70 protein-coding genes and 5 pseudogenes (1 of these 75 cut by a window edge) are annotated in these 55,174 nt (G+C 45.7%); 62 read left to right on the forward strand and 13 right to left on the reverse strand.

Annotated elements, in window-relative coordinates; all coding sequences use genetic code 11:
- The 9 genes and pseudogenes from AB5026_RS07915 to AB5026_RS07955 form a co-directional block, all read right to left on the reverse strand.
- Positions 1-433: pseudogene (locus AB5026_RS07915) on the reverse strand (site-specific DNA-methyltransferase); the annotation flags it as partial.
- Positions 423-971 (reverse strand): septation protein SpoVG family protein, encoded by a 549-nt coding sequence (locus AB5026_RS07920; protein WP_055246253.1) that lies wholly within the window; start codon positions 969-971, stop codon positions 423-425. The gene AB5026_RS07920 and the pseudogene AB5026_RS07915, both read right to left, overlap by 11 nt.
- 53 nt (positions 972-1,024) lie before the next feature.
- A complete protein-coding gene (locus tag AB5026_RS07925) occupies positions 1,025-1,891 on the reverse strand; it encodes a VirB6/TrbL-like conjugal transfer protein, CD1112 family (RefSeq protein ID WP_368213087.1) in 867 nt (288 codons plus the stop codon).
- A 9-nt stretch (positions 1,892-1,900) separates the two neighbouring features.
- Positions 1,901-2,113: a Maff2 family protein gene (locus AB5026_RS07930; protein WP_014080814.1), complete on the reverse strand. Its 213-nt coding sequence runs from the start codon at positions 2,111-2,113 to the stop codon at positions 1,901-1,903.
- Positions 2,114-2,211: 98 nt separating this feature from the next.
- Positions 2,212-4,065: a VirD4-like conjugal transfer protein, CD1115 family gene (locus AB5026_RS07935; protein WP_368213088.1), complete on the reverse strand. Its 1,854-nt coding sequence runs from the start codon at positions 4,063-4,065 to the stop codon at positions 2,212-2,214.
- The gene (locus tag AB5026_RS07940) at positions 4,052-4,447 is read right to left on the reverse strand and encodes a PcfB family protein (RefSeq protein ID WP_158365361.1); all 396 of its coding nucleotides are present in this window, start codon (positions 4,445-4,447) and stop codon (positions 4,052-4,054) included. The genes AB5026_RS07935 and AB5026_RS07940 overlap by 14 nt, the downstream gene beginning before the upstream one ends.
- A 127-nt stretch (positions 4,448-4,574) precedes the next feature.
- Entirely contained in the window at positions 4,575-5,288 is a 714-nt protein-coding gene (locus AB5026_RS07945) for an antirestriction protein ArdA (RefSeq protein WP_057572973.1), read from the reverse strand.
- On the reverse strand, positions 5,288-5,629 hold the full coding sequence (locus tag AB5026_RS07950; protein WP_014080816.1) for a hypothetical protein: 342 nt from the start codon (positions 5,627-5,629) through the stop codon (positions 5,288-5,290). The genes AB5026_RS07945 and AB5026_RS07950 overlap by 1 nt, the downstream gene beginning before the upstream one ends.
- Positions 5,630-5,914: 285 nt before the next feature.
- Positions 5,915-7,366, reverse strand: a complete 1,452-nt coding sequence (locus AB5026_RS07955) for a ParB/RepB/Spo0J family partition protein (RefSeq protein ID WP_368213089.1) — start codon at positions 7,364-7,366, stop codon at positions 5,915-5,917.
- A 228-nt stretch (positions 7,367-7,594) separates the two neighbouring features.
- Between AB5026_RS07955 and AB5026_RS07960 the strand changes: the two genes are divergently transcribed.
- The 8 genes and pseudogenes from AB5026_RS07960 to AB5026_RS07995 all read left to right on the forward strand — a co-directional run bounded on the left by AB5026_RS07960 (position 7,595) and on the right by AB5026_RS07995 (position 13,333).
- The gene (locus AB5026_RS07960; RefSeq protein ID WP_347046700.1) at positions 7,595-7,789 is read left to right on the forward strand and encodes a hypothetical protein; all 195 of its coding nucleotides are present in this window, start codon (positions 7,595-7,597) and stop codon (positions 7,787-7,789) included.
- Entirely contained in the window at positions 7,776-8,072 is a 297-nt protein-coding gene (locus AB5026_RS07965) for a helix-turn-helix transcriptional regulator (protein ID WP_347046699.1), read from the forward strand. Before AB5026_RS07960 ends, AB5026_RS07965 begins: the two co-directional genes overlap by 14 nt.
- Positions 8,069-8,875, forward strand: coding sequence for a hypothetical protein (locus AB5026_RS07970; RefSeq protein ID WP_368213090.1), 807 nt, complete (start codon positions 8,069-8,071; stop codon positions 8,873-8,875). Before AB5026_RS07965 ends, AB5026_RS07970 begins: the two co-directional genes overlap by 4 nt.
- Positions 8,876-8,999: 124 nt before the next feature.
- Complete coding sequence (locus tag AB5026_RS07975) at positions 9,000-9,482, forward strand: PcfB family protein (RefSeq protein ID WP_044925928.1); 483 nt, start codon at positions 9,000-9,002, stop codon at positions 9,480-9,482.
- Between the two features lie 119 nt (positions 9,483-9,601).
- Positions 9,602-10,666: pseudogene (locus AB5026_RS07980) on the forward strand (type IV secretory system conjugative DNA transfer family protein); the annotation flags it as partial.
- Positions 10,667-10,756: 90 nt separating this feature from the next.
- The gene (locus AB5026_RS07985; protein ID WP_148462893.1) at positions 10,757-12,637 is read left to right on the forward strand and encodes a recombinase family protein; all 1,881 of its coding nucleotides are present in this window, start codon (positions 10,757-10,759) and stop codon (positions 12,635-12,637) included.
- Positions 12,638-12,663: 26 nt separating this feature from the next.
- The gene (locus AB5026_RS07990) at positions 12,664-13,017 is read left to right on the forward strand and encodes a TnpV protein (protein ID WP_112091024.1); all 354 of its coding nucleotides are present in this window, start codon (positions 12,664-12,666) and stop codon (positions 13,015-13,017) included.
- A 16-nt stretch (positions 13,018-13,033) separates the two neighbouring features.
- Positions 13,034-13,333, forward strand: coding sequence for a hypothetical protein (locus AB5026_RS07995; RefSeq protein WP_021650276.1), 300 nt, complete (start codon positions 13,034-13,036; stop codon positions 13,331-13,333).
- Between the two features lie 27 nt (positions 13,334-13,360).
- On the opposite strand, the gene AB5026_RS08000 is transcribed toward AB5026_RS07995, so the two are convergent.
- Positions 13,361-13,729 (reverse strand): helix-turn-helix transcriptional regulator, encoded by a 369-nt coding sequence (locus AB5026_RS08000; protein ID WP_021650277.1) that lies wholly within the window; start codon positions 13,727-13,729, stop codon positions 13,361-13,363.
- A gap of 144 nt (positions 13,730-13,873) precedes the next feature.
- Between AB5026_RS08000 and AB5026_RS08005 the strand changes: the two genes are divergently transcribed.
- The 10 genes from AB5026_RS08005 to mobQ (AB5026_RS08050) all read left to right on the forward strand — a co-directional run bounded on the left by AB5026_RS08005 (position 13,874) and on the right by mobQ (AB5026_RS08050) (position 21,293).
- Complete coding sequence (locus AB5026_RS08005) at positions 13,874-14,053, forward strand: helix-turn-helix domain-containing protein (RefSeq protein ID WP_118575730.1); 180 nt, start codon at positions 13,874-13,876, stop codon at positions 14,051-14,053.
- Positions 14,046-14,711 carry a response regulator transcription factor gene (locus tag AB5026_RS08010; protein WP_014081151.1) on the forward strand — a complete coding sequence of 222 codons (666 nt, stop codon included), beginning with the start codon at positions 14,046-14,048 and terminating at the stop codon, positions 14,709-14,711. Before AB5026_RS08005 ends, AB5026_RS08010 begins: the two co-directional genes overlap by 8 nt.
- Before the next feature lie 84 nt (positions 14,712-14,795).
- Entirely contained in the window at positions 14,796-15,716 is a 921-nt protein-coding gene (locus AB5026_RS08015) for an ATP-binding cassette domain-containing protein (protein WP_015533989.1), read from the forward strand.
- Positions 15,709-16,515, forward strand: coding sequence for an ABC transporter permease (locus AB5026_RS08020; protein ID WP_055057437.1), 807 nt, complete (start codon positions 15,709-15,711; stop codon positions 16,513-16,515). The genes AB5026_RS08015 and AB5026_RS08020 overlap by 8 nt, the downstream gene beginning before the upstream one ends.
- A gap of 14 nt (positions 16,516-16,529) precedes the next feature.
- The gene (locus tag AB5026_RS08025; protein ID WP_014081148.1) at positions 16,530-17,444 is read left to right on the forward strand and encodes a sensor histidine kinase KdpD; all 915 of its coding nucleotides are present in this window, start codon (positions 16,530-16,532) and stop codon (positions 17,442-17,444) included.
- 456 nt (positions 17,445-17,900) lie between these two features.
- Positions 17,901-18,314: an RNA polymerase sigma factor gene (locus AB5026_RS08030; protein ID WP_148462894.1), complete on the forward strand. Its 414-nt coding sequence runs from the start codon at positions 17,901-17,903 to the stop codon at positions 18,312-18,314.
- 103 nt (positions 18,315-18,417) lie between these two features.
- A complete protein-coding gene (locus AB5026_RS08035; RefSeq protein WP_148462895.1) occupies positions 18,418-18,870 on the forward strand; it encodes an RNA polymerase subunit sigma-24 in 453 nt (150 codons plus the stop codon).
- Positions 18,871-18,880: 10 nt separating this feature from the next.
- A complete protein-coding gene (locus AB5026_RS08040) occupies positions 18,881-19,342 on the forward strand; it encodes an RNA polymerase sigma factor (RefSeq protein WP_097780859.1) in 462 nt (153 codons plus the stop codon).
- A 28-nt stretch (positions 19,343-19,370) separates the two neighbouring features.
- Positions 19,371-19,661 (forward strand): DUF3847 domain-containing protein, encoded by a 291-nt coding sequence (locus AB5026_RS08045; RefSeq protein WP_024739841.1) that lies wholly within the window; start codon positions 19,371-19,373, stop codon positions 19,659-19,661.
- A gap of 186 nt (positions 19,662-19,847) precedes the next feature.
- Complete coding sequence (gene mobQ, locus AB5026_RS08050; RefSeq protein WP_148462896.1) at positions 19,848-21,293, forward strand: MobQ family relaxase; 1,446 nt, start codon at positions 19,848-19,850, stop codon at positions 21,291-21,293.
- 106 nt (positions 21,294-21,399) lie between these two features.
- Here the strand turns inward: mobQ (AB5026_RS08050) and AB5026_RS08055 are convergent, their stop codons facing one another.
- Positions 21,400-21,690 (reverse strand): type II toxin-antitoxin system YafQ family toxin, encoded by a 291-nt coding sequence (locus AB5026_RS08055; RefSeq protein ID WP_003509355.1) that lies wholly within the window; start codon positions 21,688-21,690, stop codon positions 21,400-21,402.
- Positions 21,687-21,965, reverse strand: a complete 279-nt coding sequence (locus AB5026_RS08060; RefSeq protein WP_014081141.1) for a type II toxin-antitoxin system RelB/DinJ family antitoxin — start codon at positions 21,963-21,965, stop codon at positions 21,687-21,689. Before AB5026_RS08060 ends, AB5026_RS08055 begins: the two co-directional genes overlap by 4 nt.
- Positions 21,966-22,091: 126 nt before the next feature.
- Between AB5026_RS08060 and AB5026_RS08065 the strand changes: the two genes are divergently transcribed.
- From AB5026_RS08065 to AB5026_RS08155, 19 genes and pseudogenes are all read left to right on the forward strand, one after another.
- Positions 22,092-22,490: a cysteine-rich VLP domain-containing protein gene (locus AB5026_RS08065; RefSeq protein ID WP_148462897.1), complete on the forward strand. Its 399-nt coding sequence runs from the start codon at positions 22,092-22,094 to the stop codon at positions 22,488-22,490.
- Between the two features lie 113 nt (positions 22,491-22,603).
- Positions 22,604-23,338 carry a phage replisome organizer N-terminal domain-containing protein gene (locus tag AB5026_RS08070; protein WP_002596331.1) on the forward strand — a complete coding sequence of 245 codons (735 nt, stop codon included), beginning with the start codon at positions 22,604-22,606 and terminating at the stop codon, positions 23,336-23,338.
- Positions 23,335-24,198, forward strand: coding sequence for an ATP-binding protein (locus AB5026_RS08075; RefSeq protein WP_118575720.1), 864 nt, complete (start codon positions 23,335-23,337; stop codon positions 24,196-24,198). Before AB5026_RS08070 ends, AB5026_RS08075 begins: the two co-directional genes overlap by 4 nt.
- A 43-nt stretch (positions 24,199-24,241) precedes the next feature.
- Complete coding sequence (locus AB5026_RS08080; RefSeq protein WP_002596333.1) at positions 24,242-24,436, forward strand: transposon-encoded TnpW family protein; 195 nt, start codon at positions 24,242-24,244, stop codon at positions 24,434-24,436.
- A gap of 77 nt (positions 24,437-24,513) precedes the next feature.
- On the forward strand, positions 24,514-24,879 hold the full coding sequence (locus AB5026_RS08085; protein ID WP_002596334.1) for a hypothetical protein: 366 nt from the start codon (positions 24,514-24,516) through the stop codon (positions 24,877-24,879).
- 84 nt (positions 24,880-24,963) lie between these two features.
- Positions 24,964-25,764 (forward strand): annotated as a pseudogene (locus tag AB5026_RS08090) (VirD4-like conjugal transfer protein, CD1115 family); the annotation flags it as partial.
- A 241-nt stretch (positions 25,765-26,005) separates the two neighbouring features.
- Positions 26,006-26,134, forward strand: a pseudogene (locus AB5026_RS08095) (Maff2 family mobile element protein); the annotation flags it as partial.
- A gap of 159 nt (positions 26,135-26,293) precedes the next feature.
- The gene (locus AB5026_RS08100) at positions 26,294-26,665 is read left to right on the forward strand and encodes a GntR family transcriptional regulator (RefSeq protein WP_028087677.1); all 372 of its coding nucleotides are present in this window, start codon (positions 26,294-26,296) and stop codon (positions 26,663-26,665) included.
- 15 nt (positions 26,666-26,680) lie between these two features.
- Positions 26,681-27,544, forward strand: coding sequence for an ABC transporter ATP-binding protein (locus AB5026_RS08105; RefSeq protein WP_148462119.1), 864 nt, complete (start codon positions 26,681-26,683; stop codon positions 27,542-27,544).
- Positions 27,532-28,164, forward strand: a complete 633-nt coding sequence (locus AB5026_RS08110; protein ID WP_148462120.1) for an ABC-2 transporter permease — start codon at positions 27,532-27,534, stop codon at positions 28,162-28,164. Before AB5026_RS08105 ends, AB5026_RS08110 begins: the two co-directional genes overlap by 13 nt.
- Positions 28,165-28,334: 170 nt before the next feature.
- Positions 28,335-28,778: a sigma-70 family RNA polymerase sigma factor gene (locus AB5026_RS08115; protein ID WP_148462121.1), complete on the forward strand. Its 444-nt coding sequence runs from the start codon at positions 28,335-28,337 to the stop codon at positions 28,776-28,778.
- Positions 28,771-28,971, forward strand: a complete 201-nt coding sequence (locus AB5026_RS08120; RefSeq protein ID WP_148462122.1) for a helix-turn-helix domain-containing protein — start codon at positions 28,771-28,773, stop codon at positions 28,969-28,971. The genes AB5026_RS08115 and AB5026_RS08120 overlap by 8 nt, the downstream gene beginning before the upstream one ends.
- 71 nt (positions 28,972-29,042) lie before the next feature.
- The gene (locus AB5026_RS08125; protein ID WP_148462123.1) at positions 29,043-29,645 is read left to right on the forward strand and encodes an alpha/beta fold hydrolase; all 603 of its coding nucleotides are present in this window, start codon (positions 29,043-29,045) and stop codon (positions 29,643-29,645) included.
- Positions 29,646-30,252: 607 nt separating this feature from the next.
- Positions 30,253-30,651, forward strand: a complete 399-nt coding sequence (locus AB5026_RS08130; RefSeq protein ID WP_002569238.1) for a plasmid mobilization relaxosome protein MobC — start codon at positions 30,253-30,255, stop codon at positions 30,649-30,651.
- Positions 30,623-32,245 carry a relaxase/mobilization nuclease domain-containing protein gene (locus AB5026_RS08135; protein ID WP_148462124.1) on the forward strand — a complete coding sequence of 541 codons (1,623 nt, stop codon included), beginning with the start codon at positions 30,623-30,625 and terminating at the stop codon, positions 32,243-32,245. The genes AB5026_RS08130 and AB5026_RS08135 overlap by 29 nt, the downstream gene beginning before the upstream one ends.
- Positions 32,246-32,429: 184 nt before the next feature.
- Complete coding sequence (locus AB5026_RS08140; RefSeq protein WP_055151952.1) at positions 32,430-32,642, forward strand: hypothetical protein; 213 nt, start codon at positions 32,430-32,432, stop codon at positions 32,640-32,642.
- Positions 32,632-33,375, forward strand: coding sequence for a phage replisome organizer N-terminal domain-containing protein (locus AB5026_RS08145; RefSeq protein ID WP_148462125.1), 744 nt, complete (start codon positions 32,632-32,634; stop codon positions 33,373-33,375). Before AB5026_RS08140 ends, AB5026_RS08145 begins: the two co-directional genes overlap by 11 nt.
- Positions 33,372-34,229: an ATP-binding protein gene (locus tag AB5026_RS08150; RefSeq protein WP_256295357.1), complete on the forward strand. Its 858-nt coding sequence runs from the start codon at positions 33,372-33,374 to the stop codon at positions 34,227-34,229. Before AB5026_RS08145 ends, AB5026_RS08150 begins: the two co-directional genes overlap by 4 nt.
- Positions 34,226-34,423: a transposon-encoded TnpW family protein gene (locus tag AB5026_RS08155; protein ID WP_025486305.1), complete on the forward strand. Its 198-nt coding sequence runs from the start codon at positions 34,226-34,228 to the stop codon at positions 34,421-34,423. Before AB5026_RS08150 ends, AB5026_RS08155 begins: the two co-directional genes overlap by 4 nt.
- 61 nt (positions 34,424-34,484) lie before the next feature.
- Here the strand turns inward: AB5026_RS08155 and AB5026_RS08160 are convergent, their stop codons facing one another.
- Positions 34,485-35,024 carry a DUF3795 domain-containing protein gene (locus AB5026_RS08160; protein ID WP_186865418.1) on the reverse strand — a complete coding sequence of 180 codons (540 nt, stop codon included), beginning with the start codon at positions 35,022-35,024 and terminating at the stop codon, positions 34,485-34,487.
- A 213-nt stretch (positions 35,025-35,237) separates the two neighbouring features.
- Here AB5026_RS08160 and AB5026_RS08165 point away from each other — a divergent pair, with 213 nt between their 5' ends.
- From AB5026_RS08165 to AB5026_RS08285, 25 genes and pseudogenes are all read left to right on the forward strand, one after another.
- On the forward strand, positions 35,238-36,848 hold the full coding sequence (locus tag AB5026_RS08165) for a recombinase family protein (protein WP_368213094.1): 1,611 nt from the start codon (positions 35,238-35,240) through the stop codon (positions 36,846-36,848).
- 203 nt (positions 36,849-37,051) lie between these two features.
- Positions 37,052-37,399 carry a TnpV protein gene (locus AB5026_RS08170; RefSeq protein ID WP_055307239.1) on the forward strand — a complete coding sequence of 116 codons (348 nt, stop codon included), beginning with the start codon at positions 37,052-37,054 and terminating at the stop codon, positions 37,397-37,399.
- A 14-nt stretch (positions 37,400-37,413) separates the two neighbouring features.
- On the forward strand, positions 37,414-37,695 hold the full coding sequence (locus AB5026_RS08175; RefSeq protein ID WP_055307238.1) for a hypothetical protein: 282 nt from the start codon (positions 37,414-37,416) through the stop codon (positions 37,693-37,695).
- Between the two features lie 686 nt (positions 37,696-38,381).
- Entirely contained in the window at positions 38,382-38,681 is a 300-nt protein-coding gene (locus AB5026_RS08180; RefSeq protein ID WP_015543455.1) for a hypothetical protein, read from the forward strand.
- 23 nt (positions 38,682-38,704) lie between these two features.
- Positions 38,705-39,115, forward strand: a complete 411-nt coding sequence (locus AB5026_RS08185; RefSeq protein ID WP_003864594.1) for a single-stranded DNA-binding protein — start codon at positions 38,705-38,707, stop codon at positions 39,113-39,115.
- A 146-nt stretch (positions 39,116-39,261) separates the two neighbouring features.
- Positions 39,262-39,468 carry a helix-turn-helix transcriptional regulator gene (locus tag AB5026_RS08190; protein ID WP_003864593.1) on the forward strand — a complete coding sequence of 69 codons (207 nt, stop codon included), beginning with the start codon at positions 39,262-39,264 and terminating at the stop codon, positions 39,466-39,468.
- Between the two features lie 346 nt (positions 39,469-39,814).
- Entirely contained in the window at positions 39,815-40,336 is a 522-nt protein-coding gene (locus AB5026_RS08195; RefSeq protein ID WP_003864592.1) for a GNAT family N-acetyltransferase, read from the forward strand.
- A 497-nt stretch (positions 40,337-40,833) separates the two neighbouring features.
- A complete protein-coding gene (gene ltrA / locus AB5026_RS08200; RefSeq protein WP_368213096.1) occupies positions 40,834-42,129 on the forward strand; it encodes a group II intron reverse transcriptase/maturase in 1,296 nt (431 codons plus the stop codon).
- A gap of 131 nt (positions 42,130-42,260) precedes the next feature.
- Positions 42,261-42,686: an N-acetyltransferase gene (locus AB5026_RS08205; RefSeq protein WP_003864588.1), complete on the forward strand. Its 426-nt coding sequence runs from the start codon at positions 42,261-42,263 to the stop codon at positions 42,684-42,686.
- 94 nt (positions 42,687-42,780) lie between these two features.
- Entirely contained in the window at positions 42,781-43,095 is a 315-nt protein-coding gene (locus AB5026_RS08210) for an L-2-amino-thiazoline-4-carboxylic acid hydrolase (protein WP_040466130.1), read from the forward strand.
- A gap of 33 nt (positions 43,096-43,128) precedes the next feature.
- Positions 43,129-43,311 (forward strand): DUF6440 family protein, encoded by a 183-nt coding sequence (locus AB5026_RS08215; RefSeq protein ID WP_003864586.1) that lies wholly within the window; start codon positions 43,129-43,131, stop codon positions 43,309-43,311.
- A 112-nt stretch (positions 43,312-43,423) separates the two neighbouring features.
- The gene (locus tag AB5026_RS08220) at positions 43,424-44,935 is read left to right on the forward strand and encodes a hypothetical protein (RefSeq protein ID WP_003864585.1); all 1,512 of its coding nucleotides are present in this window, start codon (positions 43,424-43,426) and stop codon (positions 44,933-44,935) included.
- A 322-nt stretch (positions 44,936-45,257) separates the two neighbouring features.
- The gene (locus AB5026_RS08225) at positions 45,258-45,482 is read left to right on the forward strand and encodes a DUF3791 domain-containing protein (RefSeq protein WP_003864584.1); all 225 of its coding nucleotides are present in this window, start codon (positions 45,258-45,260) and stop codon (positions 45,480-45,482) included.
- Entirely contained in the window at positions 45,475-46,041 is a 567-nt protein-coding gene (locus AB5026_RS08230) for a DUF3990 domain-containing protein (RefSeq protein WP_003864583.1), read from the forward strand. Before AB5026_RS08225 ends, AB5026_RS08230 begins: the two co-directional genes overlap by 8 nt.
- Entirely contained in the window at positions 46,029-46,259 is a 231-nt protein-coding gene (locus AB5026_RS08235) for a hypothetical protein (protein ID WP_003864582.1), read from the forward strand. The genes AB5026_RS08230 and AB5026_RS08235 overlap by 13 nt, the downstream gene beginning before the upstream one ends.
- Before the next feature lie 200 nt (positions 46,260-46,459).
- Positions 46,460-46,825 (forward strand): DUF3847 domain-containing protein, encoded by a 366-nt coding sequence (locus tag AB5026_RS08240; protein WP_015543456.1) that lies wholly within the window; start codon positions 46,460-46,462, stop codon positions 46,823-46,825.
- Entirely contained in the window at positions 46,825-48,552 is a 1,728-nt protein-coding gene (gene mobQ / locus AB5026_RS08245; RefSeq protein WP_003864580.1) for a MobQ family relaxase, read from the forward strand. Before AB5026_RS08240 ends, mobQ (AB5026_RS08245) begins: the two co-directional genes overlap by 1 nt.
- A 38-nt stretch (positions 48,553-48,590) precedes the next feature.
- Positions 48,591-50,498, forward strand: coding sequence for an AAA family ATPase (locus AB5026_RS08250; RefSeq protein ID WP_023843669.1), 1,908 nt, complete (start codon positions 48,591-48,593; stop codon positions 50,496-50,498).
- Between the two features lie 264 nt (positions 50,499-50,762).
- On the forward strand, positions 50,763-50,879 hold the full coding sequence (locus AB5026_RS08255; protein WP_015543458.1) for a putative holin-like toxin: 117 nt from the start codon (positions 50,763-50,765) through the stop codon (positions 50,877-50,879).
- A 303-nt stretch (positions 50,880-51,182) separates the two neighbouring features.
- Positions 51,183-51,365, forward strand: coding sequence for a hypothetical protein (locus tag AB5026_RS08260; protein ID WP_015521925.1), 183 nt, complete (start codon positions 51,183-51,185; stop codon positions 51,363-51,365).
- Between the two features lie 26 nt (positions 51,366-51,391).
- The gene (locus AB5026_RS08265) at positions 51,392-53,089 is read left to right on the forward strand and encodes a recombinase family protein (protein WP_015521926.1); all 1,698 of its coding nucleotides are present in this window, start codon (positions 51,392-51,394) and stop codon (positions 53,087-53,089) included.
- A gap of 69 nt (positions 53,090-53,158) precedes the next feature.
- A pseudogene (locus AB5026_RS08270) lies at positions 53,159-53,245 on the forward strand (Maff2 family mobile element protein); the annotation flags it as partial.
- A gap of 4 nt (positions 53,246-53,249) precedes the next feature.
- Entirely contained in the window at positions 53,250-54,122 is an 873-nt protein-coding gene (locus tag AB5026_RS08275) for a VirB6/TrbL-like conjugal transfer protein, CD1112 family (protein ID WP_005426566.1), read from the forward strand.
- A 14-nt stretch (positions 54,123-54,136) separates the two neighbouring features.
- Entirely contained in the window at positions 54,137-54,565 is a 429-nt protein-coding gene (locus AB5026_RS08280; RefSeq protein ID WP_347039528.1) for a PrgI family protein, read from the forward strand.
- Positions 54,534-55,174, forward strand: partial view of a VirB4-like conjugal transfer ATPase, CD1110 family gene (locus AB5026_RS08285; protein WP_055066075.1) — the start only. It continues 1,828 nt past the right edge of the window; only the first 641 of its 2,469 coding nucleotides appear in the window; the start codon lies at positions 54,534-54,536; its stop codon lies off the right edge, out of view. Before AB5026_RS08280 ends, AB5026_RS08285 begins: the two co-directional genes overlap by 32 nt.

Genomic DNA, 55,174 nt, shown 5'->3' on the forward strand with positions numbered 1-55,174 from the left:
AGGGCTTGCCCTGTTCAAACTGCGGATCGTAATAGGGCAATTTTTGATAAAACACCAGAATGTTTTCCGTCCGCTTTAGGGGAGCCCGCCTTGCGTTGAGAAAGCCAGTACACCTGCTTTTGTACCACACCCATTCATAGCGGAGCATAGCGAGGTTGGATGCCCCCAGCACCTTATCATAGGGGCATTGTGCGAAAAACAGCACTGCGCCATCCGGCTTGACAGCCCACTTGACCGCCTCCCACAGCTCCGGGAGCGGGAGCGGCACATCCCAAAAGTTCCGGGTAGTGCCATAGGGCGGATCGGTAAGGAGCATATCAACCGAGTGCTTCGGCAAAGAGCGCAGCCCTTCAATCCCGTCCATCAAAAACAGCCCCTCCGGGCAGGCTGGAGACTTCGGGACAATTTGTCTCGAGGTCACATCACCTGTCATCCCGGACCTCCTTTTTCTTTGCCGGGGCGGTTCGGGCGGCATTTTCCTTCCCGGCCTCCCTTGCGGCCTGTGCCATCTGCTCCTTGATCGAGGTGGGGCGGACTGCCTCGGCCCGGGCGATGAGCTTTTCCACCGCTGAATGGTACGCCTGGGCTCCCGCCGCATTGAGCCGCTCCTGGGTGGCCCGGTCATTGATCCGCACTGTGGAGCGGTAGCCCGTCCTGCTGGTGGGATCGGGTTTGCTGGGAGCCCCGAGGAAAATCCCGTTCTTACCATCCACCACCTTGAAATCGTCAATCACTACACCGCCATAGTTGACGCTGGCAAAGCCGATGAGCTTGCCCTGGGGCTCAATCGGGCGAACCGTGACTTCGATGGGAACAGCGGCCTCCTGCAAAATTGCGTCCGTCCGCAGCTTAACAGCCTCGTCCACCGTCACGCCTTTTACCTCGGCCAGTTCCGCAATCGGCGCATCGAACAGCCAGCGCCGCTCCTCGGCGGCGATCTGTTCCGGGGTTAATATGACATCCTTATCCAAAATCATTTCCTCCTTTCCCGGCCTCGGGACAAATTGTCCCGAAGTCCGTCCGTTTAATGCGCCCCGAAGATGCGCTGGGCGATGCCGCCTGTCTTAAACAGCATGAAGCACAAAAGAACCGTATAGCCTACGGTTCCCCATATCGCTCCAATCGGATCGCCGCCTGTGGCGATGCCCTGGACGAGCACCGCATAGATCGCAACACAGACCAGTATGAGCATCCCTTGAAAGCCCACGGCGAACAGGGATTTTAGGTAGTTCTGCCCTGTGCCGCCCAGCTCCCGGTTGGAAAGCGTGGCAACGGGGAGAGGGGCCAGACTGGTCATTAAATATATTTCAATCATTCTTCCGTACACCAGAACGAAAATGATGATCCCCATGATCTGCATGGTCAGCCCGATCACAGAGGACTGGAGCCACAGGCCAAGGAGCGGCCCCAAGTCCATGCCCTCCAGCGTGGTTTCCAGCTCCGTCAGCATATCCGGCGTAATGTCGGTGGAGCCTTGGATGAGCCCCGCCGCATCCGCAATCACGCTCTGCGACACATCGAACACCGCCATGACAATATTAAAGGTGTTGGAAAGAATGAGGATGGCACAAGCGGTTTTGAATACCCATTTGTAGATATTCGCCACATCAAACTCGTGCATATTGTTCTTTTCCAAAAGCATCTGTATCAGCTCGTAGGTGGCAACAAAGGTCAGCACCAATCCGGCAATCGGCAGGATCACCGTTTCGGAAAGCTGGCGGATGAGGGAGAAAACCCCGGCGTTCCATGCCGCCGGGGTAGTCCCTACCTGTACCGCAATCTCTCCGACTTTGGCATTGACGGTATCAAAAAGCCCTTCGAGGTTCCCCATGATACCGCTGATCAACAGCTCTTTCAGCCAGTTCGTGAGCCAGTCGGTGAGAAAATCCATAAGCCCTCCTTAGAACAAGCCAGACAGCAGGGGGATCAGCGTGGTTCCCAAAAGGATGATGCCGCCGCCAGCCATGAGCTGCTTCATGCCCTGGCTCTTGGAACCTGGGTTGTCCGATCCATAGCCCTCCAGCAGATTGACAACGCCCCACACGCCAAGTCCAGCGCCGAGGGCTACAACAAGAGTCTGCAAAGTATCAATAGCGGAAGTGAAAAACTGCATAGAGCCTCCTTTTCTCCGGGGTATTCCCGGCCATGAAAAAAGCCGCCATTTCTGGCAGCAGGTTACATACTTCGGGACACTTTGTCCCAAAGCCCTATTTATGCAAAGGCGTCCGGATCGTCGATGTCATCATAATTGAGGATGTCCTCGTCCTCGCTTGTGAGCCCATCGTCCGGCACAGCCACGGCATACACCTCACACAGCTCGTCCGGCCCGGGCCGCCTTTTGCGGTTAATGAGCCTGTCGAGATCAAAGGCGTTTTTCTTTTTGTCGGCTTCAGCCGTATATCGGTAGTTCGGGTGCTTTTTCAAATCGTATTTCGGGGAATAGAACGGGGGCAGGCCCCGAAGCTGTAAAATGCACTTATCCCCGGGCATGGTCGCCAGTTCGCTGGGTGTCATCAGCTCCCGGCCCAGCCGCTGGTTATTTTGACTGTAGCTTTCCGACTGGCCACGGGAGCGGCTGTCCGTCTGCATGGAGATTGTAGCCTTACCCAGCCAGTTCTCGGATATTTCCTTGATGGTGCTGGCCTCCCGGCCTCCGAGAAATATCACGCTGTCCATATTTCCCAAAATGGTTTCGGCGTGTTTATCGTAAATCGCCTTACACTGAGCCAACTGCTGATAGAACAGCGTCAAGCTGATTTCACGGGAACGGATGACAGCCACGATCTTTTCAAGCTGGGGAACCTGCCCTGTGTTGGCGGCCTCGTCCCACAGCACCCGTACATGGCGGGGCAGGCGGCCTCCGTGAACATTGTCGGCCCTCTCGCACAGCAGATTGAACATCTGCGAAAAGGCCAGAGCCACAAGGAAATTATAGGTTTGCGTAGTGTCCGAGATGATAAAGAACACCGCCGTTTTCCGATCCCCGATGCGGTCAAGCTCCAGCTCGTCATAGGCCATGACCTCCCGAAGCTGGGGGATGTCAAAGGGAGCCAGCCTTGCGCCACAGGAAATAAGGATCGACTTCGCTGTTTTGCCGCTGGCTAATTTGTACTTTTTATACTGCTTGACCGCAAAGCAATCCGGCTTTCGTTTTTCCAGGCCCGCAAACATATAGTCCACGGCGTTCATAAAATCCTCGTCATCCTCCTTGACCTCCATCCCGGAAATCATGTCAACCAATGTGTTCATGTTCCGATCCTCGGCGGGGCCCTCAAAAATGATATAGGCGATGAGGGCGCAGTAAAGCAGGGTTTCCGATTTTGTCCAGAACGGATCGCCTTCCTTGCCCTCGCCTTTAGTGTTGGAAATGAGAGCGTCCACAAATTTAAGGATGTCGGCTTCGTTGCGGATGTACGCCAGCGGGTTATAGTGCATGGATTTTGTGAAATCAATGGAATTGAACACCTTGATCCGATACCCACGCTTTTGCAGGAAGTGGCCCACCTGCCCGAGAACGCCTCCTTTGGGATCGACACACACATAGCTGCATCCGCCGTTTTTGTCTGCGCTGGCCTGCAAAATCTGCGGGGTAAGCCAGAACCGGGTTTTGCCGGAGCCGGACGAACCGATCACACAGGCATTGAGGTTGCGGGCGTTGGCGGGATTTTTCGGACGGGTATTCATGGTAAGGAACTCCGTCCCGGTCAGAATGATGTTGTTTTCAAACTTTGGATCTACGAAAGGGGCTATATCTTTCGGACAACCCCAACGGGCTGATCCGTACTCCTCATCCCGCCGGAATTTCTTTGCGTTTTTGCTTTTCACATAGACCATCACCCGGAACGCCACAGCCCCTACAATGCCAACGAGCCAGTCAAAGGGAGCAAGCCCCGGGGCAAAGTCGGCAAAGGCCGGGCCAATGGTCTGGCCCAGCCCCATGAGTTTATGAGCAAAATCCGCACCCGCCGCCAGACGGTAGGCCGTCCCCAGCTTGAGAAAGGCCCACAGGACAAACAGATACGGGATGTTGGGAATAAGGTATTTTTTGATGCTATCGTTCTTCACGAACCACCTCCTTTGTCCGTTCCTGTGTTTTAGGCGGTTCCTTTACAAGCTGTTCCGCCGCTTTTTTGAGTTGTTCCCGGATGGGGATGCGGCTGGATTTTGACTGTTCCAGAAGCCTGCGGGAGTACCGCTCAAAACAGGCGGTAATTGCATCCGCCTGTCCCGCCTTGAAAAACAGCAGGTATTTGTCCGGCCCGGTTTTGTAAAAGGCATAGTCCACATGAAAACGGCGGGCCATACGGTCAAAGAGCTTCGGGGCCTCCACCTCGATGCTGTTCACATTTTCGCCGTGAGCCATGAGCTTTTTCACGCTCTGCCTGCCGTGGGGCCTTTGGGCTTTCTTATGCCGTTTGGCGATCTGGCGGCCCGCCGCCCGGAGCACATAGGCCAGCCCCCGGGCTGTCAGTTTGCTGGCCCGGACAGAAATCGCTATGGAGCTCCGGGAAATTTCTTCATCAATCAGTTACACCGCCTCCTTTCGCCTTGGGACAAATTGTCTCGAAGTCCCGTTACCGTTCCTCATGGTGTTTTTCAGCCAGCCGCCGGAACCCCTCCTTTGAGGAACCGTCAATAATTTCTTGATAAGCGGCCATCTGCTCCCGGATCGAAAGCTGGGGGTAAGCAAAAACCCTGTGTCCAGCGGGGATGTCCTGGGGGCCGTGGTAGACCTCCCGGAAATCGTCACTCACCTTCGTCACATAGCCGCCCGGTGCAAAGTGTCCGTTTTCGTTGATGGAAATGTCCCGCCCGTATGCTTCAAAGTCAAAGTAGGGTTTTATATTGTCCGGCACTTCGAGACTTTCCATATCCTCCACATAAAGGCGGCCCAGCATTTCCTCATTGTCCACGCCGGGATGAAAGTCGTAGCAGTCCAGGTTTTGCGTAAGGTTGATCAAGTCCTGCACAGAGCCACAATGCTGGCCGCTGTCCATAACCGCCTCCAGCGTTTCCCGTTCTGATGGGGAGAGCTCCTTCAGCAGATGGGCCAGATGGTTGAGCTCGTCAATGTTTTCATACTCGCCCAGATAGTCATAAAGGCCGAGAATGTCGCTGTCAAAGGAGATAATAAAGTATTCCTGGCAGCGCACCCCGTCCACGCCGATCCGCTTTAAGAGGGACTGCACCTCCTCCGTGTTGGTGGGGAAATGCAGCGTTTCCCCCACCAGATGCCCCGCACTGTAAAGGGCAGGATTTGAAATGAAAGCCTCAAAAACAGACTCCATCAGCGTTTTCCCTGTCCCTTGACGGTCAGGATGCCCTCAAGGGTGGTGGCGGTAATTCCCAGCCGCTGGGCCACGGCAATATCATTTTTCATGGCCTCGGTCATGGTGTGGCCGCAGACCACCAGCACATGGGAGCGGCGGAGCAGGTCACGGCCCATGTCGATGCCGCTTTTATGCTCCTCGGGTACTGCGTCATTGAGAAACAGGGGCAGATACAGGGGCGGGCAGATCGGGGAAAAGCCTGCCTCATAAACCGCCCGGCAGTAGCGGGCGGCCTGTTCTGCGTTTTCACTGTCGCCGCTCAACCATGCGGCGGTAATGTATGCAAGGGGACGCTTCATAGTCAATACCTCCGATATTTTAATAAGTAAGTTCAGCCCAATCCCCCCGCCCTTTCCCAATCATGGGAAAGGGGGCGGCTCTGGAGGATATACCCCCGCCGCTTGCCGGGAAAATAGCACAGCCGGGGCAGACCGTCAAGGGCAGGCCGCCGTAAAACGGCGGTGCGATGCACCCTTGACAGCCCGCTCCCGGCTGTACGAAAAAACAGGCGGCGACGGGGGATATATACCACCAGAGCCATGATACGGAGGGCAGGGCCCTCGGGACAAAATGTCTCGAAGTGGTTACTTGTCCTGCTCCATCTTTTTCGGAGCCTTCGCCAGTTCGGGCGGCTGTTTCTCTTTCCACTCGTCCAGCAAAGTCATGATCTGCTCCTTCATTTTGGCGGGAGTAGCCTCCTTGCCAAAATACTTTTCCAGTTCAGCGGTAGAAATAATCACGCCTCGATCCTCCTTTTTCTTTTCTGATAAGATGCCGTCAATGACATCACCATTGAGTTTCCCGTCCTTGTCCAGCTCCCGGAGCTTTTTCGCCTGGGCCAGAGAGGGGGATGCCTGTTCTCCGTCAATGGAAACAGCGATCAGCCGCTGGTTTTTGGGGCGGATATAGGAAATCTCCACAGCGGGCATAAAGCCCATTTTTTTATCGTCCACCTTGTCCAGCAGTTCCGGCACAAGAGAGTTCAGCCGCAGATAACGCATGACCTTTTTATAGTTCATGTCGTGCGCCTCGCCCACAATCTCAACGGAGCGTTTGCCAATATCGCCCTCGGCCACATTTTTCAGCCGCCCGCCCTGGTGCTTGATGTCCTCCACTTCCAGCTCCAACAGGGCGGCCAGTTCGCTGGGGAGCGTCTGATCCCTCTGCTTGTTGCTGTCCTTCATAGCCTGTACCGCCTCGTGGTCAGTCATTTCCCGGACGATAAAGGGCATTTCCTCCAGCCCAGCCAGCTCACAACCATGATGGCGGCGATGGCCAGCCACGATCTCATAACCGTTTCCGTCTTTTTCCGGGCGGGCAAGGCCGGGAACCATTACGCCGTTTGCCTTGATGGACGCTACCGTTTCCTGCATTTTGGCATCGTCCCGCACCTTAAACGGGTGGGGGCGGAATGTGTGGAACGGATGCATTTCGGAAAGCTTCAGATAGACCAGCTTTCCTTCCTCCACAGGACGGGGCGGAGCGGCTGGCTCAGGCGGAGCCTGTTCCGGGGCCGGAGCCGCATTTTCGGGTGGGGCCTTTTCGGGTTCCGGGGCAGCTTTAACCTCCGCAGCCTTTTTCCCACTTCGGGACAATTTGTCTCGCTTAGTCGGCGTGGCCTCGCCGGGGGCCGCCTTATCCGCCTTGGGTGGGCGGCCCTTGCGGGGCTTCGCCGCCTCCTTGCCAGCAGGCTCCGCTTTTTCCTCTTTTGGGGGACGGCCCCGACGGGCCTTTTTAGGTTCATCATCCCCAGCGGTGGGAGGTTCCTCCTGCGTTTTCTCCTTCGGCTCTTTTGCCGCCTCCTCTTTTTCTACCTCGGCCCGGGCTGTCTGCCGCTTTTCATTCATCAGCTCATTGATTTTGTCAAAGGACACCACCACATCACCGGGCTCGGGCTGGGCAGGCCCCTCCTGCTGGGGTGTGGGAGCGGCAGTTTGTTCGGGAGCCGGAGCCTGGGGCTCGTCAACCGTAACAGGAGCGGGAGCCTCCGGGAGCTTCTCCTCACCGGGGCCTGTGTTCAATTTTTCATCTGCCATTCACTATCCTCCTTTTCGTGAAAGTTGCACAATTTTGCGGGTTAAATTTCTGTAATTATTTTTCCGCCTCCTTCCGGTCTATCCACGCAAAAAAGCCGCCCGATTTGAACGCCGGACGGCTTTTTGTGTAATGTGATAGATCAAATATTATTTTTTGTGGTTCGTAGGCTCCGAAAAGCCTTGTATTTACAGCGTTCCTAATAGGAAACAATCATAGGAGAATGAGATGTGATTGATTTGATAATTATTATTCTGGCAGGAATAGTGCTTTTGTTTTTGCTGTCTTGTTGCTTTATGGTTGCAAGGCTATTGGATGAGGAAATATCTATGTATGGATATGAAGCAAAAGAAAACTGGGAAAGGGAACAGCTTCCCGACAAATTGTCGAGAAGTTCAACAGGCGAAAGATATGGAGATAAATGAAAAGATTCGTTATTTTCGGAAACAGAGAGGGCTATCGCAGGAACTGCTTGCAGAACGAACAGGAATTAATGTGAATACAATTCGGAAGTATGAAATAGGCATACGAAAGCCGAAAGTAGAACAATTAAAGAAAATTGCGGATGGACTTGAAATTAGTGTAATAGAATTTTTGGAGATTGAAATAGAAAATGAAGCGGACTTGATTGCTATGCTGAAAAAAATCAGTCCGTTTTTTAAGTGGGACGGATTGTTTCATGTATTGGAGGGGGAAAAGTTTTTATGATTGGTGTAGGAAGTGCATTGATATCACTGTTTCTGGTTTTGATTTGTTATTCATTAACACTGACAGCGAAAAGAGCAGATGAAAACTTATTGATGATCTGTGAACAGAATCAGAAAATTGAAGAAGAGAAAGGAAAGCAAGAAATGGAATCAAAGAGAGACATTTTGAGAGTGATTGAAAAAGAAATCAAAAAAGGAAGTGCGCCAGTTGCATTTGCGGGTTTGGGGTTTTCTGAGGAATGTTATCATTTGGTAGATAGTCAGGCTAAGATGAACCAACTTTTAGATTATTTTTTTCGCAATGAAGAATACGCAGCTTTGGCAGATCGGCAGGTGAAAAGTAATATCTATGCAGAAATGGGCAAAAGGCTGAATTTCCGTAGTGCCAGATCTGATCGAGACAGAAAGAATATGGAGGTAGCGGCGAAACGATGGATTAAGAAAAAGCATCCAACATTTGATGGTGATGTATATGTCGAAAATATCCGGTGTTTTCTGGACATTTCCCAAGAAGAGTTAGAAAAACGTAAATGTACAGTCAATGAACAGGATACGACAGCACTTATTTTCAGCCAGAAACATCTTGAAGCATTATACTTGCAATGTCTTATGCACAGACGAAATGCGATGCAAGAGATTCCGGAATTAAAAGGTTTGTCAGAAACGTGCAACAGGATTTATAAATTGCAGGATGTAGATGTATTATTTCAATGCCTGCTGATGGATCAGATGGATTGGGAAGAAGAAAAGTTATATGTGCAGTTCAGCACAATTTATTTATTGAAGCAGACAGTGAAAAATTAAAACCCATGACTTCTCGACAATTTGTCGGGAAGTGGAAAGGAGTCAAATTCCAATGAAAATATATCTCCCCCATCTGTTAGTGCCACCGTAATTTGCTGATCAGAATCGAAAGGAGGCGTGCAAATTGCAGGAAGAAGTTACTCAGAAAACAATCGCATTGTCGGTTAAAACTGCAAGAGTGACTGCCGACGTGTTAAAAAATATGCTGCGGAAGTATCTGTCAGGACAGAAGCAAAAGGGAAAGAATCCTTATAAGGTTGGAAAACAGTCATACAAAGAATTGAAAAGCCAGGGTTCTGGTTTATCCAATATTGAAATCACAGATGGAAATATCAAGTCCTTTGAGCGTGTGGCGAAAAAATACCGTTTAGATTTTGCCTTGAAAAAAGACAGTTCGACCAAGCCACCGACCTACTATGTGTTCTTTAAAGGGCAGGATACAGAAATGATGAATCTGGCATTTAAGAAATATTTGGGTGTCCAGATGAACAAAAAGGATAAGCCATCTATTATGGAAAAACTTATGCACTTTAAGGATGCTGTGTCTAAAGGAAAGAACAGAGAACGAGCAAGAGAACAGCAGAAAGACAGAGGGCAGAGTTTATGACGGAGAAAAAACAGCAGCATAAGAAGAAAAGAGGAAAAGTTCAGCATATCAGAGGCTCTCCGAAAAAGAGAAAAATATCTGGAAAAGCTGTTTTTTCCTCAGAGAGTATCCTAGGAAAAATGCTTGCGGATGTGAAAAATCTGATTACGGACAAGGCAAGTGAATTGAAGAGGGCAGATCAGAAAAAGCTGTTTTTAGCTAATTTCCCCTATCTGATGTTTGCCTATTTTTTCAATAAGATTGCCTGGTTGTATCGGGTAAACACCGGAGCAACTTCCTGGGATAAATTTATGAATACCATTACTTATTTTGAACTGGCGTTTCAGAATCTCTGGCCAAGTTTGAATCATATAGATTTGTTGTGTGGAATCGCAGGCGGCGTGGCTGTAAAGCTTATTATTATTTACCGCACGAAAAATGCCAGGAAATATCGACTGGGTGTGGAGTATGGTTCTGCCAGATGGGGAACAGAAAAAGATATACGACCATATGCGGATCCTGAATTTGAAAATAATATTATTCTCACAGAAACAGAGAGTCTTACTATGTCAAGCAGACCAAAGAATCCGAAATACGCCAGGAATAAAAACATTCTGGTAATTGGTGGTTCTGGTTCTGGAAAAACCAGATTTTTTGTAAAGCCTAACATTATGCAGATGCACAGCTCTTATGTGATTACTGATCCGAAGGGAACTGTGCTTCTGGAGGTTGGTAGTATGCTGGCAAAAGGCAGTCCGATGACGGATGAAAATGGAAAAATCGTGCGGGACAAAGAGGGAAAAGTTATATACGAACCGTATAAAATTAAAGTTTTGAATACAATTAACTTCAAAAAATCCATGCACTATAATCCATTTGTATATATACGCAGTGAAAAAGATATTCTAAAACTGGTAACAACTATTATTGCTAATACCAAAGGTGAAGGGCAGCAATCGGGTGAGGATTTTTGGGTAAAGGCGGAAAAACTCTATTATTGTGCCCTGATTGGTTATATCTGGTATGAAGGCAGAGAAGAAGAAAAGAATTTCAATACTCTGTTGGAAATGATCAATGTGTCAGAAGCCAGGGAAGATGATGAGAATTTCAAGAATCCAGTAGATCTGATGTTTGATGAACTGGAGCAGAAAGACCCGAACCATTTTGCAGTAAGGCAGTACAAAAAATACAAGCTGGCTGCAGGTGATATATGCTCTAAGTGACTTCTTAATCATGATTGTGTCATGGTTAGTGAAGCAATCACTTAGAGCATTTTTGTTTCAGGAGGTACAGCCATGAGAAATGAAAAAATTACCCCACTGTACGAGCGCCTGAGCCGGGACGATGAGTTACAGGGCGAGAGCAATTCCATATCCAACCAAAAACAGATGTTAGAGGATTTTGCCCGCCGGAATGGGCTGCCCAACCCTACGCACTTTACCGATGATGGTATCTCAGGCACCCGTTTTGACCGCCCCGGATTTTTGGCGATGATGGAGGAAGTGGAGGCAGGGCGTGTAGAGGCAATCGTCATCAAGGACATGAGCCGGTTAGGACGCGACTATCTGAAGGTCGGTCAAGTTATGGAGGTTTTGCGGCAGCGAGGCGTTCGTCTGATTGCCATCAACGACGGTGTGGACAGTCTGAAAGGCGATGACGATTTTACCCCGTTCCGCAACATCATGAATGAATTTTACGCCCGTGATACCAGCCGGAAAATCCGATCTGTGTTTAAGTCAAAAGGCATGAGTGGCAAGCACCTGACCGGCACTGTGATTTACGGCTACTTATGGGACGAAAAACGGGAGCATTGGCTGGTAGATGAGGAAGCTGCCGAAGTGGTACGCCGTATATTCTCCCTCACGCTGGAGGGATATGGGCCTTACCGGATCGCCTGCAAATTATCCGCAGACCGGATTGAAATTCCTGTCGTACACCTTGCCCGCTTCAACGAGGGTGTGAACCGCTCAAAGCCGGTCAAAGACCCCTATGGATGGGGATCATCTACCATCGTGAACATTTTGAAAAAACGAGAGTATTTAGGGCATACCATCAATTTCAAGACCCGCAAGCACTTTAAGGACAAGAAAAGCCACTATGTTTCTGAGGACGAATGGACGATCTTTGAGAATACCCATGAAGCCATTATCGACCAGCAGACCTTTGATTTGGCGCAGAAAATCCGCAGCAATGTACGGCGTTATCCAAACGGCTGGGGCGAAGCGGCTCCCCTCACAGGCTTACTCTATTGTGCCGATTGCGGCGGCAAGATGTATGTCCACCGCACCAACAATGGCAAGCGGATTTCTCAATATACCTGTTCCAATTATACCAAAGTTCCGTGTGGGACACTATGCCCTACACAACACCGTATCAATGAGAGTGCTGTCCTGACATTGGTTTCCGACACGCTCCGGGCTATCGCTGAATATTCGAGAAATGACCGGACGGAATTTATTCACACTGTTCAGGAGACGCAGGTTGCTCAACAGAGTGCCGATATATCGAAAAAGCGCAGGCGTCTGGCTGCTGCCCAAAAGAGAGCCGGAGAACTGGAAAAACTGATTTGCAAAATCTATGAGGACAATGCCCTCGGCAAGCTGCCGGATGCACGATATAGGGCGCTTGATGCACAGTATGCCAAAGAGCAGGACGCACTTGAGATTGAAATTGCGGAGCTGGAAAAGGCTGTTACCGGCTACGAGCAAAGCCAGAAATCAGCGGAGAAATTTATAGCCCTGATTGATAAGTACGAGAATTTTGACACGCTGACAAACACCATGCTCAATGAGTTTGTAGAGAAAATCCTTGTCCACGAACGCGCCAGAAAAGGTAGTCAGGACACCACGCAGGAAATTGAAATCTACTTCAATTTTTTAGGACGCTATATCCCACCATCCTTACAGCCGGTTCCTTTAACCCCGGAGGAACAGGAAGAACTGCGGAAAAAAGAAGAACGCAAGGACAGGCTTCATCAGAATTATTTGAAGCGGAAAGCCAGCGGCGCACAGAAACAGTATGAGGACAAAATCAAGGCGAAGAAAAAAGCGGAAATGGACGCTAAGAAAGCCCTGATCCGGGCTGAGGATATGAAAAAAGGTGTTTTTTCTACTATCGGTCAGCTACCAAAAGAAGAACCGCGCAAAGGCAGCATAGCAGCCAGCGCAGCAGTCTAATCATCACGAAGCAAAGGAGAATGAATATGAGTAAGTTGACTTACATTCGTTGTGGAGATTATGATATACCAAACCTAAAACTTTCTGAACAGCCGGAAACTTCTATCGGCAAGTACGGCAGAATGCGAAAATCCTACCTAAAGGAACATCGCCCCATTCTCTACAACCATCTGCTGATGAGCGAGAAGCTGTATCCACACCTGTTAGAGATTGAGCGGACAGCACAGGGGCGTGTGGAAACTATGTTGCCTCACATGATGGAGACTGCGGGTGTCACGGAAGAACTGAAAGCCTGTGACCCCATGCGTTGGGTGGGGCTGATGAACACATTAACGGCACAGATTGAGGAAATTTTAATCAGGGAACTGATTTGCAGCTGAATGGGAGGTGCGGGAAATGCTGACCTTTGAAAAGATTTTGAAAGTGTTTCAGGCATATCTGGATGATGATCCTCTGTATGAGGTGGTTCAGACCAGCCACGGTTATACATTGATGGCATGGGAACCCCACCGGAATGACTGGTACAGCGCTGAAATACAGAAAACCCCGGAGGATTTACGGAACGCTTTGTTGGGTACATACGCCAACTTTCTGGAAGATAAGATTACCGGAAATGACCGTGACCTGACTGTGACAGAAACCGGAGAAATCCAGCAGAGGTGCCGGGAACTTTTGGAAAAGTGCCGGGAAACATGATACAGAAACGCCAGAAGGAGGCCGCGATTATGCGTCCTCCTTCTGCTTCGCAGTCTGTTCCATTTTGAGCGCCCCGTCTATGGCACCTTCGATAATCGGCAGGTATTCTTCAGGGCAAAGCTTCAGCTTGTGGCTGACCCGTTGCCGCTGTTCGCTTTCTTCTCGTATAATCTCCGGGTTAAAATACCGTTCCACGGGAAGTCCGCAGACCTTAATCAACTGGATCATCACAGGCAGGCTCGGAATCGCACCTTGATTCTCAATGTTGGCAAGATACCGCCATTCAATCCCAACCATTTCTGCCAATGTTTTTCGTGCCAGACGCTTTGCCTCTCGTGCAGCTTTGACATCTGCACCGAAGGTTTCAAAACCGGGACAATCTTCAACTTTCGCCATATAACATCACCCAGTTACATTGTATAATTCATACTTCGCCCGTGGAATGTTGCTATATGCAGATTGGTTGAAGTTTATAATTCACATTTCGTTCCTTGCATTGTTCGAGAAAGAGAACTATAATGTACTCTGTGGAGGTGCGAAATGGACTATATGACATTGAAAGAGGCCGCCGAGAAGTGGGGCGTGACACCTCGTAGGGTAAATTATTATTGTGCTGGTGGGCGTATCCCCGGCGCTGTGAAGATGGCTGGTGTTTGGCTGATCCCAAAGAACGCAGAAAAGCCGACTGATAGACGCAGAAAGGAGTTTCAACATGAATAATGTTTTAATTATCGAAGATGATAAAGAAATTTGCGTTATGATAAAAGACCATCTGGAAAAGTACAATTATCAAGTCTTCTTCACACTTACTGGTGCAAATGCGATTGAACGTATAAAAGAATTATCCCCGGATTTAATTATTTTAGATTTAATGCTTCCTTTTATCAGTGGAGATGAGTTAATTAGAAATATCAGAAAATTTTCAGACGTACCTGTAATTGTTGTTTCTGCAAAAAGTTTAACATTCAACAAAGTCGAACTGCTACGCTTGGGTGCTGATGACTATTTAACAAAGCCGTTTGATTTGGACGAATTACTAGCGCGAATTGAACGCAATTTGCTAAGAAGTCAAAAAGATACTCCCAATCTTTGTTTGACCTTTGGAGAACTTTCCATTAATACATCTTCAAAAATAGTTACTGTTGCAGACGAAATTATTGTGCTTACAGCAAAAGAGTATCAACTCGTAGAACTACTGGCGAAATATCCTGATAAAGTCTTTTCTAAGCAAAATCTTTATGAAAGTATTTGGCAAGAACCATTTGCAAGGGATAATGATGTCATTAACACACATATAAGTAACTTACGAAAAAAATTAAAGGGCGAAGGCTGCCGAATTAAGACCATATGGGGCTTGGGTTACCGATTTGCAAAGTGAGCTTTAGATAATCTTTAGCTTTACCTTTAGATTATTCAAGGAATTGTCTGCGATACTAAATAACAAGAAAGGAGCTGTGAAAATATGAACGTAACAGTTTTTGAAGCTATCAACATCACAAAAAAGTATCGCAATACACTAGCCCTAAATCAAGTATCTATGTCTGTAATGCAAGGAGATATTTATGGGTTTATCGGAGAAAACGGTGCCGGTAAAACAACAATGATTCGTTTACTAACCGGACTGGCGGAACCTACTACTGGCAAAATTGCTTTATTCGGTGAAAGCAATAAGAAACTTGCAAAGCAGCGTGAGCGCATTGGCTGTATTATTGAGAGCCCTTCTCTTTATCTTGATATGACAGCCTATGAAAATTTGGAGGTACAACGTTTGCAACGCGGTATTCCAGGAAAAGGTTGCATTGATAATGCTTTAGCATTAGTTGGTTTGAAAGATACCGGAAAGAAAAAAGCAAAAGATTTCTCTTTGGGTATGCGGCAGAGACTAGCTCTCGCAATCGCTTTGCTTGGGAATCCTGAATTTCTCGTACTAGATGAACCAATTAACGGACTAGACCCTACTGGAATTATCGAATTAAGAAACTTACTCAAAAGACTAAATAAAGAACGTGGAATCACTATTTTGATTTCAAGTCACATTCTCACGGAACTTCATCAATTAGCAAATAGATATGGTATCTTACATGAGGGGAAACTTTTACAGGAAATTACCGCTACAGAGTTAGACAAACGCTGCAAAAAGCATTTGTTGTTGCAAGTGAATGATGTAGCTGCTGCTAGTGTTTTATTGGAAAGCAAACTGAATACTTCAAATTTTTCTGTTATGCCAGACAAAAGTATTCATCTATATGATTATGTTGAAAATGCCGGAAAAGTATCAGCGTTGCTAAGTGCAAATAATATTACGATTTATCAGTTAGCACAATCTGGAGATAGTCTTGAAACTTATTACACTAATTTGATAGGAGGGTGCCAAAATGATTAACCATTTTAAAGCTGAATTTTATAAATTGCGTCACTCAAAGATATTGATAACTATATTAGGCGTATGTGCGGCGGTTATAATGGTCTCTTTTGCACTTGGTGACATGACTTTTTTTGGAGCCGGAGATGGAACAGAAAGTGTAATCGGATTTCAAGCTAAGTGTTATCTATCTAGTGAAATACCAACGTTTCAAACTGTTGCCCGCTCATCTCTTGCATATACAGCCTTTTTCTGGATTATTGGCATTTTATTTGCAACCATATTTTTTACAAAAGAATATAATACGGGTACAATCAAATTATCTGTTGCATACGGCACTAAACGAACTATTCTCTACTACACCAAAGCGATTACAATATTGGTGGTGTCTCTGATAACGTATCTGATTTTTGTAGCTACATTTTTCGTTATTGAAATCATACAATCCGGTTACATTCCAACTGCGAGTGAAGTAATAAACCTTTTGGGATGGGCTCTTGCTTGCGGAACGGTTTTATTAGCATTAGAAAGCATTTCTATTTTTTTATGTGTCGTTATTCAAAATACAGGGATTGTAACAGGGATTTGCTGCTTATATGTATTCAGTGGAGCGTCTGTTTACTTAATGCTATGGAGTGATATGGAGACGGTTTCAATACCCTTAAAATTTTTTGTATATGGAAATCCTATGTACTATTGGATGAATTTCAGCTCTTGTCGCACAATGGGTATTATTGAGCATTTACCATTCTATTTCATAGGGTGCATTTCTCTTTTGATTGTTGGCGGTCTTATTATGATTAGAAAAGAAATCAAGTAAAAGGGAGGTAGAATATGGGTTGGGCGATTATGTTTCTTGTTCTGATAGCATTGGTCATTATCCTTTCAATTTCTTTAATTAACTGGAAAATACAGATATATAAAGTAATCGTCCAACTAAATGCTATTCTGAATAGAAAAACGAAAAAGTTAGTTACAGTGTCTTTATCTGATAGGCGGTTAGAGCATTTGGTTGAAATCATAAATCAGATTGTATCAAAAGATAATATTTATCTGGGCGAAATTCAAAAAAAGGAGAATGAATTAAAAGAGAATATTTCTTGCCTTTCTCATGATTTACGGACACCACTAACTTCCATTCGCGGATATTTGCAACTTCTATCAAGTGCGCCTGATGAAAAAAGAGCGGAATATATTTCAGCATTATCCGGAAAAGCATTGAGATTAGAACGTCTCATAGATGACTTTTATCAAATCTCTCTTTTAGAAGCAGGACAATATCCATTTTACTATGAAAAGGTTGAGCTATGCTCATTGCTTACTGAAATCCTGCTAGACAATTATTCGATTTTCAGCGTTAATGGAATTGAACCCCAAATAGAAATACCTAATATGGACATCTATCTTAATGCTGACAGAAAGGCGTGTATTCGCATTATACAAAATCTTATATTCAATGCGGTAACATCCACTACAAATAATGTTGTAATTCAACTAATTAATATTGCAGATTCTGTACAACTCTGTATTAAAAATCCTGTTGCATCTATTCCTACAGAAGAATATTCAAAACTGTTGGAACGCTTTTATGTAGCAGATGTTTCAAGAAGTAATGGTACGTCTGGACAAGGACTTTACATTGTGAAAAAGCTATTACTTATGATGAATTGTACAAATCCAATAATTGAAATACATGACCATAATTTTATGATTACGATTGATTTTTCGCCCTTACTCATAAAAAAATAATCTGCCGGACGACGGCAAAAGAAAAAAAGCCGTCGTAAAGCAGATCTATTAACGCGCCTATGCTATCTTCCGGCGGCTTTGAAAAAACAGAGCCGCCGTTTCTTTTTGCGAAAAGCAGAAACCCGACGACCTAACACCGTGTAAATCCACGGCGGCACATAGGAGGATTGCCGCCGTGTCTATTTTTGCCTTTTTTCACAGTCCCCATGACCTGCACCAGCTAAAAAAAGCCTGTTCCCAGCAGCGGAGCAATGCGGTCAGAAGTATGCACTATACCATGTAACTAAACAGCAAAATATACTCTATTACGCTCGTATGGCTTTATGCCGTCCGGGCGCTTTTTTGTCTCTATGGAGCCGGAACATCGGGTCAGCATGGCCCGAACTTTATCCCCGGTGCCGTTCTCCGCCGCCCCATTCAGATTTTCCCGAAAAAATCTGAATGGAGGAAAGGCAGATGGAAGTTACCATCAATTATAACGGACAAGCTGTGGCCGTGGAGGTCACGCTGGAAGTCTATGAATTTCTTGACCGGGCCGATCACAAAACGGAGAACCTGTTCCATGAACAGCGGCGGCATTGGGATGGCCGGGAGTTTGACGAGTACATCATTACCACCGAGGGTGTAGGAGCCTACGGCGAAACGCCGGAAGAATACCTTTGCCGCAAGGAAACACTGCATGAGCTGATGGCTGTTCTGGACACCTGTACCGAGGCCCAGCGCCGCCGGTTCCTGCTCTATGCGCTTGACGGGCTGAGCCTTGCAGAGATCGGTGTGCTGTGCGGCTGCTCCAAAGTGGCTGTGTATCAAAGTGTGGAGGCGGTCAGAAAAAAATTTATAAATTTCTTTGGGAACAGGCTTAACAAATGACCTGTTTTCTGGCTACCAAGTGAAAGGGATCATTTCCCTTATCTCAGCGAGGGGCGGACAGCGGACGAGCTGCCCGCCTCTCCAATTTTCAGGAGGTAAGCCTATGAAAACAATCAATCTGCGGTGGATGTATCCCCACTACCGGCATGACGAGTTTGTGGATGTTACGGACGAGGTATGGGCAGCGATGTATCAGGCCCAGCGGGAGATGGAGAACTATGAGCGTCGGAAAGTCTACCACCGCGCCTACTACTCTCTGGACGCATACAGCTGGCTGGAAAATTACGCACTGGAACACAGCAGATCGTCGGAAGATATTTTGCTGGAACGAGAAGAAATGACCACCCGCCTGCACCTGATTGCAGCTCTGCCTGCGGCTCTGGCTCATGCCACTCCGACACAGGTCCGCCGTGTTCACGCCTACTACATTGCCGGTATCAAGCAGCCGGAAATCGCCCGGAGAGAGGGTATCCATAGCAGTAAGGTCAGCGTTGCCATCCACCGGGGGCTGCGGAATATGCGCCGCTGCTATGATGACCTTTTTCAAACAGAGTGAGGGCGTGCCTATGCAGACCATAAATCTCAAACAATATTATCCATTTTGCAAAGAGGACATTTTTGTGGAGGTGTCCGATGAGATCGTCGAAGCGTTTCTTCTGGACAAGAGAGCCGAGGGCGCCAGAGATCGCAAGATGTTCCGGTATAAGGCGTTTTATTCCCTCGATTGTAACGATGGAATCGAAAATGCCGCCATCGGCTGGGCGCAGCCATCGCCGGAGGACTACCTGATAGAAAAAGAAGAATTAGCCGAATACGAAGAACTGATACGGCGATTGTACGAAGCCATTTCTTCCCTGCCGCCTATGCAGGCTCGCCGTGTCCATGCCCGCTATATGCTGGGTATGAAAGTGAAAGATATTGCCGCAATGGAGGGTATCACGCCATCACAGGCGGGAAAATCCATCCATGCCGCACTGCGGAGGCTGCGCCGGTACTTTGCTCGACAGAAATGGACGGTCAATCTATGAGTATTTCCAAAGAAAAGAGGTGCCTGACATGAACGAAAAAATTACAGCCCACCCCCAAAAAGAAGAACGGGAGAAAGTCCTGAAGGAGATTCGGCAGCTTGAAAACCGAAAGAAGATTTTGGAGAACAAGCAGCGGAACGAAGAACGCAGGGTTCGCACCCGCCGCCTGATTGAGCGTGGAGCCGTTTTGGAGGGGATTTTCCCGTTGGCTCCCGACCTTTCCGGCGCGGAGGTCAAAGCATTTCTGATTGCCCTGTCCCATCTTCCGGGGGCTGCGGAATTGACTGCAAACCTGCCAAAATCCGGGGACACGCCATAAGTCCCTTGTTTACAAGGGCGCACTTATACACCGTTGCCGGTGCTGTGCGCCCTGCCGGGGGCGTTGCGTACTTCGTCCGCGATGGGAAGCTACGCTCCCCAAACCCCTTGTGCGCTCTGCGCAGCCAAACACCCGCTTTGCGTTTGTCCGGCTCCACAGAGCCTGTTATCCCCTCACTGAAAGGAGGTGTTCCCCATAGATTTCTGTCATATCCCCGTCAGTATCATCAAGCGCAGCGCAGGCCGTTCTGCCGTTGCCGCAGCTGCTTACCGCAGCGGAACCAAGCTGACAAATGAATGGGACGGAATGACCCACGACTACACCCGGAAAGGCGGCATTGTCCATGCGGAGATCATGCTGCCTGCCCACGCGCCGCCGGAATTTGCAGACCGATCTATCCTCTGGAACAGCGTGGAGCAGATCGAGAAAGCCAGGGACAGCCAGCTTGCCCGCGAGATTGAAGCAGCCCTGCCCCGTGAACTGTCCGGCGAACAGCAGCTTGCCCTTGTGCGCGCCTATGTGAAGGACAACTTTGTAGACAAAGGAATGTGTGCCGACTTTGCTATCCATGACAAGGGAACTGGCAATCCTCATGTCCATATCATGCTGACGCTCCGGCCTTTGAAAGAAAATGGACAGTGGGGCGCAAAGTGCCGCAAGGCATACGATCTGGACGAGAATGGACAGCGTATCCCGGATGGGAAAGGCGGTTGGAAAAATCACAGAGAGGATACGACCGACTGGAACGATAAAGAAAATGTGGAGATTTGGCGGGCAGCGTGGGCGGCCTACACCAATCGGGCGTTGGAATCTGCCGGCAGACCGGAGCGCATTGACCATCGCAGCTACAAGCGGCAGGGCATTGATAAGATTCCCTCTGTCCATCTGGGGCCAGCCGCCAGCCAAATGGAAAAGCGCGGCATCCGCACCGACAAGGGCGAAGTAAACCGGCAGATCGTTGCCGACAACAAGCTGCTGAAAGAAATCAAAGCCCGCATTACCCGTCTTTATCGCTGGTCGAAAGCCGAAACGGAAAAACCACAAACACAGCAAAGCAGCTTGACAGCTTTGTGGGAGGCTCAGCAGCAGTTGAACGCTCCCCGCACCCGCACCGGCAAAATCCGGGCTTTGCAGGAAAGCGCTACACTATTCAGCTTTTTGCAGGCAAACGGCATCCAGTCTATGCAGCAGCTTCATGAAAAAATCGCTGATATGAACAGCCGTTACTATGACCTGCGGGGAAAGATCGTCAAGGCTGAGCGCCGGATCGCCATTCTTACCGAACGCGGGGAGATGTGGGAACAGTACAACCAGTACAAGTCCATCCACAAACAGCTTGCCAAAGTAAAGCCGGAAAAGCGGGAACAGTTTGAACAGCGCCACAGCCGGGAACTGATTCTGTATGACGCAGCGACCCGGTATCTGAAAGACTTGAAAGACAACGGCGAGGCAATCACCCCGAAGGCATGGCAGCGGGAGATCGACCAGCTGACCGCCGGAAAGCAGACGGACAGCATCGACATGAAAGCTATGCGGGAGGAGCTAAAAGCTGTGGAACGGCTCCGCAAGGCCGCCGACCAACTGGCCCGGCAGGAACGGGACAAGCCCCGCGACCGGGGGCCGGAGCGGTAAAGGGTACGGCGCTTTGCCGACCCCTTTCAGGTGCGTCGCGTTTCACGACACCCTTTTGCACACAGAAAAACCGCCGTACAGGTTTTCCCATACGGCGGCAGATGGTTTATTTGCCGAACAAGTCGCTGTGCGACCCGGTGCGGGCAAGCGTCAGCACCAGCACATCATCCTCGATACGGTAAATGAGCAGCCAGTCCGGGAGAATGTGACATTCCCGATGGCCCACCCAATCGCCGGACAAATCGTGATCGCGGTTTTTATCCGGCAGCGGTTCGCCCATCGACAGCAGCGCCACGACCTGTTCCAGCAATTCGATTTTCAGGCCGCGCTTGATTGCCCGCTTGTAGTCCTTTTTGAAAGCGGTCGTGTACTTGACGGTGTACTTTGTTTTCCTCATTTTTTCAGGTCGGCAAACAACTCGTCAAGGTCATTGTATCCCTTTACAGACGGGTCTTTTGCAATCCTTTCCGCTTCCAGCATGGCAGCAATCGTTTCCTTGTTGGGCTGTTCCAGCCTTACTTCAAAGGGAATGCCGCCTTCACGAAGCGACTGGCGCACAAAGATGTTAAACGCCGTAGTCAGGTTCATGCCAAGTTCAGTAAACAGTGCGTCCGCCTGCGCTTTCAAATCTGCGTCCATGCGGATACTGATGTTTGTGGTATTTCCAGCCATACGATCAACCCCTTTCTGCTGGCAATTATAGTATATGCCATTTGCACGAAGAAAACAATACTTTGCACGAATATTTAAAAATAAATTCATTCAAGGAGGTTAGCTACACTATGAAAGAAATCATTTATGAAGAACAATAAGTCTGAACCTATCCCTGTCATGGATTACCGCCAGTACCGCAGAGCGCGGAGGCTGGTGCATGAGTGCTGTAACTACATCGACGGAAACTGTATCGCCCTGGACGATGGGGAGGAATGTGTCTGTGTCCAGTCTATTTCCTACTCCCTGTTGTGCAGGTGGTTTCGGGCGGCGGTATTGCCGCAGGATAAGGAACTGGAAACGGCGCTGTTCCACCGGCTGAATGCTAAGAAATGCGCCGTATGTGGGGCGCTGTTTACCCCCGGTTCTAACAGGGCCAAATACTGCCCGGAATGTGCCGCACGCATGAAGCGGATCAACGCCGCAAAGCGCAAGCGGAAACAACGGGAGAAATGTCACGCTTTAGGGGCTGAAAAACCCTTGTAAATCAAGGATTTTTTCGAGGGTGTCAAAGGCAGGCTGATAGATTTATCCTCCGACCCCTAAAACGGCCTTAAAATGCGTACAGAATCCCAAGAGAAACCCCAAGGAGGAACCCTATGTCAGACAACCGAAAATATTATTACCTGAAACTCAAAGAAAACTATTTTGACGATGATTCCATCGTGCTGTTGGAAAGTATGCAGGACGGTGTGCTATATTCCAACATTCTGCTCAAGCTGTATCTGAAATCGCTGAAACATGGCGGGCGGCTCCAGCTTGACGAGGACATCCCCTACACGGCGCAGATGATCGCCACCATTACCCGCCAGCAGATCGGCACTGTGGAGAGAGCCTTGCAGATCTTTTTGAAGCTGGGTCTTGTGGAAGTGCTGGACAGCGGCACCTTCTACATGAGCAATATTGAACTGCTGATCGGCCAGTCCTCCACCGAGGCCGAGCGAAAGCGTGCGGCGAGGCTCCAAAACAAGGCTCTTTCCGCGCCCCGGACAAACGACGGACATTTGTCCGACATTCGTCCACCAGAGATAGAGATAGAGTTAGAGAAAGAGATAGAGATAAAGAGAGAGATAGAGAAGGGACGCTCCGCCCGCGCCTATGGCCGTTACCAGAATGTTTTCCTGACGGACGAGGAACTGGCAGACTTGCAGGCCAGTTTTCCCACTGTATGGGGCCAGTACATCGAAAAGCTGTCCGAATACATGGCCTCTACCGGTAAGCGGTATCAGAGCCATGCCGCCACCATCCGGCGCTGGGCCGGTGAGGACGCGAAGAAAGCAGCCCCGCCCACCCGCAACCGGGATTACAGCGTAAAGGAAGATGAAACCGTATGATTGAGATTACCGCAGAAATCCGGGCGCTGATCGACAAGGCAGCCGCCGGTGTGGAACTGGCCGGGGACGAGTACATAGACCCGGCAGACGGCCTCATTCACTGTAAGAAGTGCGGCGGCCAGAGGCAGACCGTTGTGCCATGCTTTGGAAAACCAGGCTACTTCATGCCCCGCTGCATCTGCCAGTGCCAGCAGGAGGCCGAGGAACAGCGCAAGGCTGCTGAAGAACGGCAGCGCCGCATGGAGCGTATCAAACGCCGAAAGGCACAGGGCTTGCAAGACCGCTATCTCTATGACTACACCTTTGCCAACGACAACGGCCAAAACCCATTGATGGACAAGGCCCGCGCCTATGTGGAGAACTGGAAAGAAGCATATAAGAGCAATATCGGGCTTTTGCTGTTTGGAGATGTGGGAACCGGCAAATCTTTTTTCGCCGGATGTATCGCCAATGCTCTACTTGACCGGGATGTGCCTGTGCTGATGACGAACTTTCCCACCATCCTGAACCGCCTGACAGGGATGTTCTCCGAAGACAGGGCCGACTTTATCGCCAGCTTTGACGAATACGACCTGCTTATCATTGACGATTTGGGTGTGGAGCGCAGTACCGAGTATGCGATGGAGCAGATGTTTTTCGTCATTGACAGCCGATACCGCAGCCGCAGGCCCATGATCATCACCACCAACCTGAAACTGGCCGAACTCAAGAACCCGCCTGACCTGGCCCACGCCCGTATCTATGACCGTATTCTGGAACGGTGTGCGCCGATTCTTTTTGACGGGAAGAATTTCCGGGAAGAAAATGCCGGTGCTACCCGACAGACAGCAAAAGAAATTGTAAACAGTAAGCAAGACTGATTTTTTACCGGGCGGCACAGACCCGTTCGGAGAAAGGAGCGCCATGAACAAAGAACCCCGTACTATGCAGGTGGCAGACGCCGTTACTGCGTCCAGAGCGCCGGAAAACACGCCAGCGATGGTAAAGAAAATCGGTAAGACAACCTACAAGGTTCATGTCCATTTCAGCAATACCAGCACAGAAACCATGAGCGATAAAATCAAGCGTATGCTCAAAAATGAAATTCAGCAGATGTGACAGACTGATAAACGAAGCCGCCTTGTGCTAAACTGATGATGGTACGCACCAAAATTTTTGTCAAGGAGGACACGAAAATGCTTTACACAGAAAAAGAGAAGCATGAAATTGAACGAGTAAAGGAGGTCTTTGAGGAACATCTGCGGCAAAGCCCTGATTTTGAACTGCTCTGGTCGGACAAGGTAGGCTATGTCTGGCTGGCGATTGGCGTAAATCCAGTCTATGTGGATACCGGTATCAGAATCGAATCTGCCGCCGATCTCTGTGGCAGGTGTTTGGACGATGTTGCTACGGATGTTTTGTATATGACGGGCAACGATCATGCACTGGAAGCAGCCGACCCGCTGGAATTAGCCGAAATCAAGCGGCGCTGGGAGCCATATATCAACCAGCTGCCAGACTATGCGTATCTCTGCAAAGACCTGCTGAACGGAAAAATGTAATCTATCAAACGAGGTGTCAGGAGCCATACGGTGCTTCTGGCACCTTTTTTGTGAATTTGATTAAAAAGTCCTTGACAATTCGTCTCTGGTAAGACAGCAAAATCTATTCTGATCAGTTGCGGTGCAAGACTCGCACCCTTTGATATTGCGGAACTGCGGGAGCTTATGAGTTATGACGAGCTGGAACTGGATCTGGTTGGTGACAGGAAAACTGCATTGTTTGTTATTATTTCAGATACCGATGATACCTTTAATTTTATTGTTTCTATTATGTACACACAGCTTTTTAATCTGCTCTGTGACAGAGCTGATGATGTATATGGAGGTAGACTTCCAATTCATGTGAGGTGTCTCCTGGACGAGTTTGCGAACATCGGACAAATTCCTAAATTCGAAAAATTGATTGCTACGATTAGAAGCCGGGAAATCTCAGCTTCTATTATTTTGCAGTCAAAGTCTCAGCTTAAGGCAATTTATAAGGATAATGCCGATACCATCGAAGGGAACTGTGATACGACCTTATTCCTGGGTGGAAAGGAAAAAACGACATTAAAGGAAATAGCGGAGATCCTGGGAAAAGAAACCATAGATCTTTATAACACATCGGATACGAGAGGCAGTCAGCGGTCTTATGGAATGAACTACCAGAAAACAGGAAAGGAGTTGATGAGCCAGGATGAAATAGCAGTCATGGACGGAGGAAAATGTATTCTGCAGGTGAGAGGTGTCAGACCATTTTTCTCAAATAAATACGATATTTGCAAACATAAAAACTACAAATATCTGTCCGATTATGACAAAAAGAATACTTTTGATATTGAAAAATATCTGAGTACTAATCTGATACTGAAACCAGAGGATGAAGTGGAACTGTATCAGATGTAACTTCTCGACAAATTGTCGAGAAGTGGATTATGGGAGGAAATCATGAATAATTTGGAAAAAAGGAACAGTCGGTATCCATCGACGAAAATGAATATACCGACTGTACGTGTGAGGAATTTTCCAAGTAGAAAATCCTATGCTTAGTGTAGCACAAAAGGCAGGGTTTATATAGTGTTTTCTTCCCTTTCTGGAAAAAATCTAAGAAAGGACTGGAAAATGTAAGTTTTCCAAAGGTACACTTATGGCATTTTTTACAACGGCAATTACGACCTTAAAAACATTGGTTTGTGCGATCGGAGCCGGACTTGCAGCCTGGGGAGTGATCAATCTGCTGGAAGGATATGGAACGGACAATCCGGGTGCAAATGCTCATGTGCGGTAAAGTAACACACAAGAATTTGATAGACAGCCACTCACTTTTCCGAATACATTGACATCTTTTCTCTTGACAGGTTCACACAAATCGCCTATACTGTGCTTATCGAATAAGTACGCTTATTACGATAAGTACGCATGGTGAGGTGAGCAAGTGGAGATTATCATAAGTAATAGCAGTGATAAGCCTATTTACGAACAAATCTGTATGCAAGTAAAAAGTTTTATTATGGACGGCACATTATCTGCTGGCGAAGCCCTCCCTTCTATGAGAGCTTTAGCAAAAGATTTACATATCAGTGTTATTACCGTTCAGAGAGCATATGAAGATTTAACGAGAGATGGATTTATAGAAACTGTATCTGGAAAAGGCAGTTTTGTAGCATCACAGAATAGGGAATTTATTCAAGAGGAACAGTTACGAATTGCTGAAGAACTTTTACAAAAGGTCGCAGAAATTGGTCGAGCACATGGCATTAGTCTTGGGCAAATGACGAATATTCTAAAACTATTTTACGAGGAATAACGAGAGGTGACAGGCATGGATAACAACATTTTGGTGCAGAATTTATGCAAGCAATTCGAGGATTTTTCTTTGGACAATGTTTCGTTCAAAGTCCCTAAAGGCAGGATTGTAGGTTTTATTGGCGAGAATGGTGCAGGAAAAAGCACTACTATCAATCTGATATTAAATGAACTAAGCAAAGATAGCGGACAGATACAAGTCTTTGGAATAGACCATACAATTCCAACTGTCAAAGAAAATATTGGCGTCGTTTTTGATGAATGTAATTTTCATGATGTGTTTACAGCCGCAGATATTGAAAAAATCTTGAAAGGAGTTTATAAGACATGGGATAGTAACCTTTTTTCACAATACTTGAAAAAATTCAAAATCCCGACCAAGAAAACGATTGGCACATTTTCTAAAGGCATGAAAATGAAGTTGTCTATCATTTGTGCTATGGCACATAGACCTAAACTGTTGATTTTGGACGAAGCAACAACAGGTCTTGACCCCGTTGTGCGTGATGAAGTATTAGACCTATTTTTGGAATTTATCCAAGATGAAGATTGCTCTATCTTCTTTTCGTCGCATATTACTTCGGACATACAAAAAATTGCAGACTATGTGATTTTAATTCATCAGGGAAAAATCATTTTCGAGGAACAGAAAGATAATCTTGTTTATAATTATGGCGTGGCAAAGTGCGGAAAAGAAAAATTTGCACAGCTTTCCTCTGATGATTATATCATACACCGAACTACAAATATGAGCGTGGAGTGTCTTGTTCATGACAAGGAAGCATTCAAACGAAAATACAAAAACATCATTGTGGATAATGCCACATTAGAAGATATTATGCTTTTCTATGTTAAAGGAGGTACATCATGCGAGGATTGATATATAAAGACATATCCATTTTCTTCAAGAGTATTGATAAGAAACTTATTCTGATTGCAGCAGCAGCTATTGTTCTGCTTATTTTCAATGCTGGAATTTATGCTGGCTTATTTGCTTCCGTTATGTTTGCCATGACAATCGGTATGCAAAATATTATGAGTTTCGCAAGTGATGAAAAGGCAAGCTGGAAAAAATATCAATTAGCTATGCCGATAAGCAATTTTACTGTTGTTGCAAGTAAATATGTTTCCGTAATATATACTGTTGCAATCAGCATTTTGGGAAGCATTGCGTTCAATAGTTTATCCAGCATAATTTTTCAAAACTTTGATATGCTTATCTGGTTATTTTCGATTGCAGCAGCAATTATTATCCCATTATTATGGACAGGAATTTGCTTGCCATTAACTTATTGGTTTGGTTTTCGTTCTGCGCAAACTATGGGATTGATTGTGGTAATTCCAATGTTTTGCTTTGTAAAATATTTCGAAGATGGGCCTGGAATGGCTGCTATGGTAAATTCTGTTCATTCATATGTGCTAATCACAGGGATAGCGGCAATTTTGATTTTTGGAATTTCCCTCATAATAAGCACCATTGGATATAGTCGCAAGAATTAAATCTGCAATTACCATTCAAAAATAGCAAACCCAGCCGAGCCAGTCAACGGCAAGTGAATGTGCTGCGCCCACCGTTGACAGCCCCGTCTGTCCTTGCTGGTGGGTAATCAAGGGGCGACAGCAAAAAGTGCTGCCGCCCTTTCCCATAATCGAAGAAAGGGGGAGTTTCCATGACCGAACAGGAAGCCTATCAAGAACATATCCGCTATACCCATGATACCTATTGCCGGATTGTTATTCGTCATGCGTCCTTTGACGCTGCCCGTATGCTGGCGGCAAGGTGGAAGCGGGAAATCTCCCTTGAATATTTGACCGAAGAAAAGTTTGTCCCGCTAAGCACCACAGACGAGTATTTCCAAGTGCCGGACTATGGCGAAACTTATCTGTTCTCTGCCCAGGGGCAGACGATACTTTTAGACAGCCGTTCCCTTGCAGCGGCTCTTGCCCGGCTGCCGGAACAGACGCAGGAGGAAATCTTTTTGTATTACTTCCAGCACTTGACGCAGAAAGAAATCGGAGAACAAAGCGGCTGGACACGCAGCACAATCGGGCGGCATATCCAGCTTGCCTTGAAGCGGCTGAAAGAGGAAATGGAGGTGTTGTCCCATGAGTAACCGGCTTCTCCCCTATGACACGATTATAGAGGCACATGAGGGCGACCCGGAAGCGGTAAAAGCCGTCCTTGACCGTTACACCGGATATATCCGCTACTTTTCCAAAATGAACGGCTATTATAACTCTGATATGGAGGACTACATCAGAACAAAGCTGATTGAAAGCCTGTTTAAGTTCCGGCTTGACCGTTGAATGTGGATTTTGAATTAAAAGTATGATAATATTATTCTTTACAAATCTTGAATTTATGGAGGGCTACTATTGTGGATAAAGCAGTTATTTATATACATGGAAAAGGCGGAGATGCTGAAGAAGCTATCCATTACAAGCCGCTCTTTAGTGATTGTGATGTGATTGGTCTTGACTATACTGCACAGTTTCCATGGGAAGCAAAAAAAGAGTTTCCATTACTTTTTAGTTCGATTTGTGAAAATTACAGGTCTGTTGAAATAATCGCCAATAGTATTGGAGCGTATTTTGCTATCAATGCCTTATCAAATCAGCAAATAGAGAAAGCATATTTTATTTCGCCTGTTGTAGATATGGAAAGGCTCATTGCTGATATGATGATTTGGGCAAATGTTACAGAAGATGAACTCAAAGAGAAAAAGGAAATTCAGACAACCTTTGGAGAAACACTTTCATGGGATTATCTTTGCTATGTAAGAGAAAATCCTGTTACATGGAAAATCCCAACGCATATTTTGTATGGTGAAAAAGATAGTCTTACCGCTTATGGAACGATATCTGAATTTGCACAGAAAACCAATTCAACACTTTCTATTATGAAAAATGGAGAGCATTGGTTTCACACGGAAGAACAAATGAAATTTCTTGATGATTGGATAAAACAATCTTCTTGTTAATTTTAAGTTTGTCACACTGAACCATTATAAAAACTGAATATCTCGTCGCCCCGCAGCGGCACACGAAGCAGTAAATCCGAAAAAGATTTGCTGCTTTTTTTGCGCCCATTTTTGGCAAATTTCCAAAAGTTCCGTATTAGACAGTGAAGCCAAAAAAGGCTGCCGTTTTTTCAGACAGCGGGCAAAACACAGCTTCCGAAACGCCTTATTGTCGGGAAAGACCGAGCCGCCGGAAAAGTTCTTGCCGGAAAGTCCGTCATTTTTGCTTTTTGCGGTGTTGTAGGGAGTAAGGAGGGAAAGCCTGCCCGCAGCCTTTTATGAAAAAGCTGGTTATAGATTTCCCGAAAAAGTGGCAGTAGCAAGTGAGGAAAATCCGGCAGCTTTTTATGAAAAAGTTGGTTGCGATTTCCCCAAAAAGTGGCAGTAGCAAGTGAACGGCAGTCCGGCAGTTTCTTAGAGCAAGATTCTACCGCAGTACCAAAATTCGCTTATCGCTCATTTTGCCCCTGCGGGAATCTTGTTGGGGAGTGCCTTCCCCAAACCCTGCCATGCGGCTTACGCCGCTTATCCCGCCGCAGCCATGCGGCAGTCGAAAGGAGGTTTTACCATGCGAAAACGATACAACACACCGCACCGCAGCCGGGTAGTCAAAACACGCATGACCGAGGAAGAATACGCCGAGTTTGCAGAAAGGCTTTCTGCCTACAACATGAGCCAAGCCGAGTTTATCCGGCAAGCCATAACCGGGGCAGCCATACGCCCCATCATAACCGTTTCTCCCGTCAATGATGAGCTGCTTGCCGCTGTTGGGAAGCTGACCGCCGAATACGGCAGGATCGGCGGCAACTTAAACCAGATAGCTCGGACGCTGAACGAGTGGCACAGCCCCTACCCGCAGCTTGCCGGGGAGGTACGGGCGGCGGTTTCCGACCTTGCTGCCCTAAAGTTTGAAGTCTTGCAGAAAGTGGGTGACGCTGTTGGCAACATTCAAACATATCAGCTCTAAAAATGTGGACTATGGAGCAGCGGAAGCCTACCTCACATTTGAACATGACGAGTTTACCATGAAGCCCACCCTTGATGAAAACGGGCGGCTGATACCGAGGGAGGATTACCGCATTTCTTCCCTTAATTGCGGGGGAGAGGATTTCGCCGTTGCCTGTATGCGAGCCAATCTCCGCTATGAGAAAAACCAAAAACGGGAAGATGTGAAAAGCCATCACTATATCATCAGCTTTGACCCACGGGACGGGACAGACAACGGCTTGACCGTAGACCGGGCGCAGGAGCTGGGCGAGCAGTTCTGCAAGGAGCATTTTCCCGGACACCAAGCGTTGGTCTGCACCCACCCGGACGGGCATAACCACAGCGGCAACATTCATGTGCATATCGTCATCAACTCCCTGCGGATTTATGAAGTCCCGCTTCTGCCCTATATGGACAGACCAGCCGACACACGGGAGGGCTGCAAGCACCGCTGTACCAATGCCGCTATGGAATATTTCAAGAGTGAAGTCATGGAGATGTGCCACCGGGAGGGGCTTTACCAAATCGACCTCTTGAACGGCAGCAAGGAACGGATAACGGAACGGGAATACTGGGCGGCAAAGAAAGGGCAGCTTGCCCTTGATAAAGAGAACGCCGCCAGAGAAGCCGCCGGACAGCCGACCAAGCCCACCAAGTTTGAAACGGACAAGGCGAAGCTGCGCCGGACGATACGGCAGGCACTTTCCCAAGCTGGTAGCTTTGACGAGTTTTCTTCCCTTTTGCTGCGGGAGGGTGTGACCGTCAAGGAGAGCCGGGGGCGGCTTTCCTACCTCACGCCGGACAGGACAAAGCCTATCACAGCCCGGAAGCTGGGGGACGATTTTGACAAGGCTGCTGTCCTTGCCCTGCTCACGCAGAACGCCTACAGAGCTGCCGAACAGACCACAGCCATACCAAAATACCCCCACCCCCAAAAGGGACGCTTGCAGGAGGAGAAAGCCGCAAAAACCACCCCGGCAGACAACACCTTACAGCGCATGGTTGACCGGGAAGCAAAGCGAGCCGAGGGCAAGGGCGTAGGCTATGACCGCTGGGCGGCAAAGCACAATCTAAAGCAAATGGCGGCTACCGTTACCGCCTACCAGCAGTACGGCTTTTCTTCCCCGGAGGAAATGGACGAAGCTTGTTCTGCCGCCTATACCGCCATGCGGGAAAGCCTTACGGAGCTGAAGCAGGTGGAAAAGACGCTGGACGGGAAAAAGGAGCTGCAACGGCAGGTGCTTGCCTATTCCAAGACCCGCCCTGTCCGGGACGGGCTGAAACAGCAGAAAAACGCCAAAGCAAAAGCAGCCTACCGACAGAAGCACGAAAGCGACTTTATCATAGCAGACGCAGCCGCTCGCTATTTCAGGGAGAACGGCATTTCTAAGCTGCCGGGCTATAAAACCCTGCAAGCAGAGATTGAAAGCCTTATCAAAGAGAAAAACAGCGGCTACAACGATTACCGGGCAAAACGGGAGGAATACCGCCGCTTACAGACTGTCAAGGGCAATATCGACCAGATTTTACGCCGGGAACGCAAGCCCGTGAAAAGGCAGGAACAGGAGCGATAAAAACCGCCCCAAAATGTACCCGAACCCATACAGAACAAGGGGGCTGCCCCGTACCCTATCCGCAATACCAAAGGATTTTTTAACGGTCTTACAGGGCAGAAAAACCCCGAAAATGATACCGAGATGATACAGAATTACCGCCGATACCGTCACACCAGCGGAAACGGCAGAAAGGAGCGCACCCATGCCAAGAATGAGCAAGAAACGGCGGCTGGAATGGTCTTTTTTCCTGCGGCAAGTGAAAGTCGGGAATGCCACCTGCGACCGTATCACATACAACGACCTCTGCCGGGGCTGTACCCATAGCTGCAAGCAGAGCTTCCGGGCGGTTATCATACTCTGCCCCCGCTACTACTCCAAACGCCGGAAAAAGGAGGACAGGGACAATGGCAGATAACCGCAAGTATTACTACCTCAAGCTAAAAGAGAACTTTTTTGACAGCGACTCCATTGTGCTGCTGGAAGATATGAAAGACGGGATTTTATATTCCAATATTCTCTTGAAGCTGTACTTAAAATCGCTGAAAAACGGCGGGAAGTTGCAGCTTGACGAGCATATCCCCTACACAGCGCAGATGATAGCGACACTGACCCGCCACCAGATAGGGACGGTTGAAAGGGCTTTAGAAATTTTCCGGCAGTTGGGGCTTGTGGAGCAGCTTGACAGCGGGGCTTTTTATATGACCGATATTGAACTGATGATAGGACAGTCCTCTACCGAAGCCGAGAGAAAACGGGCTGCAAGGCTGGAAAACAAGGCACTTTTACCGCCCCGGACAAAAGGCGGACATTTGTCCGACATTCGTCCACCAGAGATAGAGTTAGAGAAAGAGATAGAGATAGAAAAAGAGAGAGAGGGAGAAACGGGACACCCCGCCTCCACCGCTTATGGCAGATACAACAATGTGATACTGACCGATACAGAGCTTTCCGGGCTGAAAACAGAGCTGCCCGGCAAGTGGGAGTATTATATTGACCGGCTTTCCTGCCATATCGCTTCCACCGGGAAACAGTACCACAGCCATGCAGCCACCATTTACAAGTGGGCACAGGAGGACGCTGCCAAAGGCAAGGCTGCCCCGAAACAGGGCATACCCGATTATTCATGCAAGGAGGGCGAGAGCTTATGAAAAACGGGATTGAAGCTATGATTACGGACATTACAGCCACTACCGCCGAAGCGGAGGACTACACAGGCGAGGACGGGCTTTTATACTGCGGCAAGTGCCATACGCCAAAAGAAGCCTACTTTTCAAAAGAAACCGCCCAATGGTTAGGGCATGACCGACACCCGGCAGAGTGCGACTGCCAGCGGGCAGCCCGTGAAAAACGGGAAACCGCTGAAAGCCGACAGAAGCACCTTGAAACAGTGGAGGACTTGAAACGCCGGGGATTTACCGACCCTGCTATGCGGAACTGGACATTTGAGCATGACAACGGCAGAAACCCGCAGACCGAAACCGCCCGCTTTTATGTGGATAGCTGGGAAACCATGCAGGCTGAAAATATCGGCTACCTGTTTTGGGGAGGCGTGGGGACGGGAAAAAGCTACCTTGCCGCCTGTATCGCCAACGCCCTTATGGAAAAAGAGGTTGCCGTTCGCATGACAAACTTTGCAACGATACTGGGTGACCTTGCCGCCAGCTTTGAGAGCAGGAACGAATATATTTCCCGCATTTGCAGCTACCCCCTGCTGATACTTGATGATTTCGGTATGGAGCGAGGAACAGAATACGGGCTGGAACAGGTTTACAGCGTGATTGACAGCCGTTACCGAAGCGGCAAGCCGCTGATCGCCACGACCAACCTCACGCTGGAGGAATTGCAGCACCCGCAGGACACGCCCCACGCCCGTATCTATGACAGGCTGACTTCCATGTGCGCCCCCGTCCGCTTCACGGGCAGCAACTTCCGAAAGGAAACCGCACAGGAAAAGCTGGAACGCTTAAAGCAACTGATGAAGCAGCGAAAGGAGAGCCTATGACAGAAACGAAACAGACAAGCACCACCAAAACAGACCGCCGCCCGGACTGTGTGACGGAAATCCGCATGGGCAACTCCGTCCTTACCGTTTCCGGCTTCTTCAAGCAGGGCGCAACCGACACCGCAGCCGACAAGATGATGAAAGTGCTGGAAGCGGAAACTGCTGCCGGACATACGCCACCGTTCAGCGCATAAGTGATGACATGGAAAAGCGGTCACGCCGGGGAGCATGACCGCTGGAATATCAATAACAACTTTATTTTTTCCGAAGTTTCAACTCAATGCCTTTTGGAACAGCTATATCCTGCAACAGTTTTGCGATAACAGAAGCCTGTTCTTTCTTCCCCATACTTTGAAAATCCTTATCGGATTTAACTGTTTGCAAGATATTTTCAATTTCTTTAATCGTTAAGAGATTGACTGCAACACAGAATAGATTTTTTCTGCGCCCGTCATTATAGTGTGACAAGAGGAAATCCAATAATTTGCGCTTTTCTTCCTGTTCAGCATTATAGGCGGGAATCCCTATCTGGCTGGCTTTTTCCATGTCATTCATTTGATTATGATGAGTTATAAAAGAATCAAAATCATCTATATGAGCGTATTTGTCACAAGGGAAGCTGGTACACTGAAAGCAATATTCGATTTTCCCATGTTCAATACTACACTTTGCGATTTTACAACTTTGATTATCAACGCCGCAACCGGAACAATGCCCTGTCAAATTCATAGGACATAATTTACAATTTAGACCACAAAGAGAAAGGTACTGATTGTTACGGACAAACCCTTTCATTGTCACACCCCCTTGTATTGATTAGCTCCATTTTACCATAAGAACAAGAGTTTTTCTACTATGCAATCCCAATCATCTGCTACACAAAAAACGGCGATTTGACCGACCATAAAGAAGCAGATTTGACGCTTTTGCCGCTATACAGACAGCCACCCCATGTGGTACAATCAAGGTACGGAATAGTGGGGCTGGCTGTCGGAAACGGAGGATTTTATGTTAAGACAGACCAACCAACAACCAATTACCGCCCTTTACCCAAGACTTTCCCATGAGGACGAGCTGCAAGGCGAGAGCAATTCCATTTCCAACCAGAAGCGTATCCTTGAAACCTATGCAAAGCAGAACGGCTTTTCCAATCTGCGCTGGTACACGGACGACGGTTATTCTGGTGCGAACTTTCAAAGACCCGGTTTCCAAGCCATGCTTGCGGACATTGAAGCCGGAAAAGTCGGGACAGTTATCGTAAAGGATATGTCGAGGTTAGGGCGAAACTACCTGCAAGTGGGAATGTATACGGAAATGATTTTCCCACAGAAAGGTGTCCGCTTCATCGCTATCAATGACGGAGTGGACAGCGCACAGGGCGACAATGATTTTGCCCCGCTGCGGAATATCTTTAACGAATGGCTGGTGAGAGATACGAGCAAGAAAATCAAAGCAGTAAAACGCTCAAAAGGCATGAGTGGCAAGCCCATCACAAGCAAGCCTGTGTATGGTTACCTCATGGACGAGGACGAAAATTTCATTATTGACGAGGAAGCTGCACCCGTAGTCAAGCAGATATACAACCTCTGCCTTGCCGGGAATGGTCCGACCAAGATAGCCCGTATGCTCACAGAGCAGCAGATCCCCACGCCGGGGACGCTGGAATACCGCAGGACGGGCAGCACCCGCCGCTACCACCCCGGCTATGAGTGCAAGTGGGCGACCAATACCGTTGTGCATATCCTTGAAAACTGGGAATACACAGGCTGTCTGGTAAATTTCAAGACAGAAAAGCCCTCTTACAAAGTCAAGCACAGCGTAGAAAATCCCCCGGAGAAGCAAGTGATTTTCGAGAACCACCACGAGCCTATCATAGACACCCAGACATGGGAACGGGTGCAGGAACTTCGCAAGCAGCGCAAACGCCCCAACCGCTATGATGAAGTGGGCTTGTTCTCCGGCATACTGTTCTGTGCGGACTGCGGCAGTGTCATGTATCAGCAGCGATACCAGACGGACAAGCGCAAGCAGGACTGTTATATCTGCGGCAGCTACAAGAAACGCACCCATGACTGTACGGCGCACTTCATCCGCACCGACCTTTTGACCGCTGGTGTACTCTCCAATCTGCGGAAAGTGACAAGCTATGCGGCAAAGCATGAAGCTCGGTTTATGAAGCTCTTGATTGAGCAGAACGAGGACGGGGGCAAGCGCAGGAACGCCGCCAAGAAAAAGGAGCTGGAAGCCACCGAGAAACGTATAGCCGAGTTATCCGCTATCTTCAAGCGGCTGTATGAGGACAGCGTGACCGGGCGCATATCAGACGAGCGTTTCACAGAGCTGTCGGCAGACTATGAAGCAGAACAACGGGAGCTGAAAGAAAGAGCCGCTGCTATCCAAGCGGAGCTTTCCAAAGCACAGGAAGCCACCGTGAACGCAGAAAAGTTTATGAATGTTGTCCGGCGGCATACCAGCTTTGAAGAACTTACCCCTACTCTGTTGCGGGAGTTTGTAGAGAAAATCGTTGTGCATGAGTGCAGCTATGACGAGAACAAGACCCGTAGGCAGGACATTGAGATTTATTATTCTTTTGTTGGCAAGGTGGACTTGCCCGAATAACCGCCCGACCTGTCCGACACAAGAGCTAAGTGCCGGATAGGAACGGCAAAATTTTTTACACTTCTATTACTTCTTTATCGCACATCTGCAAAGTCACAAGGAATAAAACACTTAATGTCTTCTATGTGAAAAGATTTTAAAGGAAAAACGCACATCCTACGCATTTAACATGACAATTTCATGAAAAGCGAAAGGAAAACACTATGAAAATCGAATACACAAAAGTTGGAGACTACTATTTACCGAATCTTTATTATCCGGAGGAAACCAGACCGATCGGCTGTTGGGGAATGTTTCGGAAGGAATATCTGAAAGAACATAAATCTGGAACTTATACATATCTTCTTCTGACCGCCAGACTGGACAGCTATCTGGCAGATCTGAATGAACAGGCACAGGAACGCTTTGAGCTGATTGAAGCTCAAATACGAAGTGCGGAGGGAGTTACCGAGGAACTGAAGAGACAGAATCCTATGGAATGGGTACGCCACTGCAACAATATCCGCAACCGGGCTGCTGAAATCATCAAACAGGAACTGATTTATATATAAGGGGGATTCCGGATATGAGAAGAGAATTGATTGAAAGTTATTATGAAGAATACCAGCAGGAACTGGAAAGATTTCTTGAATCTGATCCAGAGATGTTTTCTCTGGAAGCAGAAATTCATCATTACATAGATATACTGGAACCAGTCCTCAGAGATGCCGGACAGGAGATGTGGCAGGCATTGGACAGAATTATTTCAGCGAAAAATGCCATGGAAGGGATTGTGGCAAAAGAAATGTATATCCGAGGATTTCTGGATTATGAAAGGCTGGTGTGTGAGAAGGACAGTAAAATTTAAATATTCATCTTACAAGCACTGACTGTAACGGTCAGTGCTTCTTTTTTGGTTTTTTTAAAATCATCTGACATTCTTCAAGTCCCCACGTGTGATTAGTAAGAAAAATAAATTTTTCTGCGAAAGTACCGTCCAAACACCCTCTGAACCTTGCAATTAGTGAGGGAATAGTTCATTTTTGCGAAAAAAACTTGCAAAAGGGGGTTGGTAAATACACTTTCAAAAGCTTTATAGGTAGAGGAACAAAATTTTTTCATAATTTTTCAAAATCATGTCCGCTTTTATCTCTCCCAATACAGAGTAAGTGAAGGGACTAACAAAAGTAAAAGAAAAAATGATAAAAATGCAAAAAAATATCACGAATCTTTTGCATCTTGCGAAGTCATTTGACTCTAGTAATCAGAGGACGTTTTGGAATGTTCCTTCGATGAACCTTGACAACCGATAAGTGCACCCTGGAAGCCTAACAGGAGTTATGCCATGACCTTTCTTTTTCTGAGAGCGAGCGAAATTATAATGACACTCCCGATGATGGGCGGCTGACCGAAGCCTTATGGTCAGTGACCTGCTGATGCAGGCAGAGGCAGTCTGAGACGGCTGCAGGTGACAGGGAAACGCACGCCAGACCGCCGGACGAATGAAACTGATGACAATGTTTACAGGGCAAAATGCCCGGAAAGGAGCAGTTTATGACAGAACTGAAAATGAAAGAAATGCAGTTGATTAACTGGTTTGGATGCCCGAATCTGATTTATACAAGGGAGAGAATCCATCTGGTTGCCATGCTTACAACAGATGAAGAAATGAAAAAGAATCTTTACAGGGTATGCAGATTCCTTGCAAGAGAAGAAATCGCATATCGGTATCCGATCATGTATGAAATGATCCGGAAAATATTTTCACCGGATGATACCAATCCACCGGAAGCATGTGCAATGTTTATGCCGGACGATGAAACAGATGATGAAGAATATGCAATGGCAGCGTAGCTGCGGAAAGGACAGTAACGATTATGAATAAAGTGGTTTTAATGGGAAGACTGACAAAGAATCCGGAGATCAAATATGCCGGAAAAGATAATGATATGGCAGTAGCAAGATATACACTGGCGGTAAACAGAAGATATAAACGTGACGGTGAACAGGAAGCGGATTTTATTTCCTGTGTCACATTCGGAAAGAGTGCAGAGTTTGCACAGAAATATCTTCACAAGGGAATGAGGATTGTGATTGGCGGTCGTATCAGCACTGGCAATTATAAGGACAAGGACGGGAAAACAATTTATACTACAGATGTGATCGTGGAAGAACATGAATTTGCCCAGAACAAGGATAATGGTGTTGGAGCTGATTCATCGGAAACACCGAAAACAGATAAGGACGGATTTATGGAAGCACCGGAAGGTGAGGTTCCATTCGACTAAACCGAAGTAAATGGTTGGAGAGGTTGCCCTTTGTCGGGGCATCCTCTTTTCCATTTTACAGAAGACATCAAAAATTACAGGTATTCAACCTAACGAAATCGTGATATAATCAAAATATGTTCAGATGAAAAATATGGAGGTTGCTTATGGGCGTAAGTTATAACAGATTATGGAAAATGCTCATAGATAAAAATATGAAGCGGATAGAGATGCAGTACCTCACCGGGATCAGTGGAAATATTCTTGCCAGGATGGGAAAAAACCAGTATGTATCAATGGAGACGATTGAGAAGATCTGCAAGAAGCTGGACTGCACCGTTGATGAGATGCTGGAATTTACAGATGATGAGTAACAAGAGCAGACATGTCAAATTATTAAAACTGGAAGAATGCTTCAGAAGTCGAAAAAAGAAATTGAAAAAAGATAACACGCCGGATACGGCATAAATCTCTTAGCAACGCTAAGAGCGCACTTCTATACAGGCAATTCCATCTGCCTGTATCGTGCGACCTGCGGTGCTGTTCCCGATTTCAAGAAATCTCAAACCGGGAAATACAGCGAAATCAGAGATTTCGTACAAGGGGAAGATCCCCTTGCGGCACAGATGCCTATCCCTGATAAAGTTTGTGACTGAATATTTCAGATATAGACATATAAGGGGAAAGAAAGTGTGAAATCAAAATTTGTGGAGAGATTTTATGATTAGAAAAGCAATACTAAAAGATGTTAATTCGATTGAAGATACTTACAATGAGCATTTCCAGTATGAACTGAATCATACAGCCTTTACTGTATTTAAGAAAGGGGTTTATCCAACGAAAGATGATGCAGAACGGGCTATTTATGCTGGTGCTTTGTTTGTATATGAAGAAAACGGAACAATTGTTGGAAGTATCATTATTGATAAAGTTCAACCAATAGAATATGCAACTATTCCTTGGAAAGAAAAATTATCTGAAGATGAGGTAATGGTAATTCACCTTTTAATGGTACGTCCGAGTATGTCTGGTAAAGGAATTGCATCATCACTAATAAAATTCGCTACAGAATTAGCACAAAAAAATAGTTGCAGGGCACTACGTTTGGATACAGGAAGTCAAAATATTCCTGCGCTATCTTTGTATCAAAAAAATGGATTTGAAATAATTGCTAGTGCTTCTAAAAAAGTTGGAGATGTAATTGCACACAAAAACCATCTTTTTCTCGAAAAGATATTGTAGTTCGTAAATTCCAGTTGTGCGCCCAGCTAAGGGTGTGTAGTCAAGCCGGTGGGATTCCGGTTTATCCAAGGTTTAGCCAACCAGATAATAGCGAGTCTTGGGATGATGCTGGTAACGGCATCTGACAAGCGTAGACAGCAAGAAAGCAGGGTTGAATAGTGATTGAGCTTCGAAACGTTAACTTCAGTCGGTCGACGTCTTAACTGGTGCGGAAGACAATATCATGTAATGCGATATGGCGAGTGTTATGTGGCACTGCGGAGTCAGAGAACCAATCATGTTTTACATTGTGAATACACATCAACTGGGGAGAACCTGCCATTTCTCGAAGAAGAGTATGAAATTGCAACTGAAAACGGAGTATTTCAAATGAATGGTAGGTGGTCGGACAATCCCATAGTACTGTAGAAATCGGGCAATGCCGATGGAGGGAAGGGGATTGCATAGTAAAGGTCTTACTGAGGACACATTATCCGTACTCAGGGACGGAGGAAATAATGGAAACGAAATTAGTAAGAATAGCTGAGATATCGGCAACATCAAAACATCCTATATTTACATCAGTGTACCACTTGATAAATGAAGATATGCTAAAGCAATGCCATAAGGAATTAGATGGGAACAAAGCAGTCGGAATTGACAAGGTAACTAAGGATGAGTATGGGAAGAACCTTGATAGAAATATCAAGGAACTGGTACAGAGGTTGAAAAACAAATCCTTTAAGCCACTTCCGTCACTGAGGGTATATATACCTAAAGGAAATGGAAAGAAACGACCATTAGGGATTGCTTCCTATGAAGATAAGATTGTACAAATGGCAGTGAAGAAAATACTGGGAGCTATTTATGAACCGAGATTCCTAAACTGCATGTATGGATTCAGACCGAATAGGGGGTGTCACGAAGCAATAAAAGAAGTATACCAACGGATAAGCTATGGAAAAATCAGCTATATCGTAGATGCCGATATCAAAGGTTTCTTTGACCATATCGACCATGATTGGATGATGAAGTTCCTTGAATGGAATATACAGGATAAGAACTTATTGTGGCTAATACGTAAATACCTTAAAGCAGGAATAATGGAGCAAGGAAAATTCGAGCCAACAGAGGAAGGTTCGGCACAAGGCTCAGTAATGAGTCCGATGCTTGCAAATATATATATGCATCATGTGCTGACGCTGTGGTTTAAGCTGGTGGTGCAAAGGGAAATGCAGGGAGAGTGTTTTCTCGTCAACTTTGCGGATGATTTTGTTGCAGGATTTCAATATAAGTCAGAAGCTGAAAGATACTATAAAGAGTTAAAGGAACGAATGGAAAAGTTTGGACTGGAGCTGGAAAGTAGTAAAAGCAGACTGATTGAATTTGGGAGATTTGCAGAGCAGAATCGTAGAGCAAGAGGAGAATGTAAGCCTGAAACATTTGATTTTCTGGGATTTACCTTCTACTGTAGCAAAACTCGAAAGGGAGGTTTCGTGCCAAAGGTACAGACTTCAAGGAAGAAGTTTGAGCAAAAGGTTAGAGTATACAAGAACTGGATTTACGATAATCGAAATCGACCAATGCGAGAAATAATTAAAGAGTTGAACGTAAAACTAATTGGACACTATCGGTATTATGGTGTTACATGGAATTTTCGGAAGATAACAACATTCCGGCATAGAGTACAACAGTTTCTATTCAAAGCCATGAATCGGAGAGGTTGTAGACGGGCATACACATGGAATGGATTTGTGGAAATGCTCAAGTATTACCCGTTAGCAAAACCTAAAACGTACTATTGTTTATATTGAAGCGAATATTACTATGAGGAGCCGTATGCGGGAAAGCCGCACGTACGGATCTGTGAGGGGCTAAGATTGAGAGGTCTTAGTCTACTCGAAAAAAAAATTGAGAAAATCGGAGTTTGAGGAGCATCACCGTTATGATTAGAGAATTACGGAAAGTGGATATAAATAAAGTTGCAGAAATATGGTTAGATACAAATATAAAGACACATTATTTTATCTCTGCTCAATATTGGAAAAGTAATTTTGAGTTAGTAAAAGAACTTCTATTACAGGCAACTGTCTATGTTTACGAGGATAAACAGGAAATACAGGGTTTTATAGGGTTAAGTAACGAATACATTGAAGGTATTTTTGTTTCTGCCGAAATGCAATCTCAAGGTATAGGTAAAATTTTGCTAAACTATGTAAAGGGAAAAAGAAACAAATTAATCTTAAATGTATATCAAAAAAATACACGGGCAATATCCTTTTATCAAAGAGAAGGATTTGAGATTCAGTATAGCGGTTTGGATGAAGCTACTGGAGAAAAAGACTATGTAATGGCATGGCAGCAGAAATAGAAATTCAAGTTTTAGTGTTTGGAAAATTATGACTTAGTGTGCAAGTTGGGAGAAAATATGGTAACGGAAAAAGAGAAAAAAGCATGTCGATTTATTGCCGAATGGCTATAAGATTGTGAGACAGTCTCTGGTAGATGATCTGGAGGGCGAAAAAAAGGTATGTTGGGAGACAGAAATTTTGCAGGATGATGATAGTGGATTTACTTATGAAATCAGCAGGTGTCTGTATTTCGATACCTGTAAGGAACATGGCTATGCAGAGTTCTGCAAAGTATTTTGCAACCATGACTGGTATGCTTATGGAGTATTAAAGCATCATTCGAGATTTATCAGAAAATCGACGATTGCCGAAGATGGAACTGTATGTCATGATACAATCGAGAAAGTAACAGAGAAACATTTTTTATAAAACCGAAAAATTGATTATGGGAGGAAATTGAAAATGGCGAAAGAAGAGAGATTTGAAAAAATATATTCTCAGGGAGCATTAACTACTACTGAGATATGGGTGGATAAGGAAACTGGTGTGAATTATTTATATCATGCATGTGGGTATTCAGGTGGACTGACTCCATTGTTGGACAGAGATGGGAAACCAGTTATTTCTCAGGCTATAAATAGATGACCTTAGAAACAGCAACTGTTATGGTAAGTAACAGCATCGTCACAATATGTATATGGTCGATTGGTGTGTGCGGTAATATACTATATTCAGAAAAACAATTCAGGAGATTTTTATGAGAAGATCAGGTTGGACAAAATGGTTGATCGTGATTCCGGCAATGCTAGGCATTGTGTTGGTGACCTATGTGCGGTATACAACGGATATCTGGGGATTTGGTGCATTTATCTGCCAGCTGATTGCAATTTTGGAATTGGCTTATGGTCTGCGAATTGCGATGCTGGCACAGAATAGAAAGAAGTCCTATCGGTTAACACCGGAAGAACGACATGAGTATGCACGGTATTTATATGAGAAGCAATATCACCGTTACCCTGCTGTAGCGAATCAGATGCTTTTGGTTATGGCACGGATGAGTGTACTCCTTAACAATTATGAACGGGCTGCACAGGAGCTGGCAGATATTCGTATAGATAAATTCAATCCAGCACAGTTGAAGTTGTATTATTACCTGAAAGTGGTTACAGCAATGGCAGCAGGAGATGCGACAGGGATTCAAGAGAGCCAGATGTGTTACGCAGGGATTCCGGATACTAAATGCACATATCCGTCAAAAGCAGAGCTTGCTATGTGGATAGAGCAGAGAGCGGCAGCGCAGATGGCAGAGGCACTGAAGAAGGCAGTGCCGGATAAAAAAGAGCATCCGATACGGATCAGTATCATTACTTTGGTTCTTGCGTATAGTACCTTCTTCTATGGATTGTGGTATGGTATAAAACGTGATATGGGATATGAAGTGAGATATCGTTTCGCAGAAATATCGATTACTGTTATTACAATCAGTCTGGCGGTTCTTTTGATCTGGGGGATCGTGAGTTTATACAGACACAATTGCCAGGCATTATCCATACAATTCGGTAAAAACAAAGTGGCATTGATAATTGTCTATGGAGCTGCTGCGATATTTGCACTTTTGATTATTGGAATGAGTGGTCTGAGTGTAGTGTTCGGAATGGATGGAACAGAAACGGTGACTGGTTGTGACAGCAAATATACGTATATAACTGTGCAGGAAGATTATGGTGGTGAACGGAGATACAGAACCAATAATCCATTTGTTATGCAGAGTATGGATGGTCTGTGGTGGTCTTCGGATACAATAGATGAAGAAGATAATCAAGAAGAGGATACTACAGAATTACCGGATTTGGATACAGAGAATTCAACAGATTCAGAGGATATTCAGAGTGGAAATACCATAGAAGATTACGAGACAGAAGGGCAGCATGATGGTCTGACAATTCAAAATGCAATGCTGGCAGTTTATAATTACCTTCAGGAGCAGAATACACTTCAAAATATGGCGTTCAGTTACACGGCGAATGCAAAGGGAGAAGTCTATGCTGTCGTCAGCGAAACGCAGGAAACAAAGAACGGTAATACGGTAAATGTGAGATACTGTCTGTACGATAATGGTTCCAAGACAGATGCAGATGGTAATTCCTGCGAAGAACTGGTGTTAGAAAAAGTATATCCGGATGGCAATTACGAGACCGAATTGGTAGATTTTTATCTGGTAAATGCAGATACGATGCAGGTGACAGACGAACAGAAGAATACGTGGTAAAATAAATTCTGGGGAAGTAGGTGCATTGTATGACAATGAGAGAAAAAATAAAACTATTATCGTAAATGTTTCAAGCGGACTGGGTTCTTTTGGAAGTATGCAAAAGGACTCCAAGACATAAGAGGTGAACTGCGCTGATCCAGGTGCCACGGCAACAGATTTGAATGTCGACGGAGGAAAGCAAACAGTACAGGCGCAATCGTAAAACTTGCAATGATTGATAAAACCGGACTAACAGTAACTTTTATTAGTCGATTTGGAAATATGCCTTGGTAATCAACAATTCCGGTTTTACTGACTAAGAAAATGAGGAGGATTCATAATGAGTGAGAAAACAGAGATTACTTTTATGCAAACAAGACTAATCCGGCTTGCTTCAGAAGAGTGGCATTTACCTGTTGAACAGATTATCCACTTGTTTAAAGAAGCCGATGTTCTTGGATATATAGAAAAATGCTATGGGATTTTTCATTGTGAAGGCGATGAAGCTGTGCTTGAAGATATTACTGAATTTTTGCAAAGAAAGGGGATAGAGATTAGTGCTTGAGTTAAAAGATGGATTTGTTCTCTATCATGGAAGTTATTGTGAAGTAAAAGAGCCAGATCTTGCCAAATGTGCAAAGAGAAAAGATTTTGGACAGGGATTTTATTTAACCACATCAAAGGAACAGGAAGAAAGTTTTCTGAGAACCTCAATAGCCAAAGCCATCGCAACCGGAACAATTGAAGAGGGGCAGAAGTTTGGATATATTTCAACTTTTGAATTCAAACTTTCAGAAAATCTTGAAACGCATATTTTTGAAAATGCAGATGTGGACTGGTTACATTGTATCGCCGCTCACCGAAAGAAAAAAATGTTTATTGAGGTTGAACGTGAAATGGCAAAATATGATATCATTGCAGGAAAGATTGCGGATGATGCAACAAACGCTACTCTTACCGCTTATCTTGCGGGTGCTTTTGGGACTGCAGGTGATAAAGTAGCAGACGATTTCTGTATCAGACAGTTGCTGCCGAATAAATTGAAAGATCAATACTGCTTTAAAACTGAGGCAGCTATTGAGTGTCTGAAATTTGTGAAAGGTGAGAAGATATGGCTGAAGTAACAATTCCAAAGGAAAAAATGAATTATACAATCGACCTTCTGATCACTATGGTGACAGATGAAATCGCAGAAGAGACAGGCAAGGACAGAAACGAGGTATTGACAGATTTTTTGTGTTCAAAGACAGGAAAAGCACTGTATGATGAGAAGACAAAGCTGTGGTGCACTGGTCCGGCATATATAGCTGAACTGTATATGGAAGAATTAAAGAAATCCTGATATGGGATGTGAGTTTAAATTTATACGACAATGGTGACAAAGACTTTCATTCCAAGGAGCAACAATTAAATATTTCAAAAACGCTGAGGTCAGCATTTCCTAATCACAGGACAACGACCTCAGTTTTTTATACCCAGGAATCGGCATTCATGAATAAGCCGGTTCTTTTTGTTTACAGAAAAAAGAAGGAGTACAAGAAAATGAGCAGAGCAAAAAATCCAAAGTATGAATCCATGTCATTGGAGGAACTGAAGGCCAACATGGAAAAGAGCAGACAGGAACTGGAGGCAGCAATTCACCACAAAAACATTCTGGAGCAGCGGAAGAAGCTGGTAGAACGCAGGGAACGTTCCCACCGGCTGATTGTCAAAGGGGCAGAGTTTGAGAAAGTATTTCCGCTGTCCAGAGATCTGGAACAGGAAGACGTCCAGGACATGATGAATCAACTGCAGAACAGCAGTTACAACAAGAGTATTGTGCGGCAGGCTCATATAGCCGCCTTACACAAAGATCAACAGCAGATTGCAGAAGCAGTAAAAAAGACAGAGAAGGGAGATGACAGTTAATGGCACTGTATCATTTTTCAGTAAGGAATGTATCCAGAGGGAAAGGGCAGATGGTGGTCGCTTCCGCAGCCTATATTTCCGGGCAGAGGATTTTTGACAGTTATTACAACAAGATACACGATTATACGAGCAAGTCAGGTGTGATATTTACAGAAATCCTGACACCGGAGTATGTGCCAGAGCGTCTGACTGACAGGGAAACACTCTGGAACGAGGTGGAGCATGTGGAACGGAACAACAAGGCACAGCTTGCCTATTCGTTTGACATTGCACTGCAGAATGAATTGACACTTGAGGAAAATATCAGACTGGCAAAAGAGTTCTGCCAGGAGCAGTTTGTGGCACGTGGCATGATCGTGGATCTGGCAGTCCATGAGGGAAAAGCGGAAAATGAAGAAGAACCGGATAATCCCCATTTCCATGTGCTTGTCCCAATCCGTCCTTTTACAGAGGAAGGAATCTGGGGCAATAAGCAGAGAAGGGAATATATTCTTGATGAGGATGGAAACCGGGTGAAGGATGCCAAAGGAAAAGATATGTTCAATGCTGTTTCTACTACCGGATGGAATGATCCGGAGCTTTTAAAAGAATGGCGGCGGGCATGGACAGAGAAAGTAAATGGGAAATTCAGGGAGTGCCACATGGCATCCAGAATCGACCACCGTTCCTACAAAGAACAGGGGATTGACCTGATCCCGACCATCCATGAGGGATATGAAGTCCGGGCAATGGAGAAAAAGGGAATCAAAACGGTGATCGGAGAATTGAACCGGGCAATCCGGCAGTTTAACCAGATGTTTATTTCTCTGAAAGAATCCATTCAGTGGATGAAGACAGCTTATGAGGAAATGAAAGCAGAGCTGGATCGCAGGCAGAACCCGACACTGCTGGAAAGCCTGCAGGATTATTATGATAAAAAGACACAGGGCAGACCACCACTTCCCAATTTTTATGCGGAGATGAAACAGAGAGGTAAGAATCTCTCCAATTTACAGGAGTTTGCAAAATCCATCAGTTATCTTCAGACACATCAGATAGAAACGATGGATGACTTGCAGGAACGGATTGAGGAACTGAACGGTGTTGTTTCTGTCAGTAAAAAAGAAATTTCTGAAAAGCGGAAACAGTTAAAGGAACTTGAGAATCTGGAAAAGATGGCAGAGGTAATAAAAACAAATCAGCCATTGATTGATGAGTATAACCATTTCTATTTTCAGAAAAGACGGGAGAGATATTATCAGCAGCATAAAAAAGAAATCAATTATTACCGCAAATGTGAACGGGAACTGAAACAACATCTGGATAAAAATGGAAAAGTGCCAACTGCCAGATGGAAACGGGAGAAAGAAGAACTTCAGGCGGGGATCGAAGAGCTGAAAGCAGATAATCAGCCGTACCAGGAGGAACTAACTTTTGTGAAAAAGGTACAGAGCTGTGCGGATATTGCCAGACGTGACCGGGAAATGGCAGAAGCAGATACTTCCGGGCGTTCAGAAGAAAAAAGGGAGAAGCAGGTGAAGTTCCCGACATTTTACACAGTTCAGGCGAAAGAGATTCTTGAAGAAAACGGGAAAGCAGAGCAACAGCCGTTGAACCAGTCGGAGCAGAATCCAGAAAAGAAGACCTCTCTTCTGAGAAAACTGGATGAAAAAAAGAAAGAGTGTGCAGAGCGTGATGCAAAACAACAGGCAGTGAAGAAAAAGCGAAACTATGACATGAGTTTATAACAGTCTGTCAGCAGGACAGACGGGAAAGGATGAGCAAAATGCAGTATACAGAAGAACAAATTATAAGAGCAAATCAGACAGATCTTGTTTCTTTTCTGAGCGCACAGGGAGAACAACTAGGGAAAAGCGGAAAGGAATACCGTTGGAAAAAGCATGACAGTGTAACGGTATCCGGAAACCGGTGGTACAGGCACAGTCAGGGGAGGGGTGGCTATCCGGTGGATTTTGTGATGGAATTTTACAATGCCACATTTCCGGAAGCTGTCAAGATGCTAACCGGGGAGGAAGGCGAAGGCAGGAACAGTACCTGCCCCGCCCCGTCCCCTGACTTCCGATTACCAGAGAAAGAGGAAAATAATGATAGAATCATCAGATATCTGACAGAAAACAGAGGGATTGAAAAGAATATGGTGGAGGAATGGATCGGCAGTGGGGATATTTATGAAGAAAAGAAGCACCATAATGTGGTGTTTGTTGGCAGAGATGCAGACGGTATTCCAAGATATGCCCATTGCAGGGGAACTGGTGAAACAAAATACCGGGGAGATGTGGCTGAATCTGATAAATCTTACGGATTCTGTCACAGAGGGACGGATAATCAGTTGTTTGTGTTTGAAGCAGCCATTGATCTGCTTTCTTTTATCCAATTATTTCCCAAAGACTGGAAAAAGCGGAGCTACCTGAGTCTGGGTGGCATTTCCAGTGCGGCACTGATGGCTTTTCTTTCTGAACGCCCTCAGATTACTTCGGTTTTCCTGTGCCTGGATAATGACCATGCAGGGAATGAAGCCAGTGAGAAATTGGCAATAGAAATCCCGGACGGATACAGTGTCATCCGTCTGAAACCGTCCCGAAAGGACTGGAATGAAATCCTCTGTGATAAAAATGCAGACAGGAAGAAATCAATCATTGAAACAGTTACAATGAAAGTACCGGAGAAGGAAGAACTGGTGCCGATGTTGTGTTATGAAGACATTGAACAGACCAGTGTAGAATGGCTGTGGTTTCCCTATCTGCCATTTGGAAAACTGACGATTATTCAGGGCAATCCAGGAGAGGGAAAAACTTATTTTGCCATGATGCTGACCGCAGCCTGCACGAACCGTAAGACTTTCCCGAACATGGAAGAGATTGAACCTTTTAATGTGATCTATCAGACTGCAGAAGACGGTATGGGAGATACGATTAAGCCGAGGCTGGTGGAAGCAGGAGCAGACCTGAGTCGGGTGATGGTCATTGATGATACAGAGGAAGCATTGACGTTATCCGATGACCGTATTGAAAAAGCAATCCGTCAGAATCAGGTCAGACTTTTAATCATTGATCCGGTACAGGCTTTTATCGGTGCCGATGTGGATATGAACCGGGCAAATGAAGTCCGTCCGGTATTCCGGAAACTGGGAATGATCGCTGAAAAGACCGGTTGTGCGATTGTGCTGATCGGACATCTGAATAAATCTTCAGGGACACAGAGTACTTACCGGGGACTTGGTTCTATTGATATCATGGCGGCGGTGAGAAGCCTGCTTTTTATCGGGAAAGTAAAGAAAGACCCGACAACAAGAGTACTGATCCATGAGAAAAGTTCTCTTGCACCTCCAGGTGAGACGATGGCATTTAAACTTGGAGATGAAGAAGGATTCCGCTGGGTGGGAGCTTATGAGATTTCCGCAGATGATCTTCTGGACGGAAAGGAAGGAAAGCCGACAGAAACAAAACTGCAACGGGGAACGAAACTGATCTATGAACTGCTTGCAGACGGAAATGCAGTCACAATCCGGGAACTGGATGAAAAGGCAAAAGCACAGGGAATCTCCCAGAGAACCATGCGAGAAGCCAGAAGCCGGATGAAAGAAGAACTGGATTATCGGATGAATGAAAAGCAGGAAAATACCATTCGATTAAAAAAACAAGGGAGAATGGGTGACGGCAGAATTTTGGAGTGAACGGCAGGCTTTATAGATACCCTATCTGCCGTCTGCCGTCTGCCGGTGCAAGGCAATCAAACGGAAATAGCAGGTATCCATACAGAATAAGGATTGCTGTGAATCTGGAACAAAAATGAATTGTAATATGGCGGATATAATGGTATGATTATCCGGTAACAGCAATGTTACGGGGAAGCACCTGTGACAGGGTGTGGCTGCCTCCTGATATTTACAGACCGGAGCCTTTCGGGGTTCTGAGATGAAAGAAAGGAGGTGCGTGATATGACAGCTTATGAGATTATCTCAATATTCTTAGGCGTACTCAGTTTACTGATCGCTTTTGGTAGCCTGTTAATTGCGATTATTGCCTTTCTTGATCGGAAGAACAAGAGGAAATAAAAATGCCTATCCTGTCTGCCAACAGGATAGGCGGTGGTCGTAAGACCATTTAGTCAACTCAGGCGGCATCCACTTTGGAGTGGGCGCTTTTCCTATAACAAATGTACCACACATTCCTCTTGTTTTCAATGGGAAAATTAAAATATGCAGTTCATCTGACAGGGATTTATCCCTGTCTTTATTATATCCCCAATTTCTGAAATGTTAATACAAAAATTTTAATATATGTAACCAACAGTCTGGGCAGTTAATCTGTAAAAATGGATTAGCTGCTCTTTTTTTGCAAAAAATGGAGGTTTTACAATGGCAGTGAAGAAGAAAATTATCAACATCAGAGTATATTTTGACGGTGATCAGGACGCAAAAGAAGTGTTTGCAGAGGTGATCGCACAGAAAATACGTGACACGAAAACAAAAGATAAACTTGCAATAATGAAAGATAAGCAGTATAATGATTATGAGTTCAGTAATCTGAAATCTGCGTAGGATGTGCAAAGTAACGGAGGTATCAGATGAACAACAGATATATGAGTAACAATATAGAAAGAAATGCAACCTGGAGAGTTGGTGTATACTGCCGACTTTCCAAAGATGACGAATTGACCGGAGAGAGTGCCAGCATCTCCAACCAGAGAGACATACTGGTGAATTACTGTCAGTCACAGGGCTGGCAGGTGGTGGATGTGTTTCAGGACGATGGTTATACAGGATTGAACACAGACCGACCTGATTTGCAGAGACTTCTCAAAGCCTGTGAAAAAGGACTGGTGAATCTTGTAATTACCAAAGACCAGAGCCGACTGGGACGAAACCATGTACAGACAGGATTTCTGATGGAGGAGTTTTTCCCAAAGCATGGAGTAAGGTATATCGCATTATATGATAATGTGGATACCTTTGCCGGAGACAATGAGATTGCCCCATTTAAGAACGTGCTGAACGAGATGTATTCCAGAGATATTTCCAAGAAAGTCCATGCGTCCTATCACCTGCAGGCAACCAAGGGAAAGTTTACAGGTGTTGTTCCACCACTGGGATATCAGAAAGACCCGGAGGAAAAGGGACATCTCCTGATTGACGACGAGACAGCACCGATTGTCCGGAAAATTTTCCAGTGGGCGGTGGACGGTCATGGGATTAACTTTATATCCAGAGAACTGGAACGCCAGCAGATTCCCTGCCCGTCATGGTGGCACCGGAAACGGGGACTCCGCACCTATTACACAAAATGGGAAAAGAAAGACCCGGAAAATGGGAAATATGTATGGGATGAATCCTATCTGAAATCCCTGCTGATGAATCCCGTTTACTGTGGTGACATGGCTTCCCAGAAAAGGTACTACCGTTTCAAGATTGGCAATCAGGGAGATAAAGCTCCGGAGGACTGGATCACAGTCAGGGATACCCACGAAGCAATCATTCCGCAGGATGTATTTGATCTGGTACAGGCAAAGATGAAAGGCAGGAAACGCCAGACAGAACAGGGAGAATACAGCATGTTTGCCGGATTACTCCGCTGTGCAGAGTGTGGCGGTGCGTTGACGTTGAAGAAGACGCACACCAAAGACCAGCATGAAGTTTATACCTGTTCCACTTATATCCATAAGGGGAAAGCACATTGTACCCAGCACCGGGTGGACGCTGATGACCTGTATGATGCAGTCCTTACCAGAATCCAGGAATGTGCAAAAGCAGTTACCGGAGACGGAACAGAACTGGAAAACCGGGTAAAGGAGTTATGCGAGGAAGATACACAGGGACACAGGGAAAGTCTGGAGAAGCTGGTATCAAAGCAGAAAGACCGCCTGGAAACGTTAGACCGGCTGATTGCAAAACTGTATGATGACCTTATCAATGACAAGATTACAGAATCTGTTTTTGATAAGATGCTGGAGAAGACACAGAAGGAGCAGACAGATATCAAAAAGGAACTTTTCCAGAATGAGAGTGTGCTGAATACGGAAGAAAAACTGGATGCACAGTCCCAGCAGTGGATTGACGATATTAGCGAGTATGCGGACATCAAAGAACTGGATGCCAATCTTCTGAACCGGCTGATCAGTAAAATCGTTATCTCAGAACCGCAGGAGAAAGACGGAACAGAAAATTACTGCCGTACTCCTGAAACGGTCACAATGGAAATTCATTTCAACTTAAAACCAATACCGGAGCTTGGAACCATCGAAAGAGGTTCCGGCTCCCATAAATAAGAAAAATCTATCAAAATTTAATCTATTTTAATCTTTTCAAGGCTCATTTCGAGCAAATATTTTCTCATAAAAGACATAAAACAGTTGATGGCGGGCGGTGGCATCGTACTGATTGGAATAAACCTGATTCCACAGCTTGCAACTTTGTTTGGATAAATAAATGGGTGGAATAACCGAAAAAATAACAGAGTTCATAAAGGATCTGCTAACAGGCTGGATCACATCAAACCTGGATACCATGTTCACCGATGTAAATACCAAAGTAGAAACGATTGCTACAGAGGTTGGGAAAACACCCCAAAATTGGAACAGTGGCATTTTTTCCATGATAAAAAATCTGTCGGATAATGTCATTGTCCCCATTGCGGGGATGATTATTACATTTGTACTGTGTTATGAGCTGATTTCCATGATTATGGAAAAAAACAATATGCACGATACGGATACGTTTATGTTTTTCAAATACATTTTTAAGATGTGGGTAGCGGTATATCTGGTTACTCATACTTTTGATATTGCGATGGCAATTTTTGATGTAGCGAATCATGTGGTATCCAATGCTGGCGGTATGATAACCGGTTCCGCATCTATTGATGTTACAGAAGCATTGAAAACGCTTCTTGAAACGCAGATTGAAGATATGGGAATCGGAGAATTACTGGGGCTTGGTCTGGAAACGATGCTGGTCAGTTTATGTCTAAAAATCATATCAGTCCTGATTACCGTCATTTTATATGGACGAATGATAGAAATATATCTTTATGTCTCTGTGGCACCTATTCCGTTTTCAACATTTACGAACAGGGAATGGGGAAGTATTGGAAATAATTACGTGAAGGCATTATTAGCGTTGGGATTCCAGGGATTTTTTATGATGGTATGTGTTGCGATTTATGCAGTTCTGGTAAATGCTATTACAGTTGCGGATAATCTTCATACAGCTATCTGGTCAGTTGCAGCATATACAGTTATTTTATGTTTCAGCCTGTTTAAGACCAGTTCCCTGGCAAAATCAATCTTCAATGCACATTAGGAGGAAACAAGAATATGGCATATGTTCCAGTGCCGAAAGATTTTTCAAAAATAAAGACAAAATTAGCACTGAATTTAACTAAAAGACAAATTATATGTTTTTCTTTGGCAGGAATTTGTGGTGTTCCGGTCTATTTGCTGACAAAAGCAGGACTGGGAACAGATGTGGCAGCAACGCTTATGATCATAGTGATGCTGCCATTTTTCTTTTTTGCAATGTATGAAAAGGATGGATTTCCAGCAGAGAAAATATTGCTTCACATTATCCGGCAGAAATTTTTCAGACCTGGAATCAGGGTCTATCGTTCCCAAAACTTATATGACCGGATTATAGAGTACGATAAATTAGAGAAAGAGGGTGCATGGCTTGAGAAAAAGGCAAAAGAAGCCAGGGAAGCGAGAAATCCGTTCCATTTCCTTAAAAAAGCAGACCGAAAAAAATAAGAAACAGAAAACCGGACTTACGAAAGAAGAAAAAAAGCGTCTGAAAGAACTTCGGATGATAAAAGCGGAGAATCAGAAGAAGAGGAAACCTTTTACAGCGCAGGATACGATTCCATATAAGGAAATATATAAGGATGGTATCTGCAGGACAGATGATAACTATTATTCAAAGATGGTGCAGTTCTACGATATAAATTACCAGTTAGCGCAGAATGATGATAAAGCGGCTATTTTTGAGAACTATTGTGAGTTCCTGAATTCATTTGACAGCTCTGTTGAGGTACAAATTACATTTCTTAATCAACAGGTGAATTTTGATGAGTATGCAAAAAATATTGATATTCCAGAGCAGGATGACTGTTTCAATGATATTCGGAAAGAATATTCGGATATGTTGAAAATGCAGCTTTCCAAAGGAAATAATGGGCTTGTAAAAACAAAATATATTACATTTTCCATTAAGGCGGATAATCTGCGAAATGCAAAATCCAGGCTGGAGAGAATTGAAGCCAGTGTATTGAATAATTTTAAGGTGATGGGAGCCATGGCAGAGCCTTTAAATGGGGTAGAACGTCTGAAAATTCTGCATGATGTGATGAATATGGACAC

The organism is Blautia sp. RTP21359st1_E11_RTP21359_211015 (assembly GCF_040910705.1).
GTDB lineage: Bacteria > Bacillota > Clostridia > Lachnospirales > Lachnospiraceae > Blautia_A > Blautia_A fusiformis.

Excerpts from the sequence above, each read along its gene's own strand:
- AB5026_RS08085 (WP_002596334.1), top strand. The coding sequence starts at position 24,514 with ATGCTTTACACAGAAAAAGAGAAGCATGAAATTGAACGAGTAAAGGAG.
- AB5026_RS07995 (WP_021650276.1), top strand. The coding sequence starts at position 13,034 with ATGCTGACCTTTGAAAAGATTTTGAAAGTGTTTCAGGCATATCTGGAT.
- AB5026_RS08005 (WP_118575730.1), top strand. The coding sequence starts at position 13,874 with ATGGACTATATGACATTGAAAGAGGCCGCCGAGAAGTGGGGCGTGACA.
- AB5026_RS08265 (WP_015521926.1), top strand. The coding sequence starts at position 51,392 with ATGAACAACAGATATATGAGTAACAATATAGAAAGAAATGCAACCTGG.
- AB5026_RS08075 (WP_118575720.1), top strand. The coding sequence starts at position 23,335 with ATGATTGAGATTACCGCAGAAATCCGGGCGCTGATCGACAAGGCAGCC.
- AB5026_RS08255 (WP_015543458.1), top strand. The coding sequence starts at position 50,763 with ATGACAGCTTATGAGATTATCTCAATATTCTTAGGCGTACTCAGTTTA.
- AB5026_RS08240 (WP_015543456.1), top strand. The coding sequence starts at position 46,460 with ATGAGCAGAGCAAAAAATCCAAAGTATGAATCCATGTCATTGGAGGAA.
- AB5026_RS07970 (WP_368213090.1), top strand. The coding sequence starts at position 8,069 with ATGATTGGTGTAGGAAGTGCATTGATATCACTGTTTCTGGTTTTGATT.
- AB5026_RS07965 (WP_347046699.1), top strand. The coding sequence starts at position 7,776 with ATGGAGATAAATGAAAAGATTCGTTATTTTCGGAAACAGAGAGGGCTA.
- AB5026_RS08060 (WP_014081141.1), bottom strand. The coding sequence starts at position 21,965 with ATGGCTGGAAATACCACAAACATCAGTATCCGCATGGACGCAGATTTG.
- AB5026_RS08215 (WP_003864586.1), top strand. The coding sequence starts at position 43,129 with ATGGCGAAAGAAGAGAGATTTGAAAAAATATATTCTCAGGGAGCATTA.
- AB5026_RS08120 (WP_148462122.1), top strand. The coding sequence starts at position 28,771 with ATGAGTAACCGGCTTCTCCCCTATGACACGATTATAGAGGCACATGAG.
- AB5026_RS07925 (WP_368213087.1), bottom strand. The coding sequence starts at position 1,891 with ATGGATTTTCTCACCGACTGGCTCACGAACTGGCTGAAAGAGCTGTTG.
- AB5026_RS08225 (WP_003864584.1), top strand. The coding sequence starts at position 45,258 with ATGAGTGAGAAAACAGAGATTACTTTTATGCAAACAAGACTAATCCGG.
- AB5026_RS08015 (WP_015533989.1), top strand. The coding sequence starts at position 14,796 with ATGAACGTAACAGTTTTTGAAGCTATCAACATCACAAAAAAGTATCGC.
- AB5026_RS08130 (WP_002569238.1), top strand. The coding sequence starts at position 30,253 with ATGCGAAAACGATACAACACACCGCACCGCAGCCGGGTAGTCAAAACA.
- AB5026_RS08010 (WP_014081151.1), top strand. The coding sequence starts at position 14,046 with ATGAATAATGTTTTAATTATCGAAGATGATAAAGAAATTTGCGTTATG.
- AB5026_RS08150 (WP_256295357.1), top strand. The coding sequence starts at position 33,372 with ATGAAAAACGGGATTGAAGCTATGATTACGGACATTACAGCCACTACC.
- AB5026_RS08035 (WP_148462895.1), top strand. The coding sequence starts at position 18,418 with ATGAAAACAATCAATCTGCGGTGGATGTATCCCCACTACCGGCATGAC.
- AB5026_RS07945 (WP_057572973.1), bottom strand. The coding sequence starts at position 5,288 with ATGGAGTCTGTTTTTGAGGCTTTCATTTCAAATCCTGCCCTTTACAGT.
- AB5026_RS08000 (WP_021650277.1), bottom strand. The coding sequence starts at position 13,729 with ATGGCGAAAGTTGAAGATTGTCCCGGTTTTGAAACCTTCGGTGCAGAT.
- AB5026_RS08280 (WP_347039528.1), top strand. The coding sequence starts at position 54,137 with ATGGCATATGTTCCAGTGCCGAAAGATTTTTCAAAAATAAAGACAAAA.
- AB5026_RS08115 (WP_148462121.1), top strand. The coding sequence starts at position 28,335 with ATGACCGAACAGGAAGCCTATCAAGAACATATCCGCTATACCCATGAT.
- mobQ (WP_003864580.1), top strand. The coding sequence starts at position 46,825 with ATGGCACTGTATCATTTTTCAGTAAGGAATGTATCCAGAGGGAAAGGG.
- AB5026_RS08175 (WP_055307238.1), top strand. The coding sequence starts at position 37,414 with ATGAGAAGAGAATTGATTGAAAGTTATTATGAAGAATACCAGCAGGAA.
- AB5026_RS08030 (WP_148462894.1), top strand. The coding sequence starts at position 17,901 with ATGGAAGTTACCATCAATTATAACGGACAAGCTGTGGCCGTGGAGGTC.
- AB5026_RS08170 (WP_055307239.1), top strand. The coding sequence starts at position 37,052 with ATGAAAATCGAATACACAAAAGTTGGAGACTACTATTTACCGAATCTT.
- AB5026_RS08275 (WP_005426566.1), top strand. The coding sequence starts at position 53,250 with ATGGGTGGAATAACCGAAAAAATAACAGAGTTCATAAAGGATCTGCTA.
- AB5026_RS07950 (WP_014080816.1), bottom strand. The coding sequence starts at position 5,629 with ATGAAGCGTCCCCTTGCATACATTACCGCCGCATGGTTGAGCGGCGAC.
- AB5026_RS08155 (WP_025486305.1), top strand. The coding sequence starts at position 34,226 with ATGACAGAAACGAAACAGACAAGCACCACCAAAACAGACCGCCGCCCG.
- AB5026_RS08160 (WP_186865418.1), bottom strand. The coding sequence starts at position 35,024 with ATGAAAGGGTTTGTCCGTAACAATCAGTACCTTTCTCTTTGTGGTCTA.
- AB5026_RS07985 (WP_148462893.1), top strand. The coding sequence starts at position 10,757 with ATGAGAAATGAAAAAATTACCCCACTGTACGAGCGCCTGAGCCGGGAC.
- AB5026_RS08070 (WP_002596331.1), top strand. The coding sequence starts at position 22,604 with ATGTCAGACAACCGAAAATATTATTACCTGAAACTCAAAGAAAACTAT.
- AB5026_RS08235 (WP_003864582.1), top strand. The coding sequence starts at position 46,029 with ATGGCTGAAGTAACAATTCCAAAGGAAAAAATGAATTATACAATCGAC.
- AB5026_RS08040 (WP_097780859.1), top strand. The coding sequence starts at position 18,881 with ATGCAGACCATAAATCTCAAACAATATTATCCATTTTGCAAAGAGGAC.
- AB5026_RS08195 (WP_003864592.1), top strand. The coding sequence starts at position 39,815 with ATGATTAGAAAAGCAATACTAAAAGATGTTAATTCGATTGAAGATACT.
- AB5026_RS08205 (WP_003864588.1), top strand. The coding sequence starts at position 42,261 with ATGATTAGAGAATTACGGAAAGTGGATATAAATAAAGTTGCAGAAATA.
- AB5026_RS08145 (WP_148462125.1), top strand. The coding sequence starts at position 32,632 with ATGGCAGATAACCGCAAGTATTACTACCTCAAGCTAAAAGAGAACTTT.
- AB5026_RS08250 (WP_023843669.1), top strand. The coding sequence starts at position 48,591 with ATGCAGTATACAGAAGAACAAATTATAAGAGCAAATCAGACAGATCTT.
- AB5026_RS08110 (WP_148462120.1), top strand. The coding sequence starts at position 27,532 with ATGCGAGGATTGATATATAAAGACATATCCATTTTCTTCAAGAGTATT.
- AB5026_RS08180 (WP_015543455.1), top strand. The coding sequence starts at position 38,382 with ATGACAGAACTGAAAATGAAAGAAATGCAGTTGATTAACTGGTTTGGA.
- AB5026_RS08140 (WP_055151952.1), top strand. The coding sequence starts at position 32,430 with ATGCCAAGAATGAGCAAGAAACGGCGGCTGGAATGGTCTTTTTTCCTG.
- AB5026_RS08220 (WP_003864585.1), top strand. The coding sequence starts at position 43,424 with ATGAGAAGATCAGGTTGGACAAAATGGTTGATCGTGATTCCGGCAATG.
- AB5026_RS07930 (WP_014080814.1), bottom strand. The coding sequence starts at position 2,113 with ATGCAGTTTTTCACTTCCGCTATTGATACTTTGCAGACTCTTGTTGTA.
- AB5026_RS08045 (WP_024739841.1), top strand. The coding sequence starts at position 19,371 with ATGAACGAAAAAATTACAGCCCACCCCCAAAAAGAAGAACGGGAGAAA.
- AB5026_RS08105 (WP_148462119.1), top strand. The coding sequence starts at position 26,681 with ATGGATAACAACATTTTGGTGCAGAATTTATGCAAGCAATTCGAGGAT.
- AB5026_RS08025 (WP_014081148.1), top strand. The coding sequence starts at position 16,530 with ATGGGTTGGGCGATTATGTTTCTTGTTCTGATAGCATTGGTCATTATC.
- AB5026_RS08260 (WP_015521925.1), top strand. The coding sequence starts at position 51,183 with ATGGCAGTGAAGAAGAAAATTATCAACATCAGAGTATATTTTGACGGT.
- AB5026_RS07990 (WP_112091024.1), top strand. The coding sequence starts at position 12,664 with ATGAGTAAGTTGACTTACATTCGTTGTGGAGATTATGATATACCAAAC.
- AB5026_RS08065 (WP_148462897.1), top strand. The coding sequence starts at position 22,092 with ATGAAGAACAATAAGTCTGAACCTATCCCTGTCATGGATTACCGCCAG.
- AB5026_RS08055 (WP_003509355.1), bottom strand. The coding sequence starts at position 21,690 with ATGAGGAAAACAAAGTACACCGTCAAGTACACGACCGCTTTCAAAAAG.
- AB5026_RS08190 (WP_003864593.1), top strand. The coding sequence starts at position 39,262 with ATGGGCGTAAGTTATAACAGATTATGGAAAATGCTCATAGATAAAAAT.
- AB5026_RS07955 (WP_368213089.1), bottom strand. The coding sequence starts at position 7,366 with ATGGCAGATGAAAAATTGAACACAGGCCCCGGTGAGGAGAAGCTCCCG.
- AB5026_RS08080 (WP_002596333.1), top strand. The coding sequence starts at position 24,242 with ATGAACAAAGAACCCCGTACTATGCAGGTGGCAGACGCCGTTACTGCG.
- AB5026_RS08185 (WP_003864594.1), top strand. The coding sequence starts at position 38,705 with ATGAATAAAGTGGTTTTAATGGGAAGACTGACAAAGAATCCGGAGATC.
- AB5026_RS08020 (WP_055057437.1), top strand. The coding sequence starts at position 15,709 with ATGATTAACCATTTTAAAGCTGAATTTTATAAATTGCGTCACTCAAAG.
- ltrA (WP_368213096.1), top strand. The coding sequence starts at position 40,834 with ATGGAAACGAAATTAGTAAGAATAGCTGAGATATCGGCAACATCAAAA.
- AB5026_RS08165 (WP_368213094.1), top strand. The coding sequence starts at position 35,238 with ATGTTAAGACAGACCAACCAACAACCAATTACCGCCCTTTACCCAAGA.